Source organism: Nonomuraea roseoviolacea subsp. carminata (genome assembly GCF_024172185.1).
Lineage (GTDB): Bacteria > Actinomycetota > Actinomycetes > Streptosporangiales > Streptosporangiaceae > Nonomuraea > Nonomuraea roseoviolacea.
Genome location: NZ_JAMZEC010000001.1, coordinates 5726267 through 5783203 on the forward strand (window position 1 = coordinate 5726267; position 56937 = coordinate 5783203).

The 56937-nt window shown below is 72.2% G+C and carries 53 protein-coding genes and 1 pseudogene (2 of these 54 only partly in view); 20 read left to right on the forward strand and 34 right to left on the reverse strand.

Annotation, left to right across the window (positions count from 1 at the left end; translation table 11 throughout):
• Positions 1-673, reverse strand: the 5' portion of a protein-coding gene (locus HD595_RS26530; RefSeq protein ID WP_253773545.1) for a GNAT family N-acetyltransferase. It extends 410 nt beyond the left edge of the window; 673 of the gene's 1083 nt are visible here — the first part of the coding sequence; it begins with the start codon at positions 671-673; its stop codon lies beyond the left edge, outside the window.
• 159 nt (positions 674-832) lie between these two features.
• On the opposite strand from HD595_RS26530, the gene HD595_RS26535 reads away from it, so the two are divergent.
• The 3 genes from HD595_RS26535 (at position 833) to HD595_RS26545 (ending at position 4086) form a co-directional block, all read left to right on the forward strand.
• Positions 833-1861 carry a phosphotransferase family protein gene (locus HD595_RS26535; RefSeq protein WP_253773547.1) on the forward strand — a complete coding sequence of 343 codons (1029 nt, stop codon included), beginning with the start codon at positions 833-835 and terminating at the stop codon, positions 1859-1861.
• Entirely contained in the window at positions 1858-2604 is a 747-nt protein-coding gene (locus tag HD595_RS26540) for an SDR family oxidoreductase (protein WP_253773549.1), read from the forward strand. The genes HD595_RS26535 and HD595_RS26540 overlap by 4 nt, the downstream gene beginning before the upstream one ends.
• Before the next feature lie 165 nt (positions 2605-2769).
• Complete coding sequence (locus tag HD595_RS26545) at positions 2770-4086, forward strand: GH39 family glycosyl hydrolase (RefSeq protein ID WP_253773550.1); 1317 nt, start codon at positions 2770-2772, stop codon at positions 4084-4086.
• An 18-nt stretch (positions 4087-4104) separates the two neighbouring features.
• Here the strand turns inward: HD595_RS26545 and HD595_RS26550 are convergent, their stop codons facing one another.
• The 11 genes from HD595_RS26550 to HD595_RS26600 form a co-directional block, all read right to left on the reverse strand.
• On the reverse strand, positions 4105-5334 hold the full coding sequence (locus tag HD595_RS26550; protein WP_253773552.1) for a DUF418 domain-containing protein: 1230 nt from the start codon (positions 5332-5334) through the stop codon (positions 4105-4107).
• A 42-nt stretch (positions 5335-5376) separates the two neighbouring features.
• Positions 5377-8259, reverse strand: a complete 2883-nt coding sequence (locus HD595_RS26555; protein ID WP_253773554.1) for a hypothetical protein — start codon at positions 8257-8259, stop codon at positions 5377-5379.
• A gap of 32 nt (positions 8260-8291) precedes the next feature.
• Positions 8292-9608 carry a lipopolysaccharide biosynthesis protein gene (locus HD595_RS26560; protein ID WP_253773556.1) on the reverse strand — a complete coding sequence of 439 codons (1317 nt, stop codon included), beginning with the start codon at positions 9606-9608 and terminating at the stop codon, positions 8292-8294.
• On the reverse strand, positions 9601-10398 hold the full coding sequence (locus HD595_RS26565; protein WP_253773558.1) for a polysaccharide deacetylase family protein: 798 nt from the start codon (positions 10396-10398) through the stop codon (positions 9601-9603). The genes HD595_RS26560 and HD595_RS26565 overlap by 8 nt, the downstream gene beginning before the upstream one ends.
• The gene (locus tag HD595_RS26570) at positions 10395-11342 is read right to left on the reverse strand and encodes a glycosyltransferase family 2 protein (RefSeq protein ID WP_253773560.1); all 948 of its coding nucleotides are present in this window, start codon (positions 11340-11342) and stop codon (positions 10395-10397) included. The genes HD595_RS26565 and HD595_RS26570 overlap by 4 nt, the downstream gene beginning before the upstream one ends.
• A 17-nt stretch (positions 11343-11359) precedes the next feature.
• Positions 11360-12193 carry a glycosyltransferase family 2 protein gene (locus HD595_RS26575; RefSeq protein ID WP_175601976.1) on the reverse strand — a complete coding sequence of 278 codons (834 nt, stop codon included), beginning with the start codon at positions 12191-12193 and terminating at the stop codon, positions 11360-11362.
• Positions 12194-12382: 189 nt separating this feature from the next.
• Complete coding sequence (locus tag HD595_RS26580) at positions 12383-13510, reverse strand: GNAT family N-acetyltransferase (RefSeq protein WP_253773562.1); 1128 nt, start codon at positions 13508-13510, stop codon at positions 12383-12385.
• Positions 13507-13875, reverse strand: a complete 369-nt coding sequence (locus HD595_RS26585) for a hypothetical protein (protein ID WP_175593937.1) — start codon at positions 13873-13875, stop codon at positions 13507-13509. The genes HD595_RS26580 and HD595_RS26585 overlap by 4 nt, the downstream gene beginning before the upstream one ends.
• Before the next feature lie 286 nt (positions 13876-14161).
• Entirely contained in the window at positions 14162-15718 is a 1557-nt protein-coding gene (locus HD595_RS26590) for a sigma factor (protein WP_253773564.1), read from the reverse strand.
• Between the two features lie 165 nt (positions 15719-15883).
• Complete coding sequence (locus HD595_RS26595; RefSeq protein ID WP_253773565.1) at positions 15884-17656, reverse strand: substrate-binding domain-containing protein; 1773 nt, start codon at positions 17654-17656, stop codon at positions 15884-15886.
• Positions 17657-17790: 134 nt separating this feature from the next.
• Positions 17791-18426 carry a cation diffusion facilitator family transporter gene (locus HD595_RS26600; RefSeq protein WP_253773566.1) on the reverse strand — a complete coding sequence of 212 codons (636 nt, stop codon included), beginning with the start codon at positions 18424-18426 and terminating at the stop codon, positions 17791-17793.
• A gap of 234 nt (positions 18427-18660) precedes the next feature.
• Here HD595_RS26600 and HD595_RS26605 point away from each other — a divergent pair, with 234 nt between their 5' ends.
• The 4 genes from HD595_RS26605 (at position 18661) to HD595_RS26620 (ending at position 22022) form a co-directional block, all read left to right on the forward strand.
• On the forward strand, positions 18661-19437 hold the full coding sequence (locus tag HD595_RS26605) for a DUF4184 family protein (RefSeq protein WP_253773567.1): 777 nt from the start codon (positions 18661-18663) through the stop codon (positions 19435-19437).
• Positions 19430-20239: a TrmH family RNA methyltransferase gene (locus tag HD595_RS26610; RefSeq protein ID WP_253773568.1), complete on the forward strand. Its 810-nt coding sequence runs from the start codon at positions 19430-19432 to the stop codon at positions 20237-20239. The genes HD595_RS26605 and HD595_RS26610 overlap by 8 nt, the downstream gene beginning before the upstream one ends.
• Positions 20240-20336: 97 nt before the next feature.
• Positions 20337-21296 carry an IS481 family transposase gene (locus HD595_RS26615; RefSeq protein WP_253773570.1) on the forward strand — a complete coding sequence of 320 codons (960 nt, stop codon included), beginning with the start codon at positions 20337-20339 and terminating at the stop codon, positions 21294-21296.
• Positions 21297-21413: 117 nt separating this feature from the next.
• Positions 21414-22022, forward strand: a complete 609-nt coding sequence (locus HD595_RS26620) for an RICIN domain-containing protein (protein WP_253773572.1) — start codon at positions 21414-21416, stop codon at positions 22020-22022.
• A gap of 202 nt (positions 22023-22224) precedes the next feature.
• Here HD595_RS26620 and HD595_RS26625 read toward each other — a convergent pair whose 3' ends face one another.
• Genes HD595_RS26625 through HD595_RS26635 form a run of 3 tightly spaced genes read right to left on the reverse strand, consistent with a single transcriptional unit; the run spans position 22225 to position 25156 of the window.
• Complete coding sequence (locus tag HD595_RS26625) at positions 22225-22833, reverse strand: NADPH-dependent FMN reductase (RefSeq protein WP_253773574.1); 609 nt, start codon at positions 22831-22833, stop codon at positions 22225-22227.
• Positions 22830-24212, reverse strand: coding sequence for an MDR family MFS transporter (locus HD595_RS26630; RefSeq protein ID WP_253773575.1), 1383 nt, complete (start codon positions 24210-24212; stop codon positions 22830-22832). Before HD595_RS26630 ends, HD595_RS26625 begins: the two co-directional genes overlap by 4 nt.
• Positions 24209-25156, reverse strand: a complete 948-nt coding sequence (locus tag HD595_RS26635; protein ID WP_253773577.1) for a zinc-binding dehydrogenase — start codon at positions 25154-25156, stop codon at positions 24209-24211. The genes HD595_RS26630 and HD595_RS26635 overlap by 4 nt, the downstream gene beginning before the upstream one ends.
• Before the next feature lie 90 nt (positions 25157-25246).
• Between HD595_RS26635 and HD595_RS26640 the strand changes: the two genes are divergently transcribed.
• A complete protein-coding gene (locus HD595_RS26640) occupies positions 25247-25915 on the forward strand; it encodes a TetR/AcrR family transcriptional regulator (RefSeq protein ID WP_253773579.1) in 669 nt (222 codons plus the stop codon).
• Between the two features lie 112 nt (positions 25916-26027).
• Here the strand turns inward: HD595_RS26640 and HD595_RS26645 are convergent, their stop codons facing one another.
• The 6 genes from HD595_RS26645 to HD595_RS26670 form a co-directional block, all read right to left on the reverse strand.
• The gene (locus tag HD595_RS26645; protein ID WP_253773581.1) at positions 26028-26711 is read right to left on the reverse strand and encodes a carbonic anhydrase; all 684 of its coding nucleotides are present in this window, start codon (positions 26709-26711) and stop codon (positions 26028-26030) included.
• Positions 26712-26789: 78 nt separating this feature from the next.
• The gene (locus tag HD595_RS26650) at positions 26790-27548 is read right to left on the reverse strand and encodes an HD domain-containing protein (protein WP_253773583.1); all 759 of its coding nucleotides are present in this window, start codon (positions 27546-27548) and stop codon (positions 26790-26792) included.
• Positions 27545-28174 (reverse strand): GlxA family transcriptional regulator, encoded by a 630-nt coding sequence (locus HD595_RS26655; RefSeq protein ID WP_253773585.1) that lies wholly within the window; start codon positions 28172-28174, stop codon positions 27545-27547. The genes HD595_RS26650 and HD595_RS26655 overlap by 4 nt, the downstream gene beginning before the upstream one ends.
• A 44-nt stretch (positions 28175-28218) precedes the next feature.
• Complete coding sequence (locus tag HD595_RS26660) at positions 28219-29463, reverse strand: RNA polymerase sigma factor (protein WP_253773587.1); 1245 nt, start codon at positions 29461-29463, stop codon at positions 28219-28221.
• A 28-nt stretch (positions 29464-29491) separates the two neighbouring features.
• Entirely contained in the window at positions 29492-29845 is a 354-nt protein-coding gene (locus HD595_RS26665; protein ID WP_253773589.1) for a YciI family protein, read from the reverse strand.
• A gap of 7 nt (positions 29846-29852) precedes the next feature.
• Positions 29853-30221: a YciI family protein gene (locus tag HD595_RS26670; RefSeq protein ID WP_253773591.1), complete on the reverse strand. Its 369-nt coding sequence runs from the start codon at positions 30219-30221 to the stop codon at positions 29853-29855.
• A 165-nt stretch (positions 30222-30386) separates the two neighbouring features.
• Between HD595_RS26670 and HD595_RS26675 the strand changes: the two genes are divergently transcribed.
• On the forward strand, positions 30387-31031 hold the full coding sequence (locus tag HD595_RS26675; protein ID WP_253773593.1) for a dihydrofolate reductase family protein: 645 nt from the start codon (positions 30387-30389) through the stop codon (positions 31029-31031).
• A gap of 9 nt (positions 31032-31040) precedes the next feature.
• Here HD595_RS26675 and HD595_RS26680 read toward each other — a convergent pair whose 3' ends face one another.
• Positions 31041-31703, reverse strand: a complete 663-nt coding sequence (locus HD595_RS26680; protein WP_253773595.1) for a rhomboid family intramembrane serine protease — start codon at positions 31701-31703, stop codon at positions 31041-31043.
• A gap of 107 nt (positions 31704-31810) precedes the next feature.
• The gene (locus HD595_RS26685; protein WP_253773597.1) at positions 31811-35164 is read right to left on the reverse strand and encodes a glycoside hydrolase family 84 protein; all 3354 of its coding nucleotides are present in this window, start codon (positions 35162-35164) and stop codon (positions 31811-31813) included.
• Between the two features lie 334 nt (positions 35165-35498).
• Between HD595_RS26685 and HD595_RS26690 the strand changes: the two genes are divergently transcribed.
• Positions 35499-35762 (forward strand): DUF4235 domain-containing protein, encoded by a 264-nt coding sequence (locus HD595_RS26690; RefSeq protein WP_253773599.1) that lies wholly within the window; start codon positions 35499-35501, stop codon positions 35760-35762.
• An 88-nt stretch (positions 35763-35850) separates the two neighbouring features.
• On the opposite strand, the gene HD595_RS26695 is transcribed toward HD595_RS26690, so the two are convergent.
• From HD595_RS26695 to HD595_RS26710, 4 genes are all read right to left on the reverse strand, one after another.
• Positions 35851-36645 carry a hypothetical protein gene (locus HD595_RS26695; RefSeq protein WP_253773601.1) on the reverse strand — a complete coding sequence of 265 codons (795 nt, stop codon included), beginning with the start codon at positions 36643-36645 and terminating at the stop codon, positions 35851-35853.
• A gap of 275 nt (positions 36646-36920) precedes the next feature.
• Positions 36921-38117, reverse strand: coding sequence for a tetratricopeptide repeat protein (locus HD595_RS26700; RefSeq protein ID WP_253773603.1), 1197 nt, complete (start codon positions 38115-38117; stop codon positions 36921-36923).
• Positions 38114-39607 carry an AAA family ATPase gene (locus HD595_RS26705; protein ID WP_253773605.1) on the reverse strand — a complete coding sequence of 498 codons (1494 nt, stop codon included), beginning with the start codon at positions 39605-39607 and terminating at the stop codon, positions 38114-38116. The genes HD595_RS26700 and HD595_RS26705 overlap by 4 nt, the downstream gene beginning before the upstream one ends.
• Positions 39608-39714: 107 nt before the next feature.
• On the reverse strand, positions 39715-40485 hold the full coding sequence (locus HD595_RS26710; RefSeq protein ID WP_253773607.1) for a D-alanyl-D-alanine carboxypeptidase family protein: 771 nt from the start codon (positions 40483-40485) through the stop codon (positions 39715-39717).
• Between the two features lie 245 nt (positions 40486-40730).
• Between HD595_RS26710 and HD595_RS26715 the strand changes: the two genes are divergently transcribed.
• Positions 40731-40922, forward strand: coding sequence for a YegP family protein (locus tag HD595_RS26715; protein WP_253773609.1), 192 nt, complete (start codon positions 40731-40733; stop codon positions 40920-40922).
• Between the two features lie 15 nt (positions 40923-40937).
• Here HD595_RS26715 and HD595_RS26720 read toward each other — a convergent pair whose 3' ends face one another.
• On the reverse strand, positions 40938-41456 hold the full coding sequence (locus HD595_RS26720) for a DedA family protein (RefSeq protein ID WP_253773611.1): 519 nt from the start codon (positions 41454-41456) through the stop codon (positions 40938-40940).
• A 207-nt stretch (positions 41457-41663) separates the two neighbouring features.
• Between HD595_RS26720 and HD595_RS26725 the strand changes: the two genes are divergently transcribed.
• Complete coding sequence (locus HD595_RS26725) at positions 41664-42203, forward strand: hypothetical protein (RefSeq protein ID WP_253773613.1); 540 nt, start codon at positions 41664-41666, stop codon at positions 42201-42203.
• A 30-nt stretch (positions 42204-42233) separates the two neighbouring features.
• Here the strand turns inward: HD595_RS26725 and HD595_RS26730 are convergent, their stop codons facing one another.
• The 3 genes from HD595_RS26730 to HD595_RS26740 are packed head-to-tail and all read right to left on the reverse strand — an operon-like array spanning position 42234 to position 47640.
• Positions 42234-45659: an ATP-binding protein gene (locus HD595_RS26730; RefSeq protein ID WP_253773615.1), complete on the reverse strand. Its 3426-nt coding sequence runs from the start codon at positions 45657-45659 to the stop codon at positions 42234-42236.
• Between the two features lie 51 nt (positions 45660-45710).
• Positions 45711-46772 carry a lysylphosphatidylglycerol synthase domain-containing protein gene (locus HD595_RS26735; protein ID WP_253773617.1) on the reverse strand — a complete coding sequence of 354 codons (1062 nt, stop codon included), beginning with the start codon at positions 46770-46772 and terminating at the stop codon, positions 45711-45713.
• A gap of 49 nt (positions 46773-46821) precedes the next feature.
• Positions 46822-47640 (reverse strand): PIG-L deacetylase family protein, encoded by an 819-nt coding sequence (locus HD595_RS26740; RefSeq protein ID WP_253773619.1) that lies wholly within the window; start codon positions 47638-47640, stop codon positions 46822-46824.
• A 38-nt stretch (positions 47641-47678) separates the two neighbouring features.
• On the opposite strand from HD595_RS26740, the gene HD595_RS26745 reads away from it, so the two are divergent.
• Positions 47679-48776, forward strand: a complete 1098-nt coding sequence (locus HD595_RS26745) for a glycosyltransferase family 4 protein (RefSeq protein ID WP_253773621.1) — start codon at positions 47679-47681, stop codon at positions 48774-48776.
• On the opposite strand, the gene HD595_RS26750 is transcribed toward HD595_RS26745, so the two are convergent.
• Positions 48773-50272, reverse strand: coding sequence for a DUF2079 domain-containing protein (locus HD595_RS26750; protein WP_253773623.1), 1500 nt, complete (start codon positions 50270-50272; stop codon positions 48773-48775). The genes HD595_RS26745 and HD595_RS26750 overlap by 4 nt on opposite strands.
• A 109-nt stretch (positions 50273-50381) precedes the next feature.
• Positions 50382-50756 carry a hypothetical protein gene (locus HD595_RS26755; RefSeq protein ID WP_253773625.1) on the reverse strand — a complete coding sequence of 125 codons (375 nt, stop codon included), beginning with the start codon at positions 50754-50756 and terminating at the stop codon, positions 50382-50384.
• Between the two features lie 248 nt (positions 50757-51004).
• Here HD595_RS26755 and HD595_RS26760 point away from each other — a divergent pair, with 248 nt between their 5' ends.
• Both HD595_RS26760 and HD595_RS26765 read left to right on the forward strand, forming a co-directional pair.
• Positions 51005-51940 carry an anti-sigma factor RsbA family regulatory protein gene (locus HD595_RS26760; RefSeq protein WP_253773627.1) on the forward strand — a complete coding sequence of 312 codons (936 nt, stop codon included), beginning with the start codon at positions 51005-51007 and terminating at the stop codon, positions 51938-51940.
• 184 nt (positions 51941-52124) lie between these two features.
• The gene (locus HD595_RS26765) at positions 52125-52766 is read left to right on the forward strand and encodes a DUF998 domain-containing protein (protein ID WP_253773629.1); all 642 of its coding nucleotides are present in this window, start codon (positions 52125-52127) and stop codon (positions 52764-52766) included.
• Here the strand turns inward: HD595_RS26765 and HD595_RS26770 are convergent.
• On the reverse strand, positions 52727-53092 hold the full coding sequence (locus HD595_RS26770; RefSeq protein WP_253773631.1) for a hypothetical protein: 366 nt from the start codon (positions 53090-53092) through the stop codon (positions 52727-52729). The two genes, HD595_RS26765 and HD595_RS26770, sit on opposite strands and share 40 nt — an antisense overlap.
• Positions 53093-53190: 98 nt before the next feature.
• On the opposite strand from HD595_RS26770, the gene HD595_RS26775 reads away from it, so the two are divergent.
• The 5 genes and pseudogenes from HD595_RS26775 to HD595_RS47105 form a co-directional block, all read left to right on the forward strand.
• On the forward strand, positions 53191-53649 hold the full coding sequence (locus tag HD595_RS26775) for a universal stress protein (RefSeq protein ID WP_253773633.1): 459 nt from the start codon (positions 53191-53193) through the stop codon (positions 53647-53649).
• A 79-nt stretch (positions 53650-53728) separates the two neighbouring features.
• Positions 53729-55246, forward strand: coding sequence for an APC family permease (locus HD595_RS26780; protein WP_308211240.1), 1518 nt, complete (start codon positions 53729-53731; stop codon positions 55244-55246).
• A gap of 201 nt (positions 55247-55447) precedes the next feature.
• Positions 55448-55519, forward strand: a pseudogene (locus HD595_RS26785) (hypothetical protein); the annotation flags it as partial.
• Between the two features lie 199 nt (positions 55520-55718).
• Positions 55719-56888, forward strand: a complete 1170-nt coding sequence (locus tag HD595_RS26790; RefSeq protein ID WP_253773635.1) for an RNA-guided endonuclease InsQ/TnpB family protein — start codon at positions 55719-55721, stop codon at positions 56886-56888.
• 16 nt (positions 56889-56904) lie between these two features.
• Positions 56905-56937, forward strand: partial view of a phosphotriesterase family protein gene (locus HD595_RS47105; RefSeq protein WP_337960024.1) — the 5' portion only. 168 nt of this gene lie beyond the right edge of the window; only the first 33 of its 201 coding nucleotides appear in the window; the start codon lies at positions 56905-56907; the stop codon falls past the right edge of the window.

A 56937-nucleotide genomic window follows, 5' to 3' on the forward strand; every position in this document is an offset into this window, starting at 1 on the left:
CGGCGAAGTGCTCGGTGTCGGTGGCCTGCAGCCGCTCGACCAGCTCGACGATCCACCGGTGCGCGAACCGGTCGGTGCGGCCGGTGCGGCGGTACTGCTCGGCCTTCCAGCCGATCAGGGTGTGCAGCGGCTCGACGTCGGAGGTCGCGTAGTCGTGGCGGATGCGCCCGGCGTCGCGTTCGAGCTTGCGCTGCTTGGCGAGGGTCGTCTTGTAGGTCTTGCCCGAGTGCTCGCGCAGGAAGGCGGTGTAGGTCTCGTAGCCGTCGCGCAGGTCGATGATGGGCGACGGGTGGGTCTCGTGCCGGGCGGCCAGCATGGGCTGGCCGGCGACCAGGTGGTCGAACTCGTAGACCGACAGCCCGCACAGCCGCAGCAGCCGGTGCGGGTCGATCTCGACGTCCTTGGCGTGCACGAGACCCTGCGCGTCGGTGAGCCCCGCCGCGACCGGCTTCCCGATGCCGAGCGGATGTCGCTCGAACGGGAAGAACCCCACGATGTCGGCGCCGTCGTAGATGACCGCGACCCGTACGAGGTCGCGCAGTTCGCCGACGGTGAGGGTGAACTCGGGCGACAGGAAGGGGTTGTCGAACCCCGCGTGCGCCTCCTGGAGCGTCCGCCACCGGTTCAGCTCCGGTGCGCCCAGTTCGCGGGGGTGTGCAAGTGAGACGCGCATGGGCTCCTACTGGCGATATGCCGTGTGCTGACGAGCGTTGGAGGGTCCGCCGTGCAAGGAAAGGTTAACCGTTGCTCTCCTATGTCATTCACGCAGGTCCGGAACGTTACACAACTCTAAGCTGGCATTCATAACCGAGTGACGTTCTAATGTGTGTCCATGACGGTCCCCGGAATCGACCTGCCGCGCCTGACCGCGTGGATGGCGAACCACGTGCCCGACGCGGGCGAGCCGCTGTCAGTGTCGCTGATCTCGGGGGGCAGGTCCAATCTGACCTACCTCGTCGCGGGTCGCGACCGGCGGGTGGTGCTGCGCCGCCCGCCGCTCGGCCACGTGCTGCCCACGGCGCACGACATGCGGAGGGAGTGGCGGGTGATCTCCGCCCTGGCCCCGACGCCGGTCCCGGTGCCCGAGCCGGTCGCCTTCTGCGCCGACGAGGACGTCATCGGCGCGCCGTTCTACCTGATGGGGTACGTCGAGGGCGCGGCCGTGCGCACCCGGGAGGAGCTCGGCGAGGCCACGCCCGAGCAGGCGCGGCGGCTGTCGGAGCGGCTGGCCGAGGTGCTGGCCGCCATCCACGCCGTGGACCACCGCGAGGTGGGCCTGGAGGGGTTCGGCCGCCCCGACGGCTACCTGGCCCGCCAGCTCGACCGCTGGTGCCAGCAGTGGGAGCGCTCGAAGACCGCCGACCTGCCCGAGTACGACCGGCTGGTGGCCAGGTTGCGCGAGCGCCTGCCCGCGGCGTCGGCCGGCACACTCGTCCACGGCGACTACCGGCTCGACAACACCCTCGTCCGGCTCGCGCCCGGGCCCGAGATCCTGGCCGTGGTGGACTGGGAGATGTCCACGCTCGGCGACCCGCTGGCCGACCTCGGGCTGACGCTCACCTACTGGCAGGACCCCGGCGACGAGGAGCGCGCCGCGATCCCGGTGGCCGGCGACGTGACGCTGGCGCCGGGCTTCCTGACCGCGGCGGAGTTCGCCGCCCACTACGCCAAGGTCTCCGGCCGCGACATCCCGGACCTGGGCTTCTACGTCGCCTTCGGCAACTTCAAGCTCGCGGTCATCGTGGAGGGTATCCACGCGCGCTTCCGTCAGGGTAAGACCGTGGGGGAGGGCTTCGCGGAGATCGGCTCCGCGGTGCCCGTCCTCATCGCCCGCGCCCACCGCATGCTGGAGCCCGCATGAGCACTGTCGCGTTGATCACCGGTGCGGCGAGCGGCATCGGCGCCGCCGTCGCCCGCCGCCTGTCGGCCGGCGGCGCCCGATGCGTCCTCGTGGACCTCGACGGGGAGGGCGCCGAGCGTGTCGCCAAGGAGACCGGCGGGGTGGCGCTGGCCGCCGACGTCAGCACCGAGGAGGCCAACCGCGCGGCCGTCGAGCTGGCCGAGCGGCGCTTCGGCAGGCTCGACGTCGTCCACCTCAACGCGGGCGTCGTCGCCGGCGTCGACCTCGGCGCGTTCGACGCGGCCCGCTACCGCACGGCGATGGGCGTCAACGTGGACGGCGTCGTGTTCGGCGTCGTGGCCGCCCTGCCGCTGCTGCGGCGCTCGGGCGGCGGCGCGATCGTGGTGACCTCCTCGCTGGCGGGGCTCGTCGGCTACGACGGCGACCCGGTCTACACGATGACCAAGCACGCCGTGGTCGGCCTCGTCCGCGCGCTCGCCGTGCCCCTCGCCGCCGAGGGCGTCCGCGTCAGCGCCGTCTGTCCCGGCTTCACCGACACCCCTCTGGTGGCCGGGGCGCGAGAGACCTTCGTGAACGCCGGCTTCCCGCTGCTCACCGCCGAGGACGTGGCCGCGGCCGTCGAGAGCGCCTGCTACGCCGACCCCGGCACGTTGCTCATCGTGCAGCCGGGGCGGCAACCGGTGCCGTACCGTTATGCGGGCGTGCCCGGGCCGGCGGGTGGCGAGCGGCCGCCCACGCCCTGATGCCGCACGCAAGCACCTTGCAAGCGGCATAGATACGGTAATACGTGCGGAGAGGTGCCCAAAGGGGCATCACGCAGCGTGAGGGCGGAGGTTCCCGTGATTCCCACCGATGGTCGGCATGCCCGTAGACGGTCGCCGTGGCCACTGGCGGTGGGCGCGGGGATCGTGGCGGTACTCCTGGTCGTGGGCATCATGGTGTACGCGGGGACGCGCGGCTCGCGCGACGAGTTCAAGGGCGGCGAGGTGGCCAAGGCCGGCCCGTCGCAGCCCGCCCCCACGCTCGCGCCGCCGCCGAAGCTCGACAACTGGCCGCGCTGGGGCGTCACCCACACCCAGTACAGCGCCGACAACGCTCCGCGGCCCGTGGCCGAGCAGGCCAAGGGCATCCTGGGCCGCGTCCCCCTCCTGCAGAACCAGCACATCATGGGCTGGGGCGCCGGCAACCCCGAGCCGAGCCCCGGCCAGTACAACTTCACCGAGCTCAACCGCCGCATGTCGTTCATCGCGTCCTCGCGCGGCATGCCGGTCATCACGCTCTGCTGCGCCCCCGACTGGATGAAGGGCGGCCAGGCCGGGCGCACCGACTGGAGCAAGAACCACACGGTCGCCCCCGAGCGCGAGCACTTCGACGACTTCGCCAAGCTCGCGGCCAGGATCGCCCGGCAGTACCCGACCGTGAAGCACTTCATGGTCTGGAACGAGTTCAAGGGCTTCTGGGACCCCACGACCAACCGGTGGGACGCCGAGGGCTACACCGAGCTGTACAACAAGGTCTACGACGCTCTCAAGCGCGTGGACGGCGACATCCAGGTGGGCGGCCCGTACGTGCCGATCGAGACCACCGCCGCCCCCGGCCCCTCCGAGCTGAGCGGCCCGTGGGGCACGGTCGACCAGCGCGCCCTCGACGCCATCGAGTACTGGATCGAGCACAAGAAGGGCGCCGACTTCATCGTCGTGGACGGCGCCACCATGACCACCGACAAGGGCAACGTCCCCGACGACTTCGCGGCGCAGGCCAAGTTCGGCGCGATCACCTCGTGGTTGCGCAAGAAGGCCAACGACATGCCCGTCTGGTGGGCCGAGTGGTACGTCGAGCCGCAGAACAGCGGCTGGAGCGAGGAGAAGCGCACCGCCGTCCAGGCGACCACGATGATGGAGTTCGCGCGCAGCGGCGTCACCTCGGCCCTCTACTGGAACCCGCAGCAGAAGGGTGGCGTCAAGGAGTGCCACGGCTGCGTGTGGGCCGCCGACGGCCAGGAGATGCCCATGGCGGGGCTGCTCAGCGGCTTCACGCGGTGGTTCCCCGTCGGGGTGGCGCTGGAGCAGGTGCAGTCGTCGGACGCGCGGGTCAAGGTCCTGGCGCAGGCCCAGCAGCTCGTCATGGTCAACACCGCCGACCGCGACGTGACGGCCACCGTGGACGGCAGGCAGGTCACGCTCAAGCCGTACGAGATCAAGTGGAGCGGGCGGGGTCAGGGCTGATTCGTCAGTGCTGCTTCGTCAGGGCTGGGCGGCCTGCGGGGCCGGGGCGGCCTCCAGGGTCCGCCCCGGCCGGTTCCAGTAGGTGAGGTAGCGCAGCACCCACTCCACCGGGCCGTACCGGTGCCCGCGCAGCCACAGCCGGCTGTAGGTAACCTGCGCCGTGAAGATGCCCAGCGCGATCAGCACCTCCGAGGGCGGGCTGACCCGGTCCACCAGCGCCATGCCGTACCCGGTGAAGATCAGGCCGCAGATCAGCGACTGGCCGAGGTAGTTGGACAGCGCCATGCGGCCCGGCGCCGCCAGCAGGCCCGCCAGGCGCGGCATGTGCGGCAGCAGGCGCAGGAACGTGGCAGCGTAGGCGGCGGCCAGCAGCGGCGCGGTCACGAGGTCCAGGGCCTCGCCGAGGAACTTGTGCACCGTTCCGGTCCACGCCGACATCGTGTAGACGGCCGCGCCGCCGAGCCCGACGGTGAAGCCCACCCACTGCAGCCGCCGCAGCGCCTTGGTGTGCGCCGACGGGTCGCGCAGCAGGCCCAGCTTGCCGACCGCGAGGCCGATCAGCGCGGCGGCCAGCACGGCCGGCCCCTGGAACAGCAGGCGCAGCAGCACGATGAGGGACAGCTTGCGCAGGTGCTCGGAGACGATCTGGCCGGCCGAGCCCGCCAGCGACCGGTCGGACTTGATCGCCTCGGCGACGCCGTGGGACACCGTGCCGGCGGTGTCCAGGCCCAGCGCCGCCAGCCCGGCCAGGAACACGAAGCCCAGCGCCAGCAGGCTCGTCAGCACGACCGCCAGCATGATCGCGTTCTTCGGCGAGAGCTTGCGCAGCAGCAGCAGTGCGAGCCCCACCCCCGCGTACGTCGTGAGGATGTCACCGGGGAACAGCAGCACGGCGTGCGCGATGCCGATCAGGAACAGCCCCGCCACCCGTCTCAGGAACATCGGCGTGAACGGCATGCGCCGGCGCACCGCGGAGTCGAGCTGCAGCGTGAAGCTGTAGCCGAACAGGAAGGAGAACAGCAGGTAGAACTTGTTCTCCAATAACAGTGTCACGCTCCAGCGCACGCCCCAGTCGAGCGTGGACTGGAACGCGGGCTCCGCCATCCCGGCCATCCGGAAGCCGGAGGCCAGGAAGGCGATGTTGACCAGGAGGATCCCGAGCAGGGAGAAGCCGCGGAGGGCGTCGACCGAGGTGATCCTCGACGCCCTCGCGCCCTGCGTGGCGCCGTCTGTCCGTTGTGCCGTCATCACGGAACATCATCCCGCATTACCTGAGAGGTTCCTGTGAGTTCAGTTATTTAGTGCGATGTAGATGAAGCGTTCTGCTATCACGCCCACCGCCACCACGAACGCCGGAATCGCCACGAACAGCAGCCGCTTGCGCGCCCTGGGCGCCCGGGTGGGCCCGTGGAGCCGGATCACCTCGTAGGCGAACAGCGTCACCCACGTCAGCGCCAGCGCCGCGATGCCGACGGGCGTCCACGGCGACGTGGGGTCGCCGCGGCCCTTGTACGGCTGGGGATCGGGGATCTCCGTGCCCCTGACGAACTTCTTCAACGTGTAGAGCGCGGCGTCGCCGTTGGAGTACACCCGCTTCAGCTCGGACGAGGCGTCGAGCGCCGCCCGGAACTTCTCGCCCCAGCCCTCCGGGAACCCCTCGTTGAGCTGGAGGTAGCTGACCTGGCCGCGCGTGACCGCCAGGAACGTGTTGCGCGGGCTCGCCTTGAGCTTCTTCAGCGCGCCGGTGATGTTGGAGGGGTCCTTGTAGACCAGGGCCTGACCGTTGAAGTTCACCAGCTCCACGTCCTTCTCGCCCCAGGGCATCGTGGGCGTGACCTCCGGGCCCTCCTTGGGCACCAGGTAGAGCACGCGGGCGCTCGGCTTGTCGTGCGCGTACACGTAGTGCATGGCCGCGACCTCGCCGGTGGTCACCCGCTCGAACTTCTCGTTGCCGTAGCGGGCCACGAGGAAGGAGATCGCGAACAGCACCGCGAAGCCCGCCGCGAGCAGGACCGACAGCTTCCGGGTCAGCTCGGGGTTGAAGCGCACGTTGCGCTTGCGGATCGGCACGGTCTCCTCGCGCACGTCCGCGCTGTCGGCCGGCAGGTTCGGGAAGAACGCGTACGAGGCCAGCAGGCACGCGCCGGGCATCGCGAACAGGTAGATGCGCAGCCCGATCTCGCCGCCGTAGCTCTGCAGCCCCAGCGCGAGCACGGGCACGCACAGCAGGATCAGCGCGGCCCGGTCGAACACCCCGCGCCGCAGCCGGCGCAGCAGGCCGGCGGCGGCCAGCGACAGGATCACGACCAGGATGCCGAGCCGGGCCTTCAGCACCAGCGCGTGCGCGGGGTCGCTGCCCGCGATGCGGTCGCCGGTGTTGCGCTGGAGGTTGTCGAAGATCTTGCCCAGGCCGCCGAAGATCGCGTCGATCTGGCCGGCCCAGAAGCCCACGGTCTCGTAGCTGATCCAGGCCAGCACGACCAGGCCGAGGAAGAACGGCAGCGACCAGGTCAGCGACGTCCGCTTGAAGATGAGGAACGCGGTGATGACGCCGAGCATCATGAACGGCGTGATCTGGTGCGAGGCCGTCGAGGCGAAGAACAGCGCCAGCAGCAGCGTCAGCATGAGCAGCTTGTCGGCGCGGAACGTGCCGGTGTTGGCGATCTCGCCCGGCGTCATCGCGTCGAGGCGGCCCAGCCACTTGCGCCAGCCCTTGTCCGGCACCGGCTTGGTGCGCGGCTCGACGCGCCCGAACCAGCGCAACAGGATCGCCACCCACGCCAGGTACAGCGCGAACGTGAAGCCCTGTGGCGAGAAGTAGTCCTGGCCGATCCACTGCACGAGGACGAACAGCAGCGCCGCGAACCAGCGCGCCCGCGTGGTCGCCACGACCTGGCGCAGGATGAGTACGAACGGCAGCAGGTAGAGCAGGTTGGACAGCAGCGGCGTCCACATGAGGATCGGCGTCATGTCCGTGATGCCGGCCGCCTTGGTGACGAACGCGAACAGCGCGAAGAAGCCCGGCCAGCCCATGCGGGCGTCGATGCTGATCGCCGTCTCACCGGTGCGGCCGATGAAGTCGACGAAGCCCGCGTGGATGTAGGCCGTGGGGAAGCGCGGCTCGGTGGCCACCAGGGCGCCCGCGCCGTGCAGCGCGAACGTGATCGTGGCGATCTGGAACAGCAGCAGGAACTTGCGGTCGGTCGACTGGGCGACCGTCACGAAGAACGCCACCAGCATGATGAGGATCGCGGCGAACGCGCTGGCGGGCAGGGCCGAGATCAGGCCGAGGCCGTTGATGTTCGTGGGATCGACCCCGCGCAGCGGCCCCGGGGGCACGCGCAGGGCGAGCACGTACAGGATGAGCCCCTCGACCGTGAGCAGGGCGGGCAGCCAGCCGGGCGCGCTGCTGACGAGCGCGCTCAGACGGGCCATGAGGCCCTGCGGGGCCGCGGCGGTCGCGGAGGCCGCCCCGGCGCCCTTCGCGGGCGCCTCGCGTTCCTGAGCCGTCTCGGGGCGCGGCTGCGGGGCCGCCTGAGCCGGCTTCTGCGGGGACGCCGCCGGAGCCGGTGTCGTCGGGGGCGCCGGCGAGGCGGCCCGGGCGGCGGGAGGCTGCGGGGACGCCGGCGGGGGCGTGGCCCTGAACGGGGTCGTCGGCGGCGCGGGCGGGGCCTCGGGGGAGGCGTCCTTCCGCGGCTCGGCGGGCTCCTCCGCCGTGGGCTTGACGTCGGGGACGGTCGGCGGGCCGCCCACGCGGAAGCTCGCGGGCAGCCGGATCGCCGTGGTCGTATCGGCGTCGGCGTCGTCCTCCGCCTCGGCCCCGGCCTTGTCCTCGGCGTCGGCCTGGTCCTCGGTCGCGGGGTCGGCGTCGGTCACGGTGCCGACGTCGGCCTTGGTCTCGGCGTCGGCGTCAACCTCGACCGCGACCTCGACGTCGGACTTGGCGTCGGTGTCGGTCTGGTCCTCGGGAGCGCCGTCGGCCTCGGCGGCCGCCTGGTCGTCGCCGTCGGCCGGGGCCTTCTCCTCGGCCTTGCCGGAGGAGGCGCCGTCGGCGGAGCCCAGATCGAGGATGATCCGCGGGATGACCCCCGTGGCGTCCGGATCGAAGGGCGCGCCCGACTCCTCCTCCGTCTCGCCGTTGAGCTCGGAGGAGCCTGTGAACCCGGTTGTCATTCCATCGCCGTCCCGTTGCCTCACGTTGACCATCATGAGGCCCCGTGCGACCCCTGGGCGACGCGTGGCGGTTCTGTTTCGCCGTAAGTGAGAACTTTACGAAGTTTCCCGAAGATCAAAGCCGCCACCAGCAGCTCGCTGAACAGCATGCCGTACCCCACCGCGTTCACGTTGGCGAACGGGAACAGCACCGTGATCGAGACCAGCACCAGCGCGGCCAGGCCCATCTGCACCAGCGCCAGGGCCCGCGCCTCGCTGCGCGCCCGCAGCGAGCTGAGGTAGACCTCGATGAGCACCCGCGGCAGCACGGCCAGCGCCATGAGCCGCAGCAGCGTCGAGCCCTCGGTGGCGAACTCCGAGCCGAAGATCATGAGGATCAGCGGCGCGCCCAGGACCGTCACGGCGATGATCGGCGTGATGATCATGAAGGCGCGGCGCAGCGCCCGGCGGCAGTTCTCGGCGAGCTGCGAGCGGTCGAAGGACCCCTCGACGGTCAGCGACACCGCCATGTTCATCGCCAGCAGCTCGATCATGCAGCCCAGCGTGTGGGCCATCGAGAAGCGGCCGAACGTGGCCTCGCCCACCTGCGTGGCCACGGCCACCGGCACCAGGTAGACGATCGCCAGGATCGACAGCGTGCCGGGGAAGTCGCCCGCCAGGAAGCGCCCGACCTCGCGCAGCGTCGGCGGCGCCGCGACCTCCGCGGAGTCCTTGACGTGCCGGGGGATGACCACCGAGAAGATGAACCAGTTGACCGGGATGAGCGCGAGCGCGGTCGGCACCATCCAGGAGACGAAGATGCCCCCCTCGGGCAGCGCGCCCGCCAGCGCCACCAGCAGGCCCATCTTGACCACGCCGAAGACCAGGTTGTTCAGCGGCACCCAGGTGGCCTTGCGCAGGCCCGTCAGCACCACGTCCTGGAGCGTGAAGACCGCCCAGACCAGCACCGACCCCAGGAAGAACAGACCCGGCCCGAAGCCGCCCAGCGCGGAGTACGTGCGGCCCCACAGCGGCAGCGTGAGCAGGAAGCCCACCGCGGCCACCCCGCCCGTCGCCGCCGCCAGGCCGTAGCCGCGCAGCACCAGCTCCGGCGTGCGGCGGCCGGCCAGCGGCAGGAAGCGCGCGAGCGCGCCCACGAAGCCGAGCGCGGTCAGCGACGCGAACAGCCGCATCGCGGTGATCACGGCCTGCCCGCGGCCGAACTCCTCGGGCGAGTAGTAGTGCGCGGCCAGCAGCCAGTAGCCCATGCCGAGCGTGGCGGTGATCGCCGTGTTGGCCATGAGCGCGTAGCCGTTGCGGAACAGCGGGTTGCGCAGGTCGTGCAGCAGCCGCCGCCAGAGCCTAGACATTTCCGCGCACCCGCTGCAGGCCGTACCTCGTCCGCCGCACGACCGCGTACCCCTTGGTGAGGACGCGCTCGCGCAGGTAGATCAGGGGTACGGCGCTGCCCTCGACGGCGCGCCGGAACATGCCGATGGTGGTGTGCCTGGCCACCGTCAGCCGGGGGATGGCCAGCATGTCGTGCCGGTCGGCGGCGATCGCGTTGTTCACCGCGCAGGCGGCGAAGTAGCCGGCCTTGCGCACCTCGCGGCGCACCCGCGCGCTGGAGTAGCCGTAGGGGTAGGCCATGGTGGCGACCGGTGCGCCGATCTTCTCCTCCAGCAGGCCCTTGTTGCGGCGCAGCTCCTGGCGCAGCTCCTCGGTGGGGAGCTGGTCGAGCTGGGGGTGGCTGTGGCTGTGGCCGCCGATCTCGATGCCCGTCTGGGCGATCTCGCGGGCCTGACCCCAGCTCAGCATGTCGTCCAGCGGTCTGCCCGCCGCGTCGGCGCCCGCGTCGGCGACCCAGCCGCTGGTCAGGAAGACCGTGGCGGGGAACCGGTGGCGCTCCAGCAGGGGCAGCGCGTGGGTGTGGAAGTCGGCGTAGCCGTCATCGAAGGTGACCACGACTGGTTTGACGGGCATACCCGTGTTCTTGTTCAGCCTGGAGACCAGATCGCCCAAGGTCAACGGGGTGAACCCGCCCTCCGCCAGGTACGTGAGCTGCTCCTCCAGATCGGAGGGGCGTACCGAGTGGGGGCGGGTCTCCTCGTTGGGACGGTCGGTCACCGAGTGGTACATGAGGATGGGCACCCTGATCACGATCGGGCTCCCTTGAGCCGGGCGGACCCGACCACGTATCCCCAGGTCGTCCAGGCGAGCCCGACGACGATCGCGACGGAGCGGCCGAGGCCGCCCACGTCGCCGCGGACCGCCTCGCCGAGCCCGCGCAGCGCGCCCAGGGGCAGCGTCTTCAGGGCGTGGGCGCGCTCGCTGGCCAGCCCGTCCTGGGTGCCCACCTCGCGCGTCACCAGCGCCTTCGACAGCCCCTCGGCGTAGCACCGGGACCTGAAGTAGGCGAAGCGCTCGCGCTGCGCCGACACCTTGTGCCCGATCACCGCGCGCGGCTCGTACAGCATGACCGAGCCCGGCTTGCGCTGGCTCAGCCTGATGCAGAACTCCGTCTCCTCGCAGCCCAGGGGCCTGCTCTTGCGCCCCTGCACGCTGCGGCCGATGCCGCTGTGGAAGCCGCCCACCTCGGAGACGACCTCCCGCCGGAAGGCGGCGTTGCCGCCCATGACGTTGCGGATCGGCGCCCGCACCGCCGGCATGCCGCGGTACGTGCAGCCGACGGTCCAGTCGAACTCGTACGGGAACCAGCGCGGCCGCTGCCGCGAGGCCCACATGGGGTCGGTGCGTCCGCCCACGCCGACGACGGCCGGGTCCTGGAAACCCTCCTCCAAAGCTTCCAGCCAGCCGGGGTCGGCCACCGCGTCGTCGTCCAGGAACGCGACGATGTCACCGGTGGCCGTGGCCACGCCGGTGTTCTTGCCGCCGGAGAGCCCCTGCTCGTGCGTGTTCTCCACCACAATGGCCTGTGGATAGGTGCGCTTGAGCTTCAGGTGCAGGTCCGGATTGTGGTCGACCACCAGGATCAGTTCGTGCGGCCGGCGGCTCTGCCGCTCGACCGACTCCACGGCCTGCCTGATGTCCTCCCACCGCTCCTCGGTGTAGACGCAGATGACGACAGACGTTCTCACTGCCATCCCTCTTCCAGTGCTGGTCAGGCGACGCCCCGGTCGGCGGCGGGCGCGGCGGCCGGCGTCGGCTGCGGGATCGTGGGCTGGCGCCGCCACTCGCGCAGGATCGTGCGGAGCACGCGCAGGCCGTCACGCACGGCGTGCAGGTTGCTCTCGCCGTGGATGCGGCAGCGCTCGTGGCTCGGCACCTCGTGCACCTTGAGCCCGGCCTTGGCGGCGCGGACGTTCATCAGGGTCTCCACCTCGAAGCCGTCGCAGTCGAGGTCGAGTACGTCGAGGTGACGGGCCCAGAAGGCGTTGTAGCCGTAGCAGAGGTCGGTGTACTGGGTGCCGTACATCATGTTGACCAGGCCCGTGAGCACCTTGTTGCCGAACTTGCGGCTGAAGGTCAGGTCGTCGCTGCCGCCGCCGGCCGCGTACCGGGAGCCCTTGACGAAGTCGGCGCCGGTCACCAGCGCGCCCACGAAGGAGATGATCTCGTGGCCGTCGGTCGAGCCGTCGGCGTCGATCATCACGATGATGTCGCCCGTGCAGGCGGCGAAGCCGGCGGCCAGGGCGTCGCCCTTGCCGCGGCCGGTCTGGGTGACGACCTTCACGTTGGGACGCAGGCGCTTGGCCACCTCGACCGTGTCGTCCACCGAGTTGCCGTCGACGAGCACGATCTCGTCGATCCACTGGGGCAGGGTGGCGAAGACGTGGGGGAGGTTCTCGGCCTCGTTCATCGCCGGGACGACCACGCTGACGGTGGGCGAGATGGCGATGTGCGGCGTGATCGGGGTGAAGCGCTCGATCGGTGGCATCGAGCGCAGCGGCGTGATCTGCGCCTTGCCGTTGTACTTGGTGCTCTCGGGACTCATGGTGAGCTAAATCCTTCCGGGACCCGCCTCCACGCGAGCCTGGGCCGGCCGTTCCCGGGTGCTGGTGGGAACAGCCGATCCCTGATCGGCGCACGGGTCCAGTGGAGTGAGGGTGGTGCGTTACGGGTGCTCTGCTGCTGCTCTGGTGCTGTGGTGCTCGTGGTGCTTCACCGCTGGCCGGGACGGGGGTCAGCGCGCTCCGGTGGGCTCCTTGACGACTGAGTTGGACGACTCCTGCTGGATGGAACTGCGGACCCGCCCGAAGCCCTTGAGGACTCGGTCGGCCGCCTTATAAAGAGACGGCCGATCAAGGACGATTGTTCGCGCCTTGTTGAAGGGAACTCGTCCCATCCAGTGGACGGCCGCCGCGGGCGAGGGGCGGGAGACCCGTCCCTCGGACACGTACAGCTCGCCGCTCTTGAGCCAGTCCTTGTACTCCTTGCCGCCCTTGCCCATGTCGACCATCTGCACACCGGCCTCGGCCGCCGCCTCGGCCATGCGGAGGTGGTGCACGATGCCCGGTGAGTACCGCGCGTACTCGGTGTCGTAGGCCGGGAACCAGCCGACGATGGTGGTGGCCGTGCGCAGGCCGAAGTGGCCGGCGACCGGCTTCTCCCCCGCGTACAGCATGGTGAGGACGCCGCTGAAGTCGGCCGAGCGCTCGGCGTGCATGAGGTCGATCAGCTCGACGATCCAGGGCTGCGCGAACCGGTCGACGCGGCCCGTCCGCCGGTACTGGTCGGACTTCCAGCCGAGCAGGACGCGCAGCACCTCCGGGTCCGCCGAGGCGTACTCGAAGCGCAGCTCGCCCTGCTCCCTTCCGAGCTTGCGCTCCTTGTAGCGCACGGTCTTCAGGTTCTTCGGGGAGTTGGCCTTGACCTGCTCCAGCCAGGCGTCGAAGCCCGCGGTGAAGTCCATGACCGGCGCGGGCCGGACGTCGGACTCGTAGGCCGCGAAGGTCGGCTGCCCCGCCACGAGGTGGTCGAAGTCATAGACGGTGAGCCTGCAGGCGCGCAGCAGCGCCCGCACGTCCACCTTCAGACCGGGGACCGAGATCAGGCCGTGGCAGGTCGTCAGGAAGCCGCCGAGGGGCTTGCCGATGCCGAAGCTGTGGCGCTCGTAGGGGAAGAAACCGACGATGCCGGTGCCGTCGTCGATGACCGCGACCCGCACGTAATCCCTTAAGCGGTCCATGGCCACGGCGAACTCGACGGACAGGAACGGGTTGTCCAGGCTGGGATCGGCCTTCTGCAACGCGCGCCAGCGGGCTCTCTCGGACTCGCCGAGCTCGCCCGGGCGGACCACCGTGATCTTCACTTGGCCCTGGCCCCCTGTTCGGTCTGCATGTTCTTCCCCCGGTACAACACGCGAAGCACGTACATGAACCCTCCGAGCACGGCGATCGTCGCCACCCCCGCCCGGGGAGACCAGGCGTCGAACTGGAGCATGGCCTGGGCGAGAAGTACGTTCACCACGAGACTGGCCGCGGCGCCCACCGACAGCGCCGCGAGCGGGTCACGATCTCGCAACAGCCCGACAACGGCTGCTCCGGGGACCACGAGCAGGAACAGAGAGATCAGCAAAGGGCGCAGCGGCGTCTCGATGTCGAACAACGCGATCACGGCTCCCGCGACGCACGCGAGCCCGAGCAGCCACGCGAGCGCTCGGCGGTGCTTGATCATTTACCGTTCTCCTGGTCCTGGCTTGGGCAAAGGCGCGATTGATCGCTTTTCATGGGACCAATCCGTCCATGGACACGTCAATGCCGACGCTTGGTGACGCGCTCCGGTTTACCGGAGGGGCGATTTTTTCCCGTGACTTAGGGCACACGGACAGTGCGCTGCCCGGCGCCGGTGCGGTCCCCAAGCACACCAGGATGCCCTATAGATGACCCGATCTTCGAGCCAGGGCCCGATTTATCCTAGTTCGTATTTACGGTGGATCTACCATCCGTTGAGGTATCGAGCGTCACTCCTGTCCCGTCCGGGACTCCGCCAGGGCGGTGCCCGCAGGTGAGGCGACGCCCTGCGGGTCGTCCGGCGACGGCGTGTCGTCGGGCAGCCGCGTCGGCTCGCCGGTGGGCGGCTCGGAGACCTCGCTCCGGCCCTCCCACGACAGCCGGCAGCTCGCGCGCCCGCCGTTCGAGACGAACGACACAGTGCCGCCGCCCGCGGTGTCCGGGTCGGAGACCGTCACCCAGACCGCCACCGAGCCGCCCGCCCTGATCGACCCGCTCGACGGGAAGACGTCCAGGCCCGAGGTCACGCTGGCGCTCCACGCGACGGAGGCGTTGCGGGCGCGCAGCCCCACCTTGGCCGACCCGTCGAGGGCGCCGGGGCACACGGCGCTGAGCCGGGCGCCCGCCACGGGGCGCCGGCTCGTGGCCGGGCGGCTGGTGGCGGCCGTGACGACGGCGCGCGGGGTCGGGCGGGGCGACGCCGTGGGCGCCGGGGTCCGCCCGGGCGTGGGGCCGGTCTCCGGCCCGTCCGCGAGGTCCTCGGCCGGATCCTCGGCGGGCTCCTGGGTCCCCTCGCTCGGCTCCTCGTTCGGCTCCTCGATCTGCTCCGCAGGGGTGGGGACGGCGCTCGCCGACGGCGCCGCCCGGAAGGCCGCGCCGCCCGCGGCGGCGTTCGCCACGATGACCGCGCCCGTCGCCGCGAGCACGCACGCGCCGGCGATCACCACGGGCGCGAGCCGGCCCGGCCGCCGCCGCGGCCGGTGGCCGGGCGCGACCGGGAAGCCGTCGCGGTCGAAGCTGTCGCCCCGCTCCAGGACCAGCGTGCGGGCCTCGCCGCGCTCGGGGGCGAGGCAGGTGGCGATCGTCCGGCGGCGCAGCGACAGCGGCGGGAACGCCACGGGGACCTTGTCGAGCAGCCGCTCGGCCGACACCTTGCGGTGCCGCCCCTCCGTGCACACCTCGCAGCCGCCGATGTGCCCCGACAGCCTGCGCCGCAGCAGCGGGGTGAGCGGCCCCTCCCACGAGTCGAGCATCGCCGACAGGTCGGGGCAGTGGGCGCGCCCCACGCGGGCCAGGACCACGGCCGCGGCGGCGTTCTCCAGGTGGTCGCGGGAGCGGCGCAGGCGGGTGGCCGCCCGGCGGGAGGTCAGGCCGAGCACCGAGCCCGCCTCCTGCGCGGTCAGCCCGTGCCGCAGCGACAGCTCCAGCACCTCGCGGTCGAGGCGGCCCATCTCGCTCAGCGCGTCATGGACCAGCGCGGCCAGCTCGGGGTCGTCCGGCTCGTCCACGGACGGCGCCGCGACACCCTGCACCGGGACGCCGCCGCGGTGCGCCAGCCGCGCCATGACCTGGACCCTGGTCAGCGCGTACAGCCAGGCGCGCAGTCGCGTCTCGTCCCTGAGCCGGTCGGCGCGGCCGTACGCGGTGACCAGCGCGTCGTGCACGGCGCCGCCCGCGCTGTGGCCGTCGCCGGTCAGGGAGCAGGCGTAGTCGTGCAGCCGCACGCCGTACGCGTCGTACAGGTCGGCGGGGGCGCCGTGGTCGCCGCGCCGCAGCGCGTCCGCCAACCGATGGTCCCCGGTCCGGTCGACAGTCGGCCATCCAGGCACGAGTACCCTCCCCGCGGCTCGCGTGTGTCCCCCACGCGCCTAGGACGCCGCCCCGCCGGACCGGGTTGACCCATCCATGCCCAACGGGCATGAACGGGGACGGAAGGTACTCGTGTGACGAAATCAGCCGTCGCACTTGGGGGCGCAGAGCCGGCGCTCCATGCCCTGGAGGAAGAAGTCGCGCACCTGGAGGATGTTCTCCGCGATGTACGCCTCGCCGCCGGTCGCCTTGGCCAGGGCGTCCATCTGCTTCTTGCCCTTGGGCGCGTCCGGGCCGAACGCGATCAGCAGGATGCTGACCGGCCGCTTCGGGTTGTAGGTCTTCTTGAGGAACGACAGGATCTCGGCGTTGCCGACGCCGCCGTCGGGGTCGTCGTTGCCGGCGCCGTCCGTGAGGACGAGCACCGTGTTGATCTTGTCTTCCTGGTACGACTTCGTCATCTCGGTGTAGGCGGCCTTGAGCGTGTCGTTCAGGCCGGTGTCGCCCGTGGCCTTGGCCTGCACGGTGGCCAGCTGCGTCGCCAGCGCCTCCTTGCGCAGCCGGCCGTCGGTGGTCTCGCTCAGCGGGCCCACCGAAACCATCTCGCGCCAGTCCTTGCCCTGGCCGTCGAGGTGCGTGGAGAACGCCCACACCCCGATCTCGGAGTCGGCCGGGAACAGGCTGAGCCCCTCGGTGGCGATCCGGGAGATCGCCTGCATGCGGGTCAGCTGGGTGCCCGGCACGGGCAGCGCCATCGTGCCGGAGACGTCGAGCAGGGTCAGCAGGCGGCTGCCCAGGTTGAGCCGGGACCAGGTCTGCGCCATGCTCGCCACGGTCTTGACGTCGGGCGCGGCCAGCGGCCGGGGCAGGGTCGAGACGAAGCCCTTGCCCTTGGCCAGCACGTCGCCGCCCTTGCCGTCGGGCGTGCGGAAGCCCTGGTCGCGCAGCGTCCGCTGGGCCGAGTCGGTGGTCAGCTCCTTCTGGAAGGCGGCGGCGGCCTTGCGCACCTCGGGGTCCTTGGCGAGGACCAGCATCGGGTAGTCGAGGTTGTAGGTGCCCTCGGCGGGATAGAGCGGCACCACCTGCGCGTCGGGCTTCTTGGCGTTGTGGGTGTAGATGCTCTGCTCGGAGGCGACGCCGACCGGCACCTTGCTGCCGGACTTCACGGTGAGGCTGGCCAGCAGCGCGCCGGGATCGGAGACGACCTGCCCGGACAGCTCCTTCAGCGCCCCCACGAGCGCCTTGTCCTGCTTCGCCTTCTTGGCCGAGCCCGCCGCGGCCAGCAGCGCGGCCAGGCCCGCGGAGTTCTTCTCCGGGTCGAGGGCGAGCACGCGGACCTTCTTGCCGGGGCCGTCGGGGTTGGCCACGTTCGCCGCGGCGATCATCCCGGCCCAGCTCGGCTGGAGGCTGGCGGACAGCTTGTCGGCCGTGCTCTGGGCGGTCACCAGCACGACGGGCGACAGGGCGGCCGAGCCGGAGGGCTCGGGCAGCGCGGCGCCCGCCGGATCGCTGCGCAGCCTGCCGACGACCAGGCTGGAGTCGGCCACCCACAGGTCGGCCGCCGCCTTGCCGGCGGCCAGCGCGCCGGCCGTGCGGGCCGCCCCCTCCTTGGTGACCGTCACCTCGACGCAGCGGCTGTCGATGGAGTGCAGGGCCTTGTTGTAGGTGCCGGCGATCTTGTTGAGGGCCGGCTGGATGTCGGGGGTCGCCACCACGCGCAGCGCCAGCTTGCCCGCCGAGCAGTCGTGGTCGCGGTTGAAGATGACGAACGCGGCGACGCCCAGCAGCACGGCCAGCGCGACGGCCCCGGCGAGGGGGACGAGCACCCTGCCCCGGCCCCGGGCGGCGCGCCGACGGGGAGCGGGTTCCTGGGCTCGGTAGCCGCCATCGAACTCGTCTGTGCGGTGTCGCCCCACGATGTCCTCTTTGGTGTGTTGAGACCTTCCGGAGACCCTGACCGGAGATGCTCCGCAATACCTCCGGAACGATACTCGGTGCGCTTAGTGCGGCAAAACAGCCCTTTTGGTGCGGGTATGACGGAGAGTGAAGCTCAGTGGCAACATCCGTCACCATGCCACGCCCGGCGGCCCTCGCGTACCGCGACGAGCGCCAGCGCCACCGCCATGACCGGGTCCGCCCACCACCAGCCGGCCGCGTTCAGCCACAGCCCGGCCAGCACGCCGCCCGCCATCGCCGCGCAGATGAGGTTCTGCGTGCCCTCCCCGGCGGTCGCCGGGGACGCCAGCCGCCGGCCCAGCCGGCGCTTGGCCAGTCCCAGTGCGGGCATGCTCACCAGGCTCACCGCCGTGACCGCGATCCCCAGCGACGTCGGCACCGCGCGGTGACCCGCATCCAGGTCGTAGGCGACATGGACCACGAGATAGGGCGCCAGCACCCAGAAGCTCATCGCCACCGCGCGCCGTGCCCGGCTCTCCGCGCCCGGCGACAGGGTCCGCGAGCCGGTGAAGCGCCACACCACGATGAGGCTCGCCGCTGCCTCCACCAGCGCCGAGAACCCCCAGCCGATCAGCGCCACCGAGTGCGCCCCGAACCCGGCCCACAGGCCGAGCGAGCTCTCCAGGCCGAGCCAGGCCAGCGTCGCCACCGACAGCGCCCGCGCCGACCGCGCCGCGCGCAGCCACTCTGCCGACGCGGCCGGATGCGCGTGAACCCGCTGGTCAGGCACCTTGACCTCCCGAATCCCCGACGTCGTCCGGCCGCCGGCAGCGGTATGTACCCTACCTGTCACCCTCCGTGATCACGATGGCGCGGGGCAAAGGTCGGCCGGGTAATCTTCAATGATCGCTTACAGGAGGGCGATTCCGGGGATCACTCCACGGGTCGCCGGGTCGCCGCTTCCCCGCGCCGGAGAGATCGGGGCCACGTGACCCGCGGGGACTCACGGGAGGTTCGACAGGCCGTGCCGTTCACACCGAGCCACATCGCGGCGGTGCTTCCACTGGCGTCGTCGTCGCGCGTCCGCAAGGTGCTCGACCCCTGGGCACTGGCCATCGGCGCCATGGTGCCCGACCTGCCGATCTTCCTGCCGTTCCTGCCCGACTACACCGACTGGCACTCGTTGCGCGGCGTGCTCACCATCGACACCGTGGCCGTGCTCGTGCTGCTCGTCCTGTTCCACGTGGTGCTGCGGGACCCGCTGATCGCCCTGCTGCCGCCGGCGCTCGCCGGCCGCGCCGCCACCCTCCTGCCGTCGTGGCGCGGCTTCCGGCTGCTGCCCGTCGTCCTCGGGGCGATGACCGGCGCGGCCAGCCACGTCCTGTGGGACTCCTTCACCCACGCCCGCGGCCCGGCACGCTGGGGCCCCTGGCTGGAGGTGTCGGTCTTCGGCGTGATCAGGCTCTTCCGGCTGCTCCAGTACGGCTCGTCGGCCGTCGGGCTGGCCGTGGTCGTGTGGTGGGCGTGGCGCCGCCTGTCGCGGATCGCCGCCGTCGCCCCGCCCGAGCGGCTGGTCATCCCGTCCGGGGTGCGCTTCTACGTCCTCGGCGCGGCCTCGGTCGGCACGATCGCCGGGGCGCTGCTGTGGCCGGTCGTCGATCCGCCGTCGCCCCAGCTCGGCCTGCCCAGCGTCATCACCAAGGTCGGCGCCGGCACCCTGGTCGGCCTCGGCCTGGTGCTCCTGTGTTACGCGGTGGTCTGGCAGGTCACCAGGCGCATGGCAGTATCAGAAGGTGCTTGAGTACGTGACCGACGCGGCGGACCCGCGCCTGGCCGACTACACCCGGCTGCGCGACGTGGAGCTGCGCAAGAGCCTCGAAGCCGCGCGCGGGCTGTTCCTGGCCGAGGGGGAGAAGGTCATCCGGCGCGCGATCGGCGCCGGCTACCCGATCCGCTCCGTCCTGACCACGACCCGCTGGCTGGAGTCGCTGGCGGACGTGCTCGGCGACGCGCTCGTGTACGTGGTCAGCGACGAGATCATGTCGGGGATCGCCGGCTTCCAGGTCCACCGCGGCGCCCTGGCCTCGATGGCCCGGCTGCCGCTGCCGCCGATGGAGAGCGTCCTGGCGGGGGGCGCGTCCGGGCGCGTGCTGGTGCTGGAGGATCTCGTCGACCACTCGAACGTCGGCGCGATCTTCAGGTGTGCCGCCGCGCTGGGGGTGGACGGGATCATCTTGTCGCCCCGATGTGCTGACCCGTTGTACCGGCGGGCGGTGAAGGTGTCGATGGGCGCGGTGTTCTCGATCCCGTACGCGCGGATGGACGACTGGTTCACCGGGCTGGATCAGATTCGTGCGGCCGGTTTCCAGACGCTGGCCCTGACGCCTGACCAGTCGGTCACCTCGCTCGACGAGGTGAAGATGACGGACCGGGTGGCGTTGCTGCTGGGGTCGGAGGGTGACGGGTTGTCGTCGCGGTGGCTGGAGGAGGCCGACGAGGCGGTCTGCATCCCGATGAGCTCCCGTGCGATGGAGGCCGGTGTGGACTCGCTCAATGTGGTGGCCGCCGCCGCCATTGCCTGCCACGGCCTGATGCGCGGCTAGCTGTATTGACCACGAGCGTTGTTAACAGTGGGGTCTTGATCAAAGGAGAGGCCTCCGGTGTGGTGTAGGTGTCGAATCTTCACCGCGCGGAGGCCTCGTGTCCCACCGTAACGCCCGGCTGACCATTCATGGCCGGCGTCTGCTCGTTGAACGCGTCCTGTCCGGCAGGCCGGTCGCGCATGTGGCCGCTGAAATGGGCATCTCCCGGCCCACCGCCCACAAATGGATACGTCGATGGCGCGAACAGGGCGAGGCGGGCCTGCACGACCGTCCCAGCCGGCCCCACACCACGCCGCACCGCACCCCCGCCCACATGGAGCGTCAGGTATGCCGGCTGCGTACCAGCCGTAAGCTCGGTCCGGCCCGTATCGGGCCCATCCTCGGGCTGGCGACCTCCACCGTGCATCGGATCCTCACCAGACATCGCCTGCACCGGCTGGCATGGCTGGACCGGCCCACCGGCCAGCTGATCCGCCGCTACGAACGCGATCGCCCCGGCGAGCTCGTGCACGTGGACGTCAAGAAGATCGGCCGCATCCCCGACGGCGGCGGCTGGCGCATCCACGGCCGCGACCAACGCAGCCACCACCCCAGCCGCACCGTCGGCTACGACTACATCCACTCGGCCGTCGACGACCACACCCGCATCGCCTACAGCGAGATCCACCCTGACGAGAAAGCCGGCACCTGCGCCGCCTTCCTACGCCGCGCCACCACCTACTTCGCCGGCCTGGGCATCCCCACGATCGAACGCGTGCTGACCGACAACGCCCTGGCCTACCGCCGCAGCACCACCTGGCGCCAAGCCCTGGCCGACATCGGAGCGACCGGCAAACGCACCCGCGCCTACCGGCCCCAGACCAACGGCAAGGTCGAACGCTTCAACCGCACCCTGCTGGAGGAATGGGCCTACATCCGCCCCTACGCCAGCAACGACGAACGCACCGCAGCTCTGCAAGACTTCCTGCACACCTACAACCACCACCGATGCCACACCGCACTCGGAGGCCGACCCCCGATCACTCGCGTCAACAACGCTGCGGGTCAATACAGCTAGCGGCCGGCTGCGATGACCGCGGTGAGTTGAGTAGAGGGTTGCTCATGTGCCCTGCGAATCGGTGCGCTTACTCTGAGTAGCGGGTCGTCAACCGGCCGGTGATCAGAAGGGGAGCCGATGAAGCCGATCACAAGAAGCTGCCTCGCGGGTGTTCTGGCGGTGGCGCCGATCCTGCTCGGAAGTGGGGCGACGGCCGCGAACGCCGCCACCGACACGTCCGTCGGCATCGCCCGGTCGGCGGCACTCCATGCGGCGGCCTCACCCATCAGGATCAAGAACGAGCGCAGCCAATTGTGCATGGAGGTCAACCAGGCGGACGGGACTTCCGGCATGGGGAACGGCACCGGGATCCTGCAGTTCACCTGCCACACCGGCGCTCAGCAACAGTGGAGTCTGTTCGCCGAAGAGTTGGACGGGGCCGGCAATATCCGGTACGTCTCATTCATCAACGCCCGCAGCGGGAAATGCCTGGAACCGAATCAGGCGGATGGGGCCTCCGGCATGGGGAACGGCACCGGGATCGTCCAGTTCACCTGCCACCACGGCCTCCAGCAACACTGGCGGCAGATCTACCTGGGCGGCGGCCACTTCCAGTTCAGGAACAGGCGCAGCGATCTGTGCATGGAGGTCAACCAGGCGGACGGGACTTCCGGCATGGGGAACGGCGCCGGGATCCTGCAGTTCACCTGCCATGGCGGTGCTCAGCAACAGTGGAGCTCGGCGTGAGAACTGGGAAACCCGCCCTGCGGGGCCGTCCTGTTCGCGCTTCGTCGGGACGCGGGCCGCGTGCCAGCGGGCTCCACGGGATGACGCGCACCCCTTGGTCCCGGCAGAGTGGGATCATCTCCCGATCCGATCGTGGGTGGAGGAGGCCGGGCGTTCCCGGTGGAGCGCGGCCGAGAGCACCACGAGCCCGACTCCGGCCAGTTCATCCACACCGCGCCGGTGCCGCGGCCCCCGACGTGCGTCTCGCCTGCCGCGTGTGGCGCAGTGTCCTCAAGGCGCCGCCCCAGGCGAGGAGCTCGTCCAGCATGGCGGTGACCGCGCCGGCGTGGTGGGCGGCCGGGGTGAGGACCTGGAAGTTCTCGAAGTCCGTGGCCAGGGACAGCGCGACCTGGGTGCGTACGTCGGCGACATGCAGCTCTCCCATGATCAGGCGTAGGTGTTCCACGGCTCGGACGCCTCCCGCGCTGCCGTAGCTGACGAAGGCGGCGGCCTTGTTGTGCCATTCGGCGTACAGGAAGTCGATGGCGTTCTTGAGCACGCCTGACGTCGAGTGGTTGTACTCGGGGGTGACGAACACGTACGCGTCGAAGGAGTCGATCGTGGCGGCCCAGGCCCTCGTGTGCGCGTTGGCGTAGCGGCCCATCGCCGGTGGCAGCGCCTCGTCCAGGTGCGGTAGCCGGAAGTCCTTGAGGTCGACGATCTCGTACGAGGCGTCGTCCCGTTCGGTCGCCAGCTCGTGGATCCAGCGGGCCACGGCCTCGCCGTTGCGTCCCGGGCGGGTGCTGCCGATGATGATGCCTACTTTGATCATGGGGACGTCCTTGGTGATTCGCGGCCGGGCAGGCTCGCGGCCATGACCAGGCCGGTCGCGGTGAGGATGAACATCCAGGTGAGGGCCGCGGCGAAGCCGCCCGCCTGGAGGATGACGGCCATCAGCGCGGTGCCGGTGGCGGCGCCGATCCGTTGCACGACGGTGCCGGCGCTGGTGGCGTGCGGGATGGCGGCCGGGCGCAGCGTGCGGTAGACGGCGACGCTGACGGGCAGGGCGGCCACGCCGAATCCCGCTCCGCGCAGGAGCAGGGCCGCGCTCAGCAGGAGGGTGTCGGTGCCGGGGGTGGCGAAGACGAACGGAAGGGTGCCCGCGGTGGCCGCGGCCATCCCCGCCAGGGCCGGCGGACGCGGCGGCAGCCGGTCGGCGTACCGTCCGGCCAGCAGGGACGCCAGCGCGACGCCGAGGGTCTGGGGAGCTAGCGCGAGCCCGGCGTCGAGCGCGGACAGGTCGTGCAGCCGCTGGTAGTACAGCGGCAGCAGGAACATCGGCCCCCAGCTCGTGACGCCGAGGACGAACATCATGACCGTCGCCGACCGGAAGGAGCGGTCGGTGAAGAGCCGCAGGTCGAGCAGGCTCGCCTCGGCCCGGCGCAGCGAGCGCGCGACGAACGCGGCCAGGAGAGCGGCCCCCGCCGCCGCCGTCAGCGTCGCGGTCCCGATCCCGGCCCGCGCCTCCAGGCCGGTCAGCGCGTGCAGCAGGAGGACCACCCCGGCCGGCAGCAGGAGCAGCCCGACGAGGTCGAGACGACGCTCGTCGCGTGCCTCGTCCCGGGGGAACCACCGCCACGTCATGGCCAGCGAGAGCAGGATCAGCGGCGCGTTGACGAAGAAGACCCAGCGCCAGCCCCAGCCGTCGATCAGCACGCCGCCGAGCACGGGCCCGGAGATCGGCGCGATCTGCCCGACGAAGCCGACCCTGCCCATCACCCGGCCCAGCCGCTCGGGTCCCGCGGCCCGGGCCAGGACGAGCTGCGTCATCGGCAGGATCATGCCGCCGCCCAGCCCTTGCAGCGTCCGGAAGGCGATGAGCGAGCTCGCCGACCACGCGGCGCCGCACAGGATCGACCCGGCCAGGAACAGCCCCAGGGCCGTCAGCCACACGGCGCGGGCGCCGAAGCGGCCGACCGACCAGCCCACCAGCGGAATGACGGCGGTCATCGCCAGCACGTACGAGGTGGTGACCCACTGGATCGCCGTCACCGTCGCGGACAGGTCCCTGGCCAGCTCGTCCAGCGCCACCGCGACGATGGTGGTGTCCAGCAGCGCCGCCATCGCGCCCACCAGGACCGTCGCCGTCAGCGGCAGGAGGGCGCGGTCGGTCGTGGCGGCGGGCGCCGGGCTCGTGTCCGGCGTGCTCACGGGATCAGCAGAGTCTTGCCGACCGTGGCGCGGGCCTCGATCGCCCGGTGCGCCTCGGCGGCCTCGGCCAGGGGGTAGGTCTGGCCGATGACCGGGCGCAGCCGACCGGCCGCGGCGTGCGCGAGCGCCTCCGCCGCCAGCGCCCGGGTCTCCGCCGGGGTGGGTGCGCCCCCGCCGGGGACGACCGTCACATGCGGGGCCGGCTCGGTCCAGGAGCCGGAGGCCATGCCGTACACACTGGCCCGGCCGCCGGGCCGCACGGCGCGCATGCCCTGCGCGCCAACGACGCCGCCGACCCCGTCGAAGACGAGGTCGACGCCTCCGCTCATCTGGGCGACCTCGCGTTCCCAGCCCGGTTTCGAGTAGTCGACGTAAGCCAGAGCGCCGAGCGAGGTGACCAACGCCTCCTTGCCCGGACCGCGGGCGGCGCCGACGACCTTCGCCCCCGACGCGGCGGCGAGCTGGACCAGCAGGCTGCCGACGCCGCCGGCGGCCGCCTCCACCAGCACCCACTCGCCCGGACGCACCTCGGCCTGCCGGTGCAGGAGCACGGCGGTCCGCCCGTCGGACAGCAGCGCCACCGCGTCGCGCAGCGTCACCCCCGCGGGGACGGGGACGAGGTTCTCCGCCGGGGCCACGGCCAGCTCCGCGTAGCCGCCGGTGCCGCCGGTCGTGGTCACCACGGCCTGTCCGACCAGCGCGGCGTCGGTCCCCGGCCCGACGGCCGAGACGCGCCCGCCGACCGCGTTGCCGGGGACGCGCGGAAGGGGTGGCCGCTGGTGGGCCGCGGGACCGCGGCCGGCCCGCACCTGTGTCTCGACGTACGTGATCCCGGCGTAGTCCACCGTCACGAGCACCTGCCCCGGCCCCGGCACCGGGTCCTCGACCTCCTGGAGGCGCAGCACCTCCGGCCCGCCGAAGCGATCCATGACCACAGCACGCATGACTTCCTCCTCAATAGGAGCAAAACGCTCCGCTTGAAGCGGACCATACAACCGGAGTAATTCGCTCCGCAAGTTCGGTATGCTGCCGACATGACCGAACCCAAGCGCCGCGGCCCTCGGCAGGCGGAGGCCGAGCGCAACGATCGGGCCCTCCTGCGGGCCGCACGCCAGGTCCTGGCGGACGACGGGGCGCACGCCACGGTCGCGGCCATCGCGGCGGCCGCCGGGGTCGGCATCGGCAGCCTCTATCGCCGCTACCGCACGAAGGAGGAGCTGTTCCAGCGGCTGGCCGAGCTGTCCCTGGACAGCTGGAACCAAGCCGCCGAACGCGGTCTCGCCGAGGACGATCCATGGGAAGGGCTGGCCTCCTTCATCGTCGCCTGCGTCGAGTTCGGCCAAGGTTCGCTCGCCCCGATCGCCGGCACCATCAAGGTCACCAAGGAGATGCAGGCCAAATCCGACCACTCGGACGAACTGCTCGCCGCGCTCGTCGCGCGCGCCCACGAGGCCCGCGTGCTCAGGCCGGACGTCACCGTCGTCGACATCTCGCTGCTGATCGAGCAGTTCGGCAGATCGCCCGCCCTGGACCAGCTACGCAAGCAGGGCCGCGAGGACCTCCTCGAAGCCGCCGCCGACGCTCACCGGCGCGTGCTCGCCATCGCCGTGGACGGCCTGCGCGCCTGCCACCCGCGTCCGCTGCCCGGCGGCCCGCCCACTGACCGGCTCTTCACCGAACGCTGGACACACGAAACCGGCTGATCTCGCCGCGCGTCGTGGACAACGGTTCCCGCTCGCTCGACGTGGTGGCTGCCGCCGCGATCGCCTGTCACGGTCTGACGCGGCGACAGCGCCCGGTCGCCGGAGGCGCGGGTCAGACGAGGCGGGTGACCTCGCCGGTGTCGATCGAGTAGTACGCGCCGATGACCTTGAGCTTGCCCTGGGCGATGCGGGGGGCGAAGAGCTTGTCCTTCTTGAGCCGGCTCACGACGTCGACGGTGTTGACGCGGATCATCTTGTCGACGTCGCCGCCCGAGCGCGTGTACGCCGACCGCAGCGAGGAGGCGATCGTGCTCAGCTCGCCGGGCAGCTTCTTGTGCTTGCGCAGGGATTCCGCGGCGGCCGTGACGGCTCCGCAGCGCTGGTGGCCGAGCACGACGACGAGCGGGGTGCCGAGCTCCGCCGGCCCGTACTCGGCGGCGCCCGTCACCAGCGGGTCGATGGTCTGCCCGGCCGTCCGCACCACGAACAGGTCGCCCAGTCCGGTGTCGAAGACCAGCTCGGGAGCGACCCGCGAGTCGATGCAGGAGAACACGACCGCGTACGGGTCCTGCTTCTGCGCCACCTCCCTGCGCCGGGCGGCGTCCTGGTGCGGGTGGGTCGTGGTGCCGTCCACCCAGCGACGATTGCCCTCGCGCAGGGCCGCCCACGCCTCGTCCGGAGTGGACGGCCGCTGGTCCGCGGTGCGCGCGGAGGCGGCGGAACCCGCGGTGGTCGCACCGGCCAGGAGGCCGCCGGCCACGATGCCGGCGCGCAGCAGGACCCGACGGTTGATCATGTTATTTGGCATGAAACAGGAGTATGGGCCGACTCATGGCGTCACGCCAGAAGGTGTAACAGTGATCACACTGCCTGGTCAGTCGTGCCAGCCGCTGGCGTCCTGGAAGTCCTGCCAGGTCGTGTAGGGAGCCTCGGGACGCAACTGGTGCAGGACTTCGCCCGGCAGGGTCATGGGCGGCGCCTTGCGCGGGTCGGCGAGGCACTGCGCGACCATCGCGTCGGTCAGGGCGCGCGCGCCGCCATGACGGGGGTAGGCGGCGTTCACCCGTTCGGCATATCCCTTGGGCAGGTCGCTCGGGCCGCCGGTCAGGTCGATGCCGATGCCGGTGTGGGCGATCGCGATCTCCGGTGGGCGGCGGCGGAGGAACACCGGCGAGGCGTTGATGCCGTAGGAGGTGTGCAGGGCGATGCCGTCCCAGACGGTGTCGACGCGGGCGTCGGTAATGCCGTGCCTCTCCAGGAAGCGGGCGGCGAAGTCGGCGCCGTCCACCTCGAAGCGCTGGCCGGTGTCGGCGCGTTCGGTCAGCCCCATGTCGTGCAGCACGCAGATGAGGAACATGACCTCGGCGTCGTAGTCGCGGCCCGGCCGGCGTCCGGCCTTCTCGGCGACCGCCCGGGCGAACAGGAAGCCGCGCAGGCTGTGGTTGCGCAGGAACGGCTGCTGGGCCTCGGTCACCAGCCGCCGGGCCGCCCTGGCGAGGCGCGTGGCGGGAAAGGACAGGTCGTCGGGCCTGCTCTCGGCGGCGGCCCCGGCGGCCGGCGCGCCGACGGCCAGGGCCGCCGCGCCGGCCAGGCCGGCTCCCAGCACCGTGCGGCGGTTCGGGGACGAGCTCATGAGGTCTCCTCGGGGGTCGTGGGTGAAGGGGAGGTGCGGAAGCGCTGCCGGTAGGCGGTCGGCGTGGTGCCCAGGACCTTCAGGAACGTCCTGCGCATCGTCTCGTCGGAGCCCAGACCGCACCTGCGGGCGATCGCGGCCACGCCGTCGGCCGTGCTCTCCAGGAGGACCTGGGCGGCCTCCACCCGGATCCGCTCGACGTACCGGCCGGGGGCCAGCCCGATCTCACGGCGGAACAACCGGGTCAGATGACGCTCGCTGACCGTGACCTGCGCCGCCATCGAGGCCAGGGTGTGCTCCGCCGCCGGCTCGGCGGCGATCGCGTCCAGGAGGCGGCGCAGCGCCGGGTGACGGGTCGTGGGAACGGCCGCGCGCACGCTGAACTGGGACTGACCGCCCGGCCGTTGCAGGAACACGACCATGTGTTTGGCCACCGCCCGCGCGAGGTCCGGTCCGTGGTCCTCCTCGACGAGGGCCAGCGCCAGGTCGATGCCGGCGGTCACGCCCGCCGAGGTCACGACCGGCCCGTCGCGGACGAAGATGGCGTCGGGCTCCACGGTGACCCGCGGGAACCGGGATCCGAGGTCCGCGCAGGCGGACCTCACCGGGAGCGTCACGACGACCATGGGGGTGATCATCGCCCGCTACGCCCGCCGGTGAGCGCGGCCTCCTACCGGTCCAGCCTGGCCGCCCTGTCGCGCAGGTAGCGCTGTTCGGGCAGGCTCGTGGTGCGCCGGGCCGCCAGCAGGTAGTTCTCCCGCGCGGCCGTGTGCTCGCCGGCCAGCTCCTGCAGGTGGGCGCGGACGGCGGACAGGCGGTGGTGGCGGGCGATCCGGGGATCGCCGTCCAGGGGTTCCAGGAGTGCGAGCCCGGCCAGGGGGCCGCGGGTCATCGCGACCGCGACGGCGTGGTTGAGGGTGACCATCGGGTTCGGCGCGATGCGGGTGAGGATTCCGTACAAAATCCGGATCTGTTCCCAGTCGGTGTCCTCGGCCCGCGGCGCCTGGACGTGCAGCGCCGCGATCGCCGCCTGGAGCTGGTACGGGCCCAGCGGCGAGGCGGACATCGCGCCGGTGACCAGCGCGGCACCCTCCTCGATCATGGCGGTGTCCCATCGGCCGCGGTCCTGCTCGGCCAGCGGCACGAGGCCGCCGTCCGGGCCGGTGCGGGCCGCGCGGCGGGCGTCGGTCAGCAGCATCAGCGCGAGCAGCCCGGCGACCTCACCGTCGTCCGGCAGGGAGCGGTGCACCATCCGGGTGAGCCGGATCGCCTCCTCGGTGAGCTCGCCGCGGTGCAGGTCGGGGCCCGACCCGGCGGTGTAGCCCTCGTTGAAGATCAGGTAGAGCACGTGCAGGACGGCGTCCAGGCGCGCGGCGCGCTCGTGGACGGCCGGGAGCTCGAACGACGCGCCGGCGGCCCTGATCCGCTGCTTGGCGCGGCTGATGCGCGGGGCCATCGTGGCCTCGGGCAGCAGGAACGCCCGGGCCACCTCGGCGGTGGTGAGCCCGCCGACGGCGCGCAGCGTGAGCGCCACCTGGGAGGCGGGCGTCAGCGCCGGATGGCAGCACAGGAACAGCAGCGTGAGGGTGTCGTCGTGGCCCCCCGGGCGCTCCTCGCCGGGGGCCGGGGCGAGGCCGGCGCCGGGCGTCTCCCGCACCGCCGCGGTGACCTCGCGGCGGCGGCGGGCCTGCTCGCTGCGCACCTGGTCCACCAGGCGGCGCGAGGCGACGGTGACCAGCCAGGACCGCGGGTTCTCCGGGACGCCGCCGCCGGGCCACTGCGTGGCCGCGGCGAGCAACGCCTCCTGGGTCGCGTCCTCGCACTCCTCGAACCCGCCGTGACGGCGCAGGAGCACGCCGAGGACCTGCGGCGCCAGCTCGCGCAGCAGGTCCTCGACGCGTTCGGACGCGTTCACGTCCGCGTCCCGGGCGAGCCCATCGGCCTCACATCTCCATCCCGGCCGCGTCCATCAGCGGGCGCACCTCCACGCCGCCGGCCAGGTGGCGCGCGCCGGGCCGGGCGCCCGCCATCAGGGCGGCCAGCTCCACCGCGCGGTCCCGGCTCTCGCAGTCGAGCACGTACTGGCCCACGACATGATCCGAGGTCCCCGGGTACGGGCCCTCGGTCACGCTCACCACGCCCTCCCGGACCCGTACGACAACGCCGATGGACGGATCGGCGAACGCGTGAGCGCTGACGAGCTCCCCCGCCTGCCAGGCCGCGGCGAGGAAGTCCTCGTCGAAGCGCTCCCCGGGCGGGTCCGCCGCGTCCAGGTAGAGGTTCAGCAGGAACTTCACCGCGTGCTCAGTCGTCCGCCGTGCCCGCGTAGACCACCGGCCGGACCTCGACGCCGAGGCCCTCGACGCCGGCGTCCGGGATGAGCGCGGCCAGCTCCAGCGCGCGCTCCCTGCTGTCGCACTCCACCAGGTAGTAGCCGCCGAGGTACTCCTTGGCCTCGAGGTAGGGACCGTCCGTCACGGCCGCGACGCCGCTCCGGACCCTGACCACGGAGCTCTGCGCCGGGTCGGCCAGCGCGACGGTGCCGATCATCTCCCCGGACTTCTTGACGGTCTCCATGAACGCGCCGTGGCCGCTCATCACCTCGTCGCGCTCCTCCGCGGTCAGCGCGTCCCAGACCAGCGGATTGCCATGCATGATCAACAAGAACTTCACGTCGTCTCCTTCGACAGCCGGTGCGGCGCCTTTGAGGCGCCGTTCACCATGGAGTCGACGCCGATGCCGCATTCTTGCGGTCCGGACCGCAAGAAATCCTCCCGCTGCTCCGACCATCCCCGACGGGACGCCCCGCATGGGCGTTCCACCGGTAGGGGAGGACGCATGTCGCAGCTGTTGAGAGTGACCTGTTTCACCGTATCGCGGGACGGGTTCGGCGCCGGCGAGGGGCAGAGCCTGGAGCGGCCCTTCGGGCACGCGGACCCCGTCCCGCTCTGGTCGTGGGCGGGCGCCACCGCGAGCTGGGTCAACCGTACGGAACCCGGCGGCACCCGCGGCCTGGACGACTACATGACCCGCGAGCACACCCGCAACATCGGGGCGGAGATCATGGGGCGCAACAAGTTCGGCCCGCAGCGCGGTCCCTGGAAGGACCACGAGTGGCGGGGATGGTGGGGGGACACGCCGCCGTTCCGCACGCCGGTGTTCGTGCTGACCCACCACGAACGCCCGTCCTTCACCCTGGCCGACACCACCTTCCACTTCCTCGACGCGACGCCGGAGGAGGCGCTGGCCCGCGCCAGGCGGGCCGCCGACGGCCGGGACGTGCGCCTCGGCGGCGGGGTCGCCACGATCCGCGAGTTCCTCGAGGCCGACCTGGTCGACACGATGCACGTCGCCGTCGCTCCCGTGGACCTCGGCCGCGGCGAACGGCTGTGGGACAGCCCCGCCGAGCTGCTCGACCGCTTCCACCTGGAGACGGTACCGAGCCCGAGCGGGGTCACCCACCTGCTGTTCTGGAGACGCTGACGGCCCTCGTCAGAGCCCCAGGTCGTCCAGTTCCTTCAGCAGCGCCGACCTGGGGCTCTGCTGCGGGGAGGCCGCGGCCGGCCGGGAACGGCCGCCGCGGTCGCGGAACACCCAGCCGCCCACCACACCGGCGAGGAAGCCGAACAGGTGAGCCTGCCAGCCGACGCCCTCCTGGGGGAGCAGCCCGGTGAACTGGTAGGCGAAGCACAGGGCCATGACCACGCCCACCACGATGTCGATCAGATGCCGGTCGAACGCCCCGCGCACCAGCACGTAGCCGAAGTAGCCGAAGACGACGCCGCTCGCGCCCACCCCGATCCCGTCCGGGTCGGAGGTGAACCAGGCGCCGAGCCCGCTGACCAGGACGATGAGCCCCGTCACGCTGAGGAACCTGACCACGCCCCGGTAGGCCGACAGGAATCCGAAGATGAACAGCGGGCCGGAGTTGGCCTCGATGTGCTCCCAGCTCCAGTGCAGGAACGGGGCCGAGAGCGTGTTCGGCAGGGTCACGGGATGCCATGCCTGCACGCCGTAGTCCCGGCTCAGGGCGTACCCCGACGTCCAGTTGACGATCTGCACGACCCAGATGACGGCCAGGAACGCGACCATCACCCAGAACGCCTTGCGTGCCTCCGCGACCATGATCTCGGCCGTACGCCCCTTGGCGTCCACCTGGTTCCTCCCTGGTTGTCCGCGGCTCACGAGCGGCACCAGTATCGGGGCGGAAGATCACGAATCGGGTGTCCGGCACGACCGCGGACGTCGAGGCCGCGACGCGGTCAGGACGCGGGGTACGCCTCCAGCTCCCACAGCGAGTAGCCGTAGCTCGTGGCGCGCTTGACGCCCTGCATCCGCAGGAAGCGGGTCTGGTTCGGCTCGTCGAGCCAGAGCGTGTCGATGCCGCCGTCCCCGCCCGAGACCGTGGCCAGCGGCTGCCACGTGGCGCCGTCCGCGGAGCCCTCGATCCGGTACGCCGAGCCGTACGCGGCCTCCCAGCGCAGCGTCACCCTGGCCACGTCGACCGGCTGGGCCAGTTCCACGGCCAGCCACTCGCCGTCGGCGCGCCCGGAGGACCAGCGGGTGGCGGGGTCGCCGTCCACCGCGTTGGCGGCGGCGAAGGAGGTGCCGCCCTCGACCGAGGACGCGGTCACCGGCCGTTTCAGGGCGACGTCGGCGTCGCCGGCCGGACGGTGCGCGGTGACCGTCACCTGCGCCTCGACCGGCTCCGCGCGGCTGGGGGTGAACGTGATCCGCAGGGTGCCCGACCCGGCCGGCGTGAACGCGACCGGCAGCGTCAGTCCTGCTCCCCGGGGCACGGTGACCTGCCGGTCCCCGGGCACCCGCCAGCCCTCCGGCCCGGTCACGCCGAGCGTTCCGGTGACGTCGGCGGCGCGCTCGGAGACCAACGTGACGCCGACCGTCGCCTCGGCGCCCTTGGTGGCGTCCATGGCCGCGGGATCCGCGATCAGGGCGGCGGCGGGGCCGTCGCCGTAGACGGGGACGATCTCGGCGATCCGCGGCGGCTGCCCGCCGCTCGCCCAGGCGAGCCGGACGGCGTCGGCCCGCACGTCCTGCGGATCGAGATCCGTGTACGGCCCGGAGAGCCGCCCGATCGGCCGCCACTGGCCGTCGGCGCGCACCTGCACCTCGGCCGAGCCGGTGCCGACGACCACGACCCGATCGACCAGCCGCGGCCGGGACAGGGTGGCGAGCAGCGCGTCGCCCCGGGCCGGCGCCGTGCCCGCCGTGTACGCGGTGCCCAGGTCTCCGTCGGCCGCCAGGCCCGGATCGGTGCCGGCCGGGGTGCCGCTGACCGTGATCCCGGTGACCGAGTCGTCGCTCACCTGGACCGTGAACTCCCTGACCACGAGCCAGGTGCTGTTGGCGGCGGTGGCGCGGTAGCGCACGTAGCGGGCCACGGTCCCGGCGGGCGCCGTCACCTTGACCTCGGCGGTCGTGCCCGCGGCCAGCCGCGTCCAGGTGACGCCGTCGCGGGAGACCTCCAGCGCTCCCGCGTGGATGTAGTCGTTCGGACTCCCCGGCTTGCCCATGAGCAGCGTGACCTCCCCGATCGCGCGGGAGGCGCCGAGGTCGACGGTGACGTGGTCGCCGGAGCCCGGCGAGCTGTTGCTCCAGTAGAACGTGGCCGGGTCGCCGTCGACCATCCGGTCGGGGGTGTTGACCTGGTAGGTGCCGAGGCTGGTGGTGGCGCGCGGCCTGGTGGCCGTGACGCCGATCCAGCGGTCCAGCTCGGCGAGCGCGTCGGTGACGAACCTGTCCAGCACGCCGTCGCCGACGCGCGGGGCCTGGGCGTCGTGGGGAACGCGGGTGTCGCGGACGGCGTTCGCGGCGGCGACCAGCTCGCGCGCCTGGTCGGCGGCCCGTACGGCGCTCCCGCCGTCGTCGTCCCGCACCGCTCGCAGGACGTCGAGAGCCTTCACCATGGCCTTCGACCACAGCTCGGCCGCCCGCAGCCAGGCCCCGGCCTCGGCGACGAACGCCCGGTCGGGCAGTCTCTCGTCGATCCGCCGGACCGCGGCGCCCAGGCGCTCGGTCCGCTCCCGCAGCGTGGTCGGCCGTCCCTCGCGCCACGCCGGCCAGAACGCGGCGACCTCGGCGGCCAGCCGGGGCGACTGCGCGCGGTGCAGGCGGCCGTCGAAGACGTTCAGGTCGGCGAAGTCGCGCAGGGCCCGGATCAGGGCCTCGTCGCCCCCGGCCAGCTCGGTCAGCGCGCGCAGCCACGACTGCTCGGCGTCGAACGCGGTGTCGTGCCAGCCGAAGTCGGCGAAGGAGTACAGCGCGATGCGGCTGACGGAGGGCTGGTTCATCGGGTTGGAGATGATGCCGGCCAGGTGCTCCGACAGACCGGATTCCCGGCCGTCGTAGGGGGCCAGCGGCAGCCGCCCCCCGGCGTAGTCGTTGACCGGGTAGTTGTCCCAGACCAGGATCTGGTGCCCGAACACCTTCCTCGCCTGGGCCGCCTGCGCCTTGGTGATCTTCTCGGGCACGACGGCGGTGCCGGTCCAGTGCACGATGACGTCCTGGCCCATGAGCTCGCGCAGCGCCTTCTTGTAGGCCGTCTCGGTGACGTTGTAGTACTCCGTCGGCACCATCTGCACGGGCGCGACGTCGCCCTTGCCCGCCGCCCACGCCTGCGCGGCGTTGACCAGCTCGCTCTGCGCCCGGCCGGCCGCCGCGCCGCCCGGCGCGCCGTACTTCGAGCGGTCGCCGTCGCAGTTCCACCGGCCCGAGTCGATGTCGTCCAGGGCGATGGTGAACGACCGCCCGCCGAGCGCGTACAGCGCGTCGAACTTGGCCAGCAGCGCCGCCACGTCGCCCGGCGAGCTGTAGCAGACGGACAGGCCCGGCGAGACGGCGAAGGTGAAGTCGACGTGACCCGTCCGCGCGCGCCCGATGAGCTCGCCGAGCTGGGCCAGCTTGTCCGCTGGGTACGGCTCGCGCCACCGGTCGCGGTGGTAGGGGTCGTCCTTGGGCGCGTACTCGTAGGTGTTCATCTTGTGCGCGGCCAGGTAGTCGAGATGCGCCAGGCGCTCCTCGTGGGTCCACGGCGTGCCGTAGAAGCCTTCGACGGAGCCCCGGTAGCGCATGCCGGGCCAGTCGCGCACCTCGATGCCGGGCACCCGGTCGTTGCCGGGGTGTTCGCGGACGAGCTGCTGGAAGGTCAGCGCCGCGTAGTAGGTGCCGTCGGCGTCGACGCCGTCGAGCACGACGTGCTTGCGGCCGCTCGCGTCGCGGCCGGCCGCCAGCACGTACCCTTCGGCGGGCAGCCCGGTGGCGTCCTCGACGCCGAGGCGGCCGAGCGTGGCGGCGGCGTCGCCGAGCCAGACGGTGACGGGCGTGCGGGGGTCGGTCCCGTCGGTGGCGCGCACTTGTTTGACGCCGGCTCTGGCCAGGGTGCGGCGGACCACCGCCTCCGCCGAGGGGTCGCTCTGTCCGGTACGGACCAGTCCGACCACCGGGGTCAAGGGGAAACCGTCGTCGCGGGCCTGCACCCGCTGGGCGGGCGGGCTGATGGGGGCGGTGGCCGCCTGCGCGGATGGGCTGGTCAGGGTGAGGAGGGGAAGCGAGAGCGCCGTGGCGATCGCGCCGGCCAACAGGCGGATGGGGGGCAAGCGTCCTCCTGGGCAGAACCGGAGTCAAGATCCGAAACCCGGCGGGCAAGGGTCGAATCGCCCATATTCGATCATTTAGCTCCGCACTGGTCAATACCAGTGCCCGGCTGCGTCCTCGTCTGGTCCAGACCAGTTCGTGGTTCCCGTGTCCGGCCGAGGTCGCCGCTCGGCGGGCTCCAGGAACCTAATTCGGACGGATATCGGAGGCGATTAACTATTGTCGCGGTGGCGGTGGACCGGTGCTTTTCTCTGCATATCAACCAACGGCACCAGGGCCGGGCGTGTTTAGCGCCGTGACACGGGGCACAGGCAGACACCGTCGTGAGGAGTTGAGATGCAACCTGTGGAGAAAGCCGCGTCGCTGGGGATGGGCATGCTCAGCGGCGCCTTGGCGGCCGCGCTGTTCAAGCGGGTGTGGAAGCTGGCCTCCGGCCAGGACGACGCACCCGACGCCGGCGACCTGGGCCGGACCTGGACCGAGATCCTCGTCGCCGCGGCGGTTCAGGGGGCCATCTTCGGACTGGTCAAGGCGGCCGTGCACCGCGCCGGCGCGCAAACCTTCCGGCACCGGACGATCACCGGCGACGTGAAGCACTGACCCGCCGGCCATGCGGAAGCACGGAGCCGGCCGCACCCCCTGGCGAGGGGTGCGGCCGGCTCCGTCGTTCTGAGCTCGGGCTTTCCGGTTACTTCTCGGAGAGCACCTTGCCGTGGAACATCGGCTTGTCGGTCTCCCAGTAACGCCAGCCTTCCACAGCGGACGGGATGTCGGCGATGCCGTGGGCGGTGCGGACCACCTTGCAGGTGTCGAGCCGGGCCCGGACGGCCCAGCGGATGCGGTAGCCGAAGGCGCGGTACCACAGGTTGCCGTACTTGCCCTTGGTGATGTCGTGCGTGTAGTCGTGGCCGGTGAAGATCATGTGCCGCTTCTCGAGGTGCGGGATGGACGTCCTGATGAGCGTGCGGATGATCGTGTCCGGCGTGAGGTCCGTGCTGATGGAGCGCAGCTTCTCGAAGTCCGCCTCGACGAAGGCGAGGACCTCGTGCTCGCGGTGGACGCTGGCCGTCACCGAGCCGCCGGGACCGTCGACGAAGTGGGTGCGCGGGATGTAGAAGTGCCGCGGCTCCAGGGAGTGGATCTTGAAGAAGGTTCCCCGGTTGCAGTCGTCGCCCGCGCCGGCGAGGTGGAGGTGGCGCCTGTGGTGCCTGTGGTGGTCCGTGGTGATGGTGGCCGTGTTGTCGTCGTCGGCGTCGTCGTCGTCCGAGTCGTCGGAGTCCGCGTCGCGGTCGTGGAGCTGGGAGACGACGTGGTCCCTGACCGCCTTCCTGAGCTTCTTGTCCGGCTTGGGATCCGCCGCGAACGCCGGAGCGGCCACGCTTGCGGCGAGCACCACGGACAGGGTTCCGGCCGTGGCGAGCGTCAGCAGCGCCTTGACCGGCCGGCTGTCGGTCTTGGTACTGGTTCGGGAACTGGTGAACATGAGGTTCCGTTCCTCTCGGAACGCGGCAGACGGCCGCGGTCAATCCATTGGCCGGAAAAGGCCCCCGTCGTCACTCTGTGCGAGCACAGTGTGACGGTAAAGATGCTTACAGTTGCCGCGAGCCACCCCATGACGCCACGCCGAATGGGAATTCCCCGTACAGGGAAAGCAAGGGTGAAAAAGCGTCAAGGAGCGGCGCATCATGCCATTGCCGGTATTCCTCGCGGAGAAAGCCGCCGGAAAACGGAATAAAGGGCTAAGGACGAAATTTCCCGTCAGGTGCCGAGAAAGCGTCGCACTCCGGCGGCGATCCAGATCGTCGACAGGGCCGCGTACGCGGTCAGCAGCGCCATCGGGGCCGCCGACAGCGCCACCGCCGCGACGGCGGCCACGGCCAGCAGCGCCGACCAGCCGTACAGGACCTCGCGGGCGCGCCGCGAGCCGGTGTGCGCGGCCTCCTGGACGGGCGTGACCATCGCCATCAGCGCGCCGCCCGCCGTCGACAGGGCCTCCAGGCCCATCGCCGCCCCGGTCGCCAGCACCGCCGCGCCGGCGACCGGCAGGGCGCAGCACAGCGCGGCCACCCGTGCGTCGCCGCTCCCGAACATCAGCCTCGTCGCCTTGCCCCGCGCCAGGCGCAGCGTGCTGAACGCCTCGGCCACCCACGCCCCCCAGTGCAGCAGCGCGATGAGGACGAACACGACGATGAGCGCCGGCATGGCCGGCAGCAGCAGCACCAGCCACCCCCGGCCGAAGAACCTCTCCCGCAGCCGGGTCAGCGTCCGGTAGACCGGGTTGCGCTGCTTGAGCGCGGCCAGCAGCAGCCCGCGGGCGGTGTCGAAGCCGGGGTCCAGCATCAGCACCTCGCGGAACGCCGCGGCGGCCTCGACGGGGTCGCCGGCCGCCAGCGCCGCGTGCCCGTACGCGAGGTGGGCGAGCGTGCTCTCGGGGCTCAGCGCGATGGCCCGCGAGGCGGTGGCGCGCGCCTGGACGCCGTCGCCCAGGCGGGCGAGCGCCAGCGCCAGCAGGCTCGCCAGGTCGGACTCCTCCGGATTCACGGCCAGCCCGCGCCGGGCCGCCTCGGCCGTCTCCTGCCACTGGCCCGCCTGGAGGTGCGTGCGCGCCAGTACCTCCCAGGTCAGCGCCTCCTCCGGGGACAGGGCCAGCGATGCCCGCGCGGCCGCGATCGCCTCCGCCAGGAGGCCCGCCCCCTTGTGGACCTGGGCGGCGACGTAGTGCGTGAACCAGCTCTCCGGCGCCAGCCGCACGGCCTCGCGCGCCTCGGTGATCGCCTCGCCATGCCGGCGCTGGGCGTCGAGGGCGACCGCGAGGTAGGCGTGCGCGGTCGCGTGCTCCGGAGCCTCGGCCAGGACGCCGCGCAGCTCCCGCTCGGCGTCCGCGGGGCGGCGCAGCTCCAGCAGCGTCCGGGCCCGCTGGATCGCGCCGGCCTCGGGCGGGGACGGCAGCGTCATCGCACCTGCTTGATCCAGGGCATCAGCTCGTCCCAGGCCCCCGAGTCGTTGGCGTGCATCACGTAGTTGCGGGCGGTGCCCAGCCACTCGCGTACGGCGGCCGGCTTGACGGCCTGCGCGGCGGCCAGCAGGTCGGGCGTGGACAGCGGGATGGGCCGCCCGGCGCTGATCGACTGGTGCAGTTTGGCCTCGACCGCCCGGTCCACCACGCCCTTCAGGTCGGCCCCGGCGAACAGCTCCGTGACCCGGGCCACCGCGTCGAAGTCCATCTCCGCGAGCGGCTTGTCGCGGCAGAGGATGCGCAGGATCGCGGCGCGGGCCGCGTGGTCGGGCGGCGGCACGAACACGAGCTGGTCGAACCGGCCGGGACGGCGGAAGGCCACGTCGATGTACCAGGGGGCGTTGGTGGCGGCCAGCACCAGGACGCCCTCGTTGGCGTGCTGGTCCACCCCGTCCAGCTCGGCCAGGAACTGGTTGACGAGCTGGCGGGTGTGCGCCTGGCGCATGTCGGAGCGGCGCGCCGCCAGGGCGTCCACCTCGTCGAAGAACAGCACGCAGGGCCGGTTGCGCCGGGCCAGGTCGAACACGGCCCGCAGGTTGCGCTCGCTGGAGCCGATGTACATGTCGAGGATGTCGGACAGGCCCACGTTGACGAACGCGGCGCCGAGCTCACCGGCCGCGGCCCGGGCCAGGTGGGTCTTGCCCGCGCCGGGCGGGCCGTACAGCAGCACGCCGCCGCCGGCCCGCTTGCCGAACGCCTTGAACAGCTCGGGCTGCTGGATCGGGAGGAGCAGCTTGACGCGCAGCGCCTCCTTGACGGCCTCCATGCCGGCCACGTCCGCGAACGAGACGGAGGACCGCTCGACCTGCGCGCCGCCGGGCCCCTCCGCGGGCTGCTGCCCCGGCCCGGCCTGGCCACCCCACGGGGAGCCTGACCCGGGCTGGCCGCCCCACGAGGAGCCCGGACCGGCCTGGCCGCCCCACGCCGCCCCGCCCGCGTTCCCGGCCCCCACGGGGGCGCCTGGAGCGCCCCAGGATGAGCCCGGCGCCGCGGGAGCCCCCCAGGACGGGCCCGACGGGGCGATCGGCTGGGGCGTCAGCCGGGCAGCGAGGTCCGCGTCGGCCAGCGACGGGTCCCGCGAGACCGCCTCGTGGTAGCGCCGGGCCGCGCCGTGCGCGTCCCCCTCCCCGAGCAGCGCGCGGGCGGCGATCACGCCCAGCCGCGGCGGGTAGCCGGGAACGGCCAGGAACGGCTCCAGCGCGGCCAGCGCCTGACCGTGCGCGCTCTGCCGGGTGAACGCCTCGGCGAGCCCGGCCGCGATCTCCGGGTCCTTGGGGGCCAGCACCAGCGCCGCGCGGTACTCGGCCTCGGCCTCCGCGAGGTACCCCTTGGCCAGGAGCTGGTCGGCGAGGTGCCGTCGCAGAGGGAGGTTGTCCGGCGAGAGGCGCGCCGCCTCGCGCAGCGCCTGGAGTCCGGCGTCGTCGAGCACGCGCGCGGTCCCTTCTGTCGATCGGGTTACGGTCGGCAAGCCTAGAGCTCGCTAGGCTACCGAAATCCCCCGATCACCGGACCGCATGGGGCAGAGCAGGCAACCGGTCAGCCGCCGGCGATCTGCTCGCCCGCGTAGTCGAGCAGCCGCTCGGCGGTGCTGAAGCGGCGGGCGTTCTGGTCGCCGAGCAGCACGCCGACCACCTCCCGGCCGCCGCGCTCCGCGGCGAACAGCAGGCAGAACCCCGCGTCGTTCGTGAAGCCGGTCTTGACGCCGAGCACGCCGTCGGTCCGCTGGAGCAGCTTGTTGGTGTTGCGCCAGGTGTGCGCCCGGTGCAGCGCCGACTTGGCCACCTTGTGCGTCTCGGCGCCCACGACCGCCCGGAACGTCGCGTCGTCCAGCGCGATGTCGGCGAGCTTGACCTGGTCCACGGCCGTCGAGTAGCCGCCCTTGGCCGGGGTCGGCAGGCCGTCGGCGTTGGTGTAGCGGGTGTCGGCCAGGCCGAGGCGCTTGGCCTCGGCGTTCATCTTGGCCACGAACGCGGTCATGCCCGGGCCGTACGTGCGCGCCAGCGCGTTGGCCGCGTCCGCCCCCGACGGCAGCATCAGCCCGTACAGCAAGTCCTGGACCGTCAGCCGCTCGCCCTTCTTCAGCGCGGCCGTGGTGGCGCCGTTGCTGGTGGCGTGACGCACGTCCGCCGCGGTGATCGCGACGGTGTCGGTGAGCTGTGCCTCGCGCAGCACCACGTGCGCGGTCATGACCTTGACCAGGCTGGCCACCGGGACCCGGCGGGTCTCCCGCTTGCTGAAGTGGATCGTTCCGGTCGAATCGGCGAGGTATGCCTCCTTCGCCCCGACCGCCGGCACCCCCGCCGACACGGTTCGGACCGCGCCGTGCGGCGCGGAAGCCGGCGCCGGGACGGCCGGCAAGGCGCCCGCGGGCGCCGGAGAGACGACCCCTAGGGCGAGAACGAGAGCGGCAGAGCCGATGAAACCCCCAATACGCATGGCGATATGGTCCCAGGTGATCAACCCTCCGTTTGCCGAACCAGGTCTCAAAGACGCGACAACAAGGACCAGTGCCGGGTAAACCGCCGTTACCGGCGACGGCGAACGGGGGCGACATGACGGGCAGGTACCTCATCACCAGGGACGAGACGGGCACGTACCGCTTCGCGCTGGTGGCGGCGAACGGGCAGACGGTCGCGGCCGGCGAGGGGTTCGCGACGAAGGCGGCCTGCGTCAACGGGATCGAGTCGGTGCGCCGGATCGCCCCGGACGCCCCGATCGAGGACCGCACCCACCTCGCCGTGTGAGGGGGAGAAGGGTCCTCAGGCGACGAGGGCCTTGTCGGCGCGTTTCCTGCGGCGCCAGACGGCGAAGGCGACGGCGCCCGCCACCCCCAGCACGCCCACGACCACCGCTGTCACCGGCGACGTGGCGGCCAGGCGCAGCCACCCCCACACCAGCGCGGTCAGCCCGAACCACCACAGCGGCGCCCAGGTCAGGCAGCCCAGCGCGCTCGCCACCACGTACCACGGATAGGACACCCGCAGCGCCCCGGCCACCCAGGGCAGCGTGTGCCGCAGCATCGGCACCCAGAAACAGCCGTAGACCGCCAGCGCGCCCCACCGCTCGACGACGTCCTCGATCTTCGCGATGCGCTCGCGGCCCAGCCGCACGCCGATCTTCGAGTCGTACAGGCGCTCGCCGAGCTTGCGCCCGACCCAGTAGTAGACCTGGAACGCCCCGAACAGCGCCGCGATCAGGACGACGCCCACCAGCCAGTACGGCAGGCCCAGCCAGAACGGCTCACCAGGGGAGGGGACGGCCAGCGCCGGGCGCCACATAGCGGAACATCACCCCCGAGTTCGCACAAAGGTCAGCCTAACCTTAGTTCACGCCTCGCATGCCTGCCACAGCGGTCCGGCCGTCGGCGCCTTCCATCCTGTCGTACCGGCGGCCTGCACGGACGCCGCAAAAGGTGCAAGTCACCGGCAACCGCCCCGCAATCGTCCTCGCCTACACCTGTACGTGAGCGAAGAGGAGTCACGATCATGGGGACGAGAAGCACCGCGGTCCTGGTCAGCGGTACGGCGAACACGGCCAAGGTGTTCGTCGCGGCGTTCGCCTTCACCGCCGCCTACGTGGGGTTCTCGGCCTACGACACCGCGAGCTCCGCGCCACGGGACGAGCACACCGTGACCCTGTCGGCCCGGGAGACGCCCGTGACGACGCCGATGACGAGCCCGATGACGACGCCGATCGGGTCGAGCGTGTCCCCGGCCGCACCCGGCACCGTGACGGTCGCCGAGACGCGCAGCGACGCCGGGTGCGCCAAGACGTTCACGGCCAGGGGCGTGGTCGTCAACCCGGACGCCCACGGCACCGCCCTGTACACCTGGCGGCTGGCCCGCCTGAGCCCGGACGGCCACGTCTGGCGCGACTATCTGGTGGACCACGACGGGTTCGCCGGGACCCGGGAGAGCGTCGACTGGTCGCCGCGCGTCACCGGCAACCCGGGGTGGTACCGCGTCGAACTGTCCGTGCGGGGCGCCGGCACGGTCAAGAGCAGGCGCTTCCAGGTCACCTGCTGACGCATCGTCACAGGCCGGCCTGACGCGCCCTCACCGGCCGACCGAGCGGCGGGCGGCGTCCACCCAGCGCGGCACGCCGACCCGCTCCGCCACCTCCAGCGCCTTCGTGTAGTGGTCGCGCGCCGCGTCCGGCTGCCCCAGCCGCAGCGCGAGGTCGCCGAGCGTCAGCGCGACCGGCCACAGCGCCACCACGCCGGTGCCCGCCCCCGCGACCCGGTCGGCGAACGGCACCAGCTTGTCGTAGCAGTCGACCATCCGCTCCCGGTCGTCGAGCAGCATCCCGGCCAGCGCCCGCCACGTCATGGCCAGCTCGTACAGGAAGTCGGGCCGGACCGGCGGCCGGACGGCGGCCACGGCCTTGGCGTCGGCCAGGTGCCCGGCGGAGGCGAGCGCCAGCGCGTACGCGTCGAGCGTCCACTTGGCGCCCCGCTGGTGCGCCTCGGCCAGCAGCTCGACCGTCTCGGCCGCGCGGCCGTCCACCAGGTGCAGGCAGAACGTGGTGATCAGCGGGAGGTCCTGGCGGCCCTCCAGCATGCCGGCGCGGGCCGTCATGCGGGCCGCCTCGCGGTAGGTGCGCTCGGCCCCCGCGTAGTCGCCGGCGATCATCAGCCGCTGCCCGGAGTACCAGGCGCAGACCGCGGCGGGCGCGGACAGGTCGTACTGCCGGGCGAGCTGATCCGCGGCGCCGGCGTGCCGGTCGGCCACGGCGAACTCGCCGCGGGCCGCCGCGCACTCCAGCAGCACGAGATGGGCGAGCGCCTGGGTGGCCATCTGGCCGGAGCGCTGGGCCACCTCCAGCAGCTCGCGGCCGATGCTCTCGCGGGTGTCGACCGCCGGGATGTCGTACGACTGGCGCAGCCGCCCGCTCAGCGCGGCGGCCAGCAGCACCGGGTCGCCGCTCTGCCGGGCCAGCTCCAGCGCCTCCAGCGACGCCTGCCGCCCGCGCTCGGGCGAGGAGGAGCCCTCCAGCTCCAGCGCGAGCGTGGTGAGCAGGCTGGCGCGCAGGGTCTGCTCGCCCTCGGGCAGCTCCATGAGCGCCTTCTCGGTGACGTCCACGATCTCCCACGCGGTGCGGGTGAAGTCGCGCGCCATGCCCTTGTGCGGGACGGCCAGCGAGGCGGCCACCCGGGCGGTGATCTCCAGGTCGCCCAGCGGCAGCGCGGCGTCCATGGCCTCGCGGCGCAACAGCCGCGCCGCGGTCATGTCGCCGCACAGGGCCAGCGCCTTGATCCGGTGCAGCATGAGCTGCAGCCGGTCACGGGTGAGGCCACCCGTGCGGTCGTGTTCATGGTCGCGCCCGCTTCGCTCCTCGTTGGCTCGTCCCTCGCTCTCTCGTCGCGAGCTCCTGCGCTCGAACGCCGCGATGGCCTGCTCCCACAGCGTCGCGGCCTCGCGGTGCGCGAAGCGACGTTCGGCCTGCTCGGCGGCGAGGCCGGAGTAGTGGACGGCCTTCTCGGCGGCGTCGGCCAGGAAGTAGTGGTGGGCGAGCGCGGCCACGTCGGACGGGGCGCGCCGCTCGATGACGGCCGCGACCGCCGCGTGCAGCCGGGTGCGGCGCAGCCGGGACGCGTCGGAGTAGATCGTGTCGCGCACCAGGTCGTGGTCGAAGCGCAGCAGCCCCGGGCCCGGCTCGGTGACCAGCCCCGCGAGTAACGCCGCCTCGACGGCCTCCACCACCGCGTCCTCGTCGCCGGCCACGTCCACCAGGACGTCGACGTCCACGTCGCGGCCGATCACCGCGGCCTGGAGCAGGATCTGCTGCGCCCCGGCGGGCAGGCGCGAGATGCGCCGCCGCAGCACGTCGCGCACGCCGGACGGCACGCGGGAGAGCACCTCGGCGGCGCTGGCCCGGTCGGCGGCGGCCTCGGAGTCGAGCAGGCGCACGGTCTCGCGGACGAAGAACGGGTTGCCCGCGGTGCGCTCGACGATCGACTCGACCGCGTCCTCGTCGATCTCGCGCACGCACGTCGCCCGGACCAGCTCGGCCACGGCCTTCGGGTCGAGCCCCGAGAGCTGCACCCGCAGCGGCCCGAGCCGGGCCAGCGAGGCCAGCACGTCGGACTGGCCGTCGTCCAGCTCGCTCTCGCGGCAGGTGACCACGAGCATGACCCGGCTGGTGGCCAGCAGGCTGGGCAGCGCCCGCAGCAGGGCGAGCGTCTGGTCGTCGGCCCAGTGCAGGTCTTCGAGCGTCAGCAGCATCGGCGCCCGCCGGGAAACCCCGGCCAGGTAGCCGCCGACCGCCCGGTGCAGGCGGAAGCCGCCGGACGCCTCGTCGTCGTCGGGGTCGGGCGCGGCGTCGTCCAGCAGCGGGGCGAGGAGCTGGGAGTACTCGCCCGCGCCGGTGCGGCCGACCAGCGAGCGCAGGATCTCCACCCACGCCCAGCCGGGCGGCGTCGCGCTGGAGTCGGGGCAGGCGCCCGAGGCCGTCATCCAGCCGTCGGCGGCGAGCCGGCCCTCAAGCTGGCGCAGCAGCGTGGTCTTGCCCGCGCCCGCGACGCCGGTGACGATCGCGACCTGGAAGCGGCCCGTACGGCCGGCGGCGGTGGTCAGCCGCGCCAGCTCGGCGTCGCGCCCGACGAACGGCTCGGGCTCCAGCGGGGGAGGCTCGACCGCGGCGGCGGGCCGGGGCGGCCAGGTGTCGCCGACCGGCACGGGCCGCGGCGGGCGCGGCACCGTGGCCAGCTCCAGCTCGGGGGCCTGGGCCAGGATGTCGGACTCCAGCTTGCGCAGCGCCGGCCCCGGGTCGATGCCCAGCTCGTCGGCCAGGATGCCGCGGGCCCGGCGCAGCGCCGCCAGCGCGTCGCCCTGCCGGCCGCAGCGGTAGAGGCCGAGGGCGAGCAGCCGCCAGCCCTCCTCGCGCAGCGGGTGCTCGGTGGTCAGCGCCTCCAGGTCGGGCACGGTCTCGGCGTGCAGGCCGAGCCGCAGCCCGGTGTCGGCGTGCCGCTCGCGGGCGACCAGCCGCAGCTCGGTCAGCCGGTTGACCTCGGCCTCGGCCCACGGCTGGTCGGCGAAGTCGGAGTAGGGGGTGCCGCGCCACAGGCCGAGGGCCTTCTCCAGCCGGCCGCGCGCCGACTGCGGGTCGCCCTCCTCCAGGTGCTCGCCCGCGGCCCGGACGAGCTGCTCGAACGTGAGCGCGTCGACCTGGTCGGGCGCCACCCGCAGCGCGTAGCCGGAGGCGACGGTCACCAGCAGCCGGTTGGGCCCGCCCCGCGGACGCCCCGGCTCCAGCACGCGGCGCAGCCGCGAGATGTAGACCTGGAGCCCCGACTGGGCTCCCTTGGCCGTGTCGTCGTCCCACAGGTCGTACAGCAACATGTCGACGGGCACGACCTGACCTCTGGCCACGAGAAGCCGGGCGAGGACGGCCCGCTGCCGCAACCCGCCGAGGTCGAGTTCGTCGTCTTCGTACGCCTCGACTGGCCCCAGAACCCGGAACGCCACCATGTCAGCCGCCACGCTATGCAAGCTTCCGAATCACGCACAAGGTCTTTGTTTCGTTTCGGATGGTCACGGGGAGGCCTTCGAGATCGCGGACGGGGGCTCCGTGGCGGTGCCTCGGCCGTCACGCCTGCGCAGCAGCGCCCACGCGCCCAGGGCGAGGCCGCCGAACGGGATCTCGATAGTGTAAGTCCAGAAGCCGAACAGCAGCGCGGTCGCCGTGGCGGGCGCGGCCGCCACCCCGAACGCGCCGGTGAGCAGGAGCACGACGCCGCCCTCCATGATGCCGGCGCCGCTCGGGGTGATCAGGGCGCTGGTGAGCACCCGCGACAGGGCGAACACCGCGATCGACTGGGCCAGGCCCGGGTAGGCGCCGGTGGCCAGCATGCACGCGGCCATGATCGCCCACTGGAACCCGAGGAAGAACACCATGCCCAGCGACAGGCCCAGCCAGCGGGTGTGGACGACGTCGGCGGTGTCGGCGCGCAGCCGTTCGAACGCCTCGGAGGCGTGGAAGCGCAGCCGCAGCAGCCGCACCACGGCGTCGAGCCCGCGGCCGAGCAGCCGGGCGGCGCGGTCCCAGTAGAGGGCCGCGGCCACGACCAGGCACAGCACGAGGATCGACACCGCGCCCACCCAGCCGGCCCGGGCCACGGTGTGGTTGGGCACCTCGCCCGCCATGAGCAGCGCGATGATCCCGACCGCCGGCAGGATGAACCTGAACAACGTGTTCCAGATGCCGCTGACCAGCGTCATCACCACGATCGGGCGGTTGGCGAACCCCCAGCCCCGGGTCATGGCGAAGGTGAGCGCCACCCCGGCCGCGCCGCCGAACGGCAGCAGGTTGCTCACCGCGCTCCCGGCGGCGTTCAGCGTCAGCGCCTGCGTGTGGCCGAGGCCGGGCAGCGAGCCGGTCAGCACGAACGTGTACGCGAACAGGCTCAGCAGCCACAGCGCCGTCATCAGCGCGATCATCGGGAAGCCGATGGTGGCGAACACCGCGCCGATCTCGTGCCAGGAGACCGGTTTGCCGGTCAGCGCGCGCACGATCTGCGGCAGATAGACGACGAGCACCACCGCCAGCGCGAGCGACAGCGCCGACAGTGTGATCTGGACCCACTTGTTCTTCATCGTGTCCCAGTCTGCCGGGCGCGGGCGCGGCCCGGATCCTCCGGAGGTGTCAACTCGGCCACGGGTCCAGCGGATGACGCAGGCGGGTGCCGGGCGGCACGTCGCGGCGGACGAACCACTCGGTGCCGAACACCAGGCGGTAGAGCGGGCCGGGCACCTTCAGCAGCACGGCCAGGGTGCGGTCGCCGTCGCCGCCCTTCGCCTGGGAGGCGTGCGCGGCCATGGCCGCCCGCTTCTGCCTCGTGTACTTGCGCACGTTGACCCGGTGCGTGATCACCTCGCCGGGCGAGTACGCGCTCTCGAACGTCCGCACGTCGAACTCCGGCGGGAACCGGTAGACCTTGCCCGCCAGCCGCAGCAGCCGGACCAGCGGGTCGCGGTCGACCGTGGCCTCCAGCACGATCGGCGTGCCCGCGATCTCCGCGGCCCGCCGCCCCACCCGGTGGACCTGGACGTGGTCGGGATGGCCGTAGCCGCCCGCCGGGTCGTAGATCGACAGCAGCTCGGCGTCCTCCTCGCGGAGGATCTCGGCCAGCCGGCCCGCGGCCTGCTCGGTGTCGGCGTCGATGAACGCGTTGTCGGGCCGCTCGTCGGCCACGCCGCCCTTCGGGCTGAGCCCCGAGTCGCCGTAGCCGAGGCACTCCACGCGGGCGCACCCGAGCAGCGCGGCCGACTCGTACAACTCCTTCAGCCGGGTGCGGCCCAGCTCCTCGCCGGGCTCCATGTCGGCCAGGCCGCGCTCGCCCGCGGTCGCCACCACGAGCACCACGCGGTGCCCCTCGGCCGCGAGCATCGCCATCGTGCCCGCCGTCAGCAGGGCCTCGTCGTCGGGATGGGCGTGGAAGAACACAGCGGTACGTGGAGGCACAGGCCCAGATTAGTCTGGGAGGGGTGCGGATCTTTCACGTGAGTGACTGTTACCTGCCGCGGCTCGGGGGGATCGAGGTCCAGGTCGCCGACCTCGTGCGGATGCAGCGGCAGGCCGGCCACGAGGTCGAGGTGGCCACCGCCACCAGGGGCGAGGCGCTGCCCGGTGTGCACCGGATCGTCGCGCCGATGCCGTTCGACCTGCCGGTTCACCCGGCCGGGGTGAGGCATCTCACGCGCCGCATGCGGGTGTCGCGGCCCGACGTGGTCCACGTCCACACGGGGGCGGTCTCGCCGTTCGCGTGGATGGGCGTGCGCGCGGCCGTACGCGCCGGGCTGCCGTGCGTGGTGACCGTGCACAGCATGTGGGACCCGCTGACGCGCGCCCTCTACCGCCTGCTGCGCCTGGCGTACGGGTGGCAGCGCTGGGGCCTGGTGGGCACGACGGTGAGCAACGCCGCGGCGGCGCCGATCCGCGCGGTCGCGGGCCGGCGCGTGCCGGTGCGGGTCGTCTCCAACGGGCTGGACCTGTCGGCGTGGCGCACCCTGGCCGGTGCCCCCTCCGACCGGGGCGAGGTGCACATCGTCGCGGTGGGCCGGCTGGCGCCGCGCAAGCAGCCGGTGCGGCTGCTGCGGCTGCTCGACCGGGTGCGGGCCGCGGTGCCGCCGGCGGTGCCGCTGCGGGCCACGGTCGTGGGCGACGGGCCGGCGCGCGGGTCCATGGAACGCTACCTGGCCCGGCACGGCATGACCGGCTGGGTGTCGCTGCCCGGCCGCTACACGCGCGAGCAGATCGCCAAGGTCCTGGAGTCGGCGGACGTGTTCGTGGCCCCCGCGCCGCGCGAGTCGTTCGGGATCGCGGCGCTGGAGGCCCGCGCCGCCGGGCTGCCCGTGGTGGCGCGGGCGCAGAGCGGGGTGGCCGACTTCGTCCGGCACGGCACGGAGGGGCTGCTCGGCCGCGACCTCGGCGACCTGGCGGCGGCCGTGGCCCGGCTGTCCGCCGACGCGGAGCTGCGGGCCCGGATCACCGAGCACAACCGCGCCACGCCGCCCGCCGCGGGCTCCTGGCCCGCCGTGCTCGAAGGGTTCGAGCGCGCGTACGAGCAGGCCGCCGGCCTCGTCAGGCGAAGGCGTTAGGGGCGGTTGAGCACCACGTACCCGTCGCGCTCGAACACCCTGCGGTACCCCTCGGTCTCCAGCCTCGCTACCGTCGCCGCCTGCTCCTCCGCCGACCCGAACGGGAACTCCCAGCGGGCCGTGTCCGCCACCACCCACGGGGCGGCCCGCGACTGCCCGCTCCACAGCAGGACGGTGGCGCGCGCGGAGAGCGCGGGCCCGACCGAGTTGGCGGCCTCCACGACGACGCCCGCCGGCACCTTGGACACCGCCTCCCGGGCCGCGGCCACCTTGACCTCGTCGCCCTTGTAGAAGGACGGATGGTAGAGCTGGTCCAGCGCGAAGCGGGGGACCAGCGTCACGGCGATCACGCACGCCCCGAACGCCCAGGCCAGCCTCAGCGACCGGTCGTCGCCACGCCCGAACCGGCGCAGCAGCCGCGCCAGCCCGTCCACGCCCGCGCACAGCAGGATGACGACGGTGAACGCGTTGTACTGGAAGTCCGCCTGCCACCACAGGGCGCGGTCCGACAGCATGCGTTCGAGCACGTGCGGCAGCGCCGCCAGTGACAGCGGCGACAGCAGGCAGAGCAGCAGCGTCGGCCAGGCCATCAGGAAGAGCGTGTCCACCTTGGCCTCGTCGTTGAACGGGAGGAGGATCGCGGCCACCGGGTCACGCAAGAGCGTCAGCACGGCGCTGGGCGCGTCCGGCCCGAGGTGGCCGTAGGCCCAGAAGTCGTCGGTGCTGCCGCCCAGCATGGGGATGAGCGCGCCGCGCGTCAGCATCACCCCGCCCGCGCCGATCGCCGCGCAGCACAGGCCGCGGAAGCGGTCGCCGGTGACGAACAGGTAGATCGCGAACCCGATCACCATGAGCCCCATGTCCTCCTTGACCAGGAGGAGCCCCGCCATCGCCGCGAACGCGGGCCCGTGCCGTCCCGCGTGGTAGCGCTCGATCATGATCGAGGTGAGCAGCGGGACGAACATCACCTCGTGCGCGTCGAACGCGATCGCCTGCGCCACGGGCCACGACAGCGCGTACGCGACGGCGACGAGGTAGGCGGGGCCGGTGCCGAGCACCCGCCGGGTGAACAGCCACACGAACGGGATCGCGGCGGCGAACAGCAGCGCCTGCGCGACGACCAGCGACTCCGGCCCGTCGTGGATCCAGTAGAACGGCGCGAGCAGCGCGTACGCGGGGGAGAAGTGGTCGGCGATCTGCAGATATTCGAGCCCCCGGCCGTGGAAGGCGCCGACGGCCGGCACGTACGGCGGCCGGAAGTGCGCGTAGTTGCGCACGGCCTGGTCGAAGATGACCAGGTCGAAGATGGAGGCGCGGAACGTGGCCAGCTTGACCAGCCCGACGGTCGCGTAGATCGCGGTGGAGAGCAGGGCGATCAGCCCGACTGCCGGCCGGTGGCCGCCCAGCCGGAGCCTTGCGGCGCCCAGCCGGTGTCGCCAGGGGGAGGAGGTGGCGGGGGTCGCCTCGGTGTCGTCTGCCAGCGTGTCGCCCGTCACGAGCAGCAAGATTAGACGGATTTTTCGGGATGTGCGGACTTCCCGATGATCGCCCCGGCCGCCGCGATGCACTGCCCCCCGCAGGCTTCGCGACGGCCGGAGGCATGCGTCAGCCGCAGGCGCTCTGGATCTTCGTCGACATCGACGAGATCTTCGACATGCTGTCCGTCATGGCCGACGGGTTGTCGAGCTTCATGCCGTCGAAGACGGAGGCAAGGTCGTTGATCGCCCCGGCGAGGTCGCCGTCGTACTTGCCGGCGAGCGTCTTCAGCTTGCCGGCGGTCTCCTGGCTGGCCTTCTCGAAGGCCTTGGGGTCAGTGGCGGCACTGGTCACGGAGCTCTGGAACTCAGTGCTGATCTTCGTGATCTCCTGACTGACCTGGTTGCAGTCGACCGCATTGCCGATGGCGCCACAGGCGGTGGTGAGGCCGGCGAGGGTGAGCGTCGCGATGACGACGGCGATGCGACGGCTGGGGGTGTTCATTTCATGCCCTTCGTTGCTTTTGCGGATGAAGGGAAGCTATGGCCCCAGCCTTGATGGTCACTTGCACACCACTGACACCGCCTGGCGAGGCGTCAGAAGGGGAGTCTCCGGCCGGACGGAGTACGCAGGTCGAGGGGGGCCGGCTGCTGCGCCGGCTTGGGGCGTTGCACGATCTGGACTCTCTTCACAACCCTGGGATACCCAACGGATTGCCTTGAACTCCTCACGAGCGGGTACCGTGACGGGTGATGCTGGCGGACCCCTTCGTGCACCCGGCGCTCTTCTATCGAGGCGACCGGGAATACGTCGATGCCACCACGGCCTTCATCCGCGACGGCCTCGCCGCGGGCGAGCCGGTGGCCGTGGCGGTGCCCGCCGCCAACCTCAAGCTCATCGAGGGCGCGCTCGGCGCCGACGCCGCCCGCGTACGGCTGCTGAACATGGAGGAGGCGGGCCGCAACCCCGGCCGCATCATCCCCGCGGTGCTGCGCGCCTTCGCCGACAGCCACACCGGCGGGCACGTGCGCATCATCGGCGAGCCGATCTGGGCCGGTCGCAGCTCCACCGAGTACCCGGCGTGCGCCCAGCACGAGGCGCTGATCAACCTCGCCTTCGCCGGTCGGCACGTCACGATCCTGTGCCCGTACGACGTCGAGCGGCTCGACCCGGAGGTCCTGCGCGAGGCGGAGCTCACCCACCCGGTGCTCCAGGACGCCGGGGGCGAGCGGGCCAGCGACGCCTACGACCCCCACCACGTCGTACGCGTGCACAACCTGCCCTTCCCCGAGCCCAGCGGCTTCGCCGCCCTCCGCTTCGACCGCGGCAACTTCGCCTCGGCCCGCGCCCTGGCCGCCGGCCTGGGCGCCGAGCTGGGCTTCGACGAGACCCGGCTCGACGACATCCGCCTCGTCATCGCCGAGCTCTGCGCCAACAGCCTCGACTACGGCGGCGGCGCGGGCGACATCCGCGTCTGGGCCGAGCACGGCCGGATGGTGTGCGAGGTCGGCGACCAGGGGCACATCACCGACCCGCTGGCCGGCCGCGAGCCGGTGGACCCGCGCGTCGCGGGCTCGCGCGGGCTGCTCATCGTCAACCTGCTGAGCGATCTCGTCCGGGTCCACACCAGCGCCGGCGGCACCACGATCCGCGCCTACTTCGACATCCCCGCCCGCCGGCCCTCCTGAGGGACGGACCGGTAGGGCCCGCCCTACCGACCCTGAGGAGGGCGGCCTCCTCGGGGGAGACATCCGCCCAGGTCACCCGGGCCGCCCCCAGGGGTGCCCCGACCAAGGTATTAGGGGGTCGTTCAGGGCCGCTTCGGGCCGATCTCCGATACTCCGCGAAGCCGCGTTCCACGAGCTTTGAGGCATGAAGGCATTGCTTGTGAGCGGACTCTCCACCATCGCCGGCGGGACGGGCGCCATGCTGGCCCTGCACACCTGGACCGGGCTCGACCCGATGCACACCGTGATCAGCTCGTACGCCTTCTACCCGGGAGGCTGGCTGCTGCCCACCTCGTTGACGCTGTTCGCGGTGGGCGGCGCGCTCACCGCCGAGGGGCTGCGCCGGGCCGGCGCGAGCGGCGGCGTCGTGGTGCTGGTGGTGGCGTGGGCGGTCAGCATGTTCCTCATCGGGGCGTTCCCGACGGACCGGCCGGGCGTGCCGCTGTCGCTGTCGGGCGGCATCCACCGGTACGCCGCGTTCGCCGCGTTCCTCGCCATGCCGGCCGCCGGGATGCTGTGGGCCAGGACCCGCGCCCGGTACGCCCGCGCGGTGCGGGTGCTGAGCGCGATCGCCCTGGCCGCGCTGCTGATGGTCGTGATCCCGTACGTGGTGCGGATGTGCGGGATCCCGCTGGCCGACGACGAGGTGCCGGCCGGGCTGACCCAGCGCGTCGTGGTGGTCTCCGAGCTGGGCGTGCTGGCCCTGGCCGGGATGTCGATGCTGCGGCCGGTCCCGCGCGGGACGGCTCAGCGCTCCCAGGGCGGTGTGTCGCCCATCTTGGCGTAGTACTTGGCCAGGTGCGCCTTGACCCGGGAGACCTCGTCCTGGGGGATGCGCACCCCGCCCCTGGCTCCGTCCACCACCCCCGCCGCGGAGATGACGGCCCGCGGCACGACTTTCAGCTCACCCCCGACGACGTCGGCGATCGGCAGCTTGTACGCGCCGAACTCGTCGGCGTCGTCGGCGTCGTACCAGAGGTGCGCCTGCCGGTACTTGTCGTTCGGCCGCTCCTCGGCGCCCGCCCATTTGCGCACCCGCTTGTCGGCCGCGGCGGAGTCCCACTCGCGGTCGCGGTCGGCGAGCGGCAGGTCCTGGAATCTCGTCACCGTCATGACATGGGGCTACCCGTCCCGCAGGCGTGAAACGGCCGTCTGTTGGTAGGTAGACGGTCCTGATGGAACGAACGTCCGTCCGATGAGGAGATGACGAGATGACCATTCTGATCGCCTATGACGGGTCCGAGGACGCCAAGGCCGCGATCGCGTTCGCGGGCACGCTGCTGAAGGGTGAGCGGGCCGTGGTGCTGACCGTGTGGGAGCGGGCCGCGATGACGTCCGCGCGGGCGTCGGCCGGGCTCGTGGTGGCGGTGGGCGACACGAGCGCCGAGGACGCCGCGATCGAGGAGTCGATGACGGCGCTGGCGGCCGAGGGGGCCGCGCTCGCCGGTGCGGCGGGGCTGGAGGCCACGCCCCGGGTGGCGACCGACGCCATGTCTGTGTGGTCGGCCATCGTAGACGCGGCCGAGGAGGTCGGCGCCACGCTCATCGTGACGGGGACGCGCGGCATGGGCGGGATCCGGTCGCTGCTGCTCGGCAGCACGTCCGACCGGGTGCTGCACCACGCCACCCGGCCCGTCCTCGTGGTCCCCGCCCCGGAGACGCACACCTGACGCCTGCTCCTGGATCAGGGGCGGGGGCGGAGACGTCGGCGGCGTAGGGCAGAGTGGCTCCCGGTGAGGGAGGGGCCACGTGAGCGAGGGACTGGCGCGGCGGCTGGGCACCGGTGACGCGGTCGTCGTCGGGCTGAGCGCGATGATCGGCGCGGGCGTGTTCGCGGCGTTCGCGCCTGCGGCGGCGGCCGCCGGGCCGTGGCTGCTCGCCGCGCTCGCGCTCGCCGCCGTCGTCGCCTACTGCAACGCCACGTCCTCGGCCCGCCTGGCCGCCCTCCACCCCGAGTCGGGCGGCACCTACGTGTACGGCCGGCGGCGGCTCGGCCCGCTGTGGGGCTACCTGGCCGGCTGGGGCTTCACGGTCGGCAAGACCGCCTCCTGCGCCGCCATGGCCCTGACCTTCGGCGCCTACGTGGCCCCCGGCCTCGCCCGGCCGCTCGCCGTGGGGGCCGTGGTGGGGGTCACGGCGCTCAACGTGTACGGGGTGCGGCGCTCGACCGCGGCGGCCCGGGTGATGGTGGCGTTCGTGCTGGCCGTCCTCGCGGCGGTGATCGCCACCGGCCTGCTCGCCCCGCCGGCGCCCACGACCGCGTCGCTCACCGCCGCTCCCGGCCAGCCGCGGCACGGCTTCCCCGGCACGTCCGCGGGGCCGCCGAGCATGCCCTCGGGCCGGCCAGGCACGTCCGCGGGGCCGCCGAGCATGCCCTCGGGCCGGCCAGGCACGTCCGCGGGCCCGCCCGGCACACCCTCGGGGCCGCCCGGCGTGCACCGGGGTTCGGTGGACGACCTCGGGAAGGGCGTCTCGTACCCGATCCCCGGCCTCCGCGAACGCCTGCCCTCTCCGCCCGTGTTGGTGACGGTGGCCAAGAGGACGGGCCCCTCGGTCACCGGGTGGTGGGGCGTCCTCCAGGGCGCGGGGCTGCTGTTCTTCGCGTTCGCCGGATACGCCCGGATCGCCACCCTCGGCGAGGAGGTGCGCGATCCGGCGCGGACGATCCCCCGCGCCATCGGCATCGCCCTCGGCATCACGCTCGCCGTCTACACCCTGGTCGCCGTGGCGGCGTTGCGCGTCCTGGGCTGGCCGCTGCTGGCCGCGTCCGACGCCCCGCTGGGCGACGTCGTGGAGATGGCGGGCTTCGCGTGGCTGCGGCCCGTGGTGACGGCGGGCGCGGCCGTGGCGGCGCTCGGGGCGCTGCTCGCCCTGGTGCTCGGCGTCTCCCGCACGGTGCTCGCCATGGCCCGCGAACGCGACCTGCCGCACGCGCTGTCGGCCGTCCATCCGGCACGCCGGGAGCCGCGCCGGGCCGAGCTGGCCGTGGGCGTCGCGGTGGTGGGGCTGCTGCTGGTGGCCGACCTGCGCGGGGCGATCGGGTTCTCCTCGTTCGGCGTGCTGGTGTACTACGCGATCGCCAACGCCGCCGCGCTCACCCTGACGCGGGAGGAGGGCGCGCCGCCCAAGGTCGTGCCCGTGGCGGGGGTCGTCCTGTGCCTGGTGCTCGCCGCCACGCTGCCGTGGCAGTCCGTGGCGGGCGGGCTGGCGGTCTTCGCCGTCGGCGCGCTCGTCTGGGCGCTCCGGCACCGGCGCGCCGAGCGTTGACCGGGCCGGGACGCGCGCTTAGGTTGGCGCGCACGGCCGCCCGCGCGGTGTGTGGCGGCGCTCGGGTGAGCGCGCATGCCGTCCGGCCGGCATGGAGGTGCGAGCATGCCCGTCCCCACTGGCCGAGGTCGTCGGTCACGCCGGCGACTCCAACGACCTCGACCACCTCATGAGCCTGGCCGACACGGGCGCCACTTCGGCATGGACCGGTTCGGGCTGGACGTGTACAAGACGACCGAGCGGCGCGTGGCCACGATCGCGGAGCTGTGCCGGCGCGGGTACGCGGACCGGATGGTGCTCAGCCACGACACGGCCTGCTTCATCAGATACCTCCGAGGAAACTCCGCCTTCAGGCGGGGGAAAGGAATCGGACTCCTGCGGAGCAGGGCAGGACAGGCGATCCGCCGCCAGGCGGACCGCCGTATCGAAAATCCGCCCCAGGCTCACCTGGGTATGCGGGAGAATGCGCGACGTGGCGCAGACCGTGAAGCGGGCCTACAAGTACCGCTTCTTCCCGACCCCCGAGCAGGCGGAGGAGCTTGCCCGGACGTTCGGCTGCGTCCGCCTCGTCTACAACAAGGCTCTGGAAGAACGCACCCGTGCCTACGCACTGGAAGGACGTCGCGTCTCCTACGGGGAATCGTCCGCGGCGCTGACGGCGTGGAAGCGCAGTGGCGACTACGATTTCCTGTCGGACGTGTCGTCGGTGCCGCTTCAGCAGGCCCTGCGCCATCTTCAGGCGGCGTTCGCGAACTTCTTCGCCAAGCGGGCCAGGTACCCGGCGTTCAAGAGCAGGAAGAAGTCGCGTTTGTCGGCGGAGTACACGCGTAGCGCGTTTCGCTGGCGGGACGGCACCTTGACGCTGGCGAAGATGAGCGCGCCGCTGGACATCGTGTGGTCGCGTCTGCTTCCTGAGGGTGCGGAGCCGTCCACGCTGACGGTGTCGAAAGACGCGGCCGGACGCTGGTTCGTCTGCATCCTGGTCGAGGAGAAGATCGGCCCGTTGCCGCCGGTCGAGGCGTCGGTGGGCGTGGACGCGGGCGTCAGCGCGCTGGTCACGCTCTCCACCGGAGAGAAGATCGTCAATCCTCGTCACGAACGGCGCGACCGTCGCAGGCTGGCCAAGGCGCAACGTGCGCTGGCCCGTAAGGAGAAGGGCTCGAACAACCGGGCCCGGGCCCGGCTTCGCGTGGCCAGGGTGTACGCCCGGATCGCCGACCGCAGACACGACCACCTGCACAAGGTCACCACACGGCTTGTTCGCGAGAATCAAGTGATCGCCGTGGAGGACCTGGCCGTCCGCAACATGGTCAAGAACCACAGCCTGGCCCGGGCTGTCTCGGACGCGGCCTGGCGGGAGTCGCGGGGCATGCTGGAGTACAAAGCAGCCTGGTACGGGCGCACGCTGGTGGTGGTGGACCGTTGGTTCCCGTCGTCGAAGCTGTGCTCGGCGTGCGGGGCCTTGCAAGCCGAGATGCCGCTGAACGTCCGCGCGTGGACGTGTGCGTGCGGCGCGGTCCACGACAGGGACGTCAACGCGGCCAAGAACGTGCTCGCCGCCGGGCTGGCGGAGAGTCGAAACGCCTGTGGAGCTGGTGTAAGACCTCAACGAGGATCCTCTCGGGCGGGCGACCGGCGGTGAATCCTCACGGGCGACCGTGGGAATCCCCCTCGTTGACGAGGGGGAGGAT

Bases quoted from the DNA above. Each gene is read 5' to 3' on its own strand.
- HD595_RS26535 (WP_253773547.1), top strand. From the start codon at position 833: ATGACGGTCCCCGGAATCGACCTGCCGCGCCTGACCGCGTGGATGGCG.
- HD595_RS26540 (WP_253773549.1), top strand. From the start codon at position 1,858: ATGAGCACTGTCGCGTTGATCACCGGTGCGGCGAGCGGCATCGGCGCC.
- HD595_RS26550 (WP_253773552.1), bottom strand. From the start codon at position 5,334: ATGACGGCACAACGGACAGACGGCGCCACGCAGGGCGCGAGGGCGTCG.
- HD595_RS26555 (WP_253773554.1), bottom strand. From the start codon at position 8,259: ATGACAACCGGGTTCACAGGCTCCTCCGAGCTCAACGGCGAGACGGAG.
- HD595_RS26560 (WP_253773556.1), bottom strand. From the start codon at position 9,608: ATGTCTAGGCTCTGGCGGCGGCTGCTGCACGACCTGCGCAACCCGCTG.
- HD595_RS26570 (WP_253773560.1), bottom strand. From the start codon at position 11,342: ATGGCAGTGAGAACGTCTGTCGTCATCTGCGTCTACACCGAGGAGCGG.
- HD595_RS26575 (WP_175601976.1), bottom strand. From the start codon at position 12,193: ATGAGTCCCGAGAGCACCAAGTACAACGGCAAGGCGCAGATCACGCCG.
- HD595_RS26585 (WP_175593937.1), bottom strand. From the start codon at position 13,875: ATGATCAAGCACCGCCGAGCGCTCGCGTGGCTGCTCGGGCTCGCGTGC.
- HD595_RS26620 (WP_253773572.1), top strand. From the start codon at position 21,414: ATGAAGCCGATCACAAGAAGCTGCCTCGCGGGTGTTCTGGCGGTGGCG.
- HD595_RS26625 (WP_253773574.1), bottom strand. From the start codon at position 22,833: ATGATCAAAGTAGGCATCATCATCGGCAGCACCCGCCCGGGACGCAAC.
- HD595_RS26635 (WP_253773577.1), bottom strand. From the start codon at position 25,156: ATGCGTGCTGTGGTCATGGATCGCTTCGGCGGGCCGGAGGTGCTGCGC.
- HD595_RS26640 (WP_253773579.1), top strand. From the start codon at position 25,247: ATGACCGAACCCAAGCGCCGCGGCCCTCGGCAGGCGGAGGCCGAGCGC.
- HD595_RS26645 (WP_253773581.1), bottom strand. From the start codon at position 26,711: ATGATCAACCGTCGGGTCCTGCTGCGCGCCGGCATCGTGGCCGGCGGC.
- HD595_RS26650 (WP_253773583.1), bottom strand. From the start codon at position 27,548: ATGAGCTCGTCCCCGAACCGCCGCACGGTGCTGGGAGCCGGCCTGGCC.
- HD595_RS26655 (WP_253773585.1), bottom strand. From the start codon at position 28,174: ATGGTCGTCGTGACGCTCCCGGTGAGGTCCGCCTGCGCGGACCTCGGA.
- HD595_RS26675 (WP_253773593.1), top strand. From the start codon at position 30,387: ATGTCGCAGCTGTTGAGAGTGACCTGTTTCACCGTATCGCGGGACGGG.
- HD595_RS26690 (WP_253773599.1), top strand. From the start codon at position 35,499: ATGCAACCTGTGGAGAAAGCCGCGTCGCTGGGGATGGGCATGCTCAGC.
- HD595_RS26695 (WP_253773601.1), bottom strand. From the start codon at position 36,645: ATGTTCACCAGTTCCCGAACCAGTACCAAGACCGACAGCCGGCCGGTC.
- HD595_RS26700 (WP_253773603.1), bottom strand. From the start codon at position 38,117: ATGACGCTGCCGTCCCCGCCCGAGGCCGGCGCGATCCAGCGGGCCCGG.
- HD595_RS26715 (WP_253773609.1), top strand. From the start codon at position 40,731: ATGACGGGCAGGTACCTCATCACCAGGGACGAGACGGGCACGTACCGC.
- HD595_RS26720 (WP_253773611.1), bottom strand. From the start codon at position 41,456: ATGTGGCGCCCGGCGCTGGCCGTCCCCTCCCCTGGTGAGCCGTTCTGG.
- HD595_RS26725 (WP_253773613.1), top strand. From the start codon at position 41,664: ATGGGGACGAGAAGCACCGCGGTCCTGGTCAGCGGTACGGCGAACACG.
- HD595_RS26735 (WP_253773617.1), bottom strand. From the start codon at position 46,772: ATGAAGAACAAGTGGGTCCAGATCACACTGTCGGCGCTGTCGCTCGCG.
- HD595_RS26755 (WP_253773625.1), bottom strand. From the start codon at position 50,756: ATGAACACCCCCAGCCGTCGCATCGCCGTCGTCATCGCGACGCTCACC.
- HD595_RS26760 (WP_253773627.1), top strand. From the start codon at position 51,005: ATGCTGGCGGACCCCTTCGTGCACCCGGCGCTCTTCTATCGAGGCGAC.
- HD595_RS26765 (WP_253773629.1), top strand. From the start codon at position 52,125: ATGAAGGCATTGCTTGTGAGCGGACTCTCCACCATCGCCGGCGGGACG.
- HD595_RS26770 (WP_253773631.1), bottom strand. From the start codon at position 53,092: ATGACGGTGACGAGATTCCAGGACCTGCCGCTCGCCGACCGCGACCGC.
- HD595_RS26775 (WP_253773633.1), top strand. From the start codon at position 53,191: ATGACCATTCTGATCGCCTATGACGGGTCCGAGGACGCCAAGGCCGCG.